General features: G+C 63.9%; 55 protein-coding genes and 1 pseudogene (1 of these 56 only partly in view). 34 read left to right on the top strand and 22 right to left on the bottom strand.

Annotated features, from left to right (window positions below):
* Positions 1-195: 195 nt before the first annotated feature.
* Positions 196-1,317, top strand: coding sequence for a cytochrome P450 (locus U8D42_RS28725; protein ID WP_431523898.1), 1,122 nt, complete (start codon positions 196-198; stop codon positions 1,315-1,317).
* 49 nt (positions 1,318-1,366) lie between these two features.
* Positions 1,367-2,074 (top strand): enoyl-CoA hydratase/isomerase family protein, encoded by a 708-nt coding sequence (locus U8D42_RS28730; RefSeq protein WP_047324124.1) that lies wholly within the window; start codon positions 1,367-1,369, stop codon positions 2,072-2,074.
* Between the two features lie 190 nt (positions 2,075-2,264).
* On the opposite strand, the pseudogene U8D42_RS28735 reads toward U8D42_RS28730, so the two are convergent.
* The 7 genes and pseudogenes from U8D42_RS28735 to U8D42_RS28765 all read right to left on the bottom strand — a co-directional run.
* Positions 2,265-2,597 (bottom strand): annotated as a pseudogene (locus U8D42_RS28735) (transposase); the annotation flags it as partial.
* 63 nt (positions 2,598-2,660) lie between these two features.
* Positions 2,661-3,805 (bottom strand): IS3 family transposase gene (locus U8D42_RS28740; protein ID WP_089152512.1). Its coding sequence is split into 2 segments (ribosomal slippage): positions 2,661-3,538 and positions 3,538-3,805, totalling 1,146 coding nucleotides; the frame shifts between segments, so codons are not numbered across the junction.
* Between the two features lie 83 nt (positions 3,806-3,888).
* Positions 3,889-4,521 carry a DDE-type integrase/transposase/recombinase gene (locus U8D42_RS28745; RefSeq protein ID WP_348636988.1) on the bottom strand — a complete coding sequence of 211 codons (633 nt, stop codon included), beginning with the start codon at positions 4,519-4,521 and terminating at the stop codon, positions 3,889-3,891.
* Positions 4,479-5,927 carry a group II intron reverse transcriptase/maturase gene (gene ltrA / locus U8D42_RS28750; protein WP_007168383.1) on the bottom strand — a complete coding sequence of 483 codons (1,449 nt, stop codon included), beginning with the start codon at positions 5,925-5,927 and terminating at the stop codon, positions 4,479-4,481. The genes U8D42_RS28745 and ltrA overlap by 43 nt, the downstream gene beginning before the upstream one ends.
* A gap of 529 nt (positions 5,928-6,456) precedes the next feature.
* Complete coding sequence (locus U8D42_RS28755) at positions 6,457-7,218, bottom strand: IS3 family transposase (RefSeq protein WP_322861623.1); 762 nt, start codon at positions 7,216-7,218, stop codon at positions 6,457-6,459.
* Between the two features lie 294 nt (positions 7,219-7,512).
* Complete coding sequence (locus tag U8D42_RS28760) at positions 7,513-8,151, bottom strand: TetR/AcrR family transcriptional regulator (RefSeq protein ID WP_322861622.1); 639 nt, start codon at positions 8,149-8,151, stop codon at positions 7,513-7,515.
* A gap of 377 nt (positions 8,152-8,528) precedes the next feature.
* Entirely contained in the window at positions 8,529-9,830 is a 1,302-nt protein-coding gene (locus tag U8D42_RS28765; protein ID WP_047323916.1) for an MCE family protein, read from the bottom strand.
* A gap of 886 nt (positions 9,831-10,716) precedes the next feature.
* On the opposite strand from U8D42_RS28765, the gene U8D42_RS28770 reads away from it, so the two are divergent.
* From U8D42_RS28770 to U8D42_RS28780, 3 genes are all read left to right on the top strand, one after another.
* Entirely contained in the window at positions 10,717-11,784 is a 1,068-nt protein-coding gene (locus U8D42_RS28770) for an IS110 family transposase (protein WP_192579516.1), read from the top strand.
* A gap of 14 nt (positions 11,785-11,798) precedes the next feature.
* Positions 11,799-12,533, top strand: coding sequence for a TetR/AcrR family transcriptional regulator (locus U8D42_RS28775; protein ID WP_047323904.1), 735 nt, complete (start codon positions 11,799-11,801; stop codon positions 12,531-12,533).
* Between the two features lie 397 nt (positions 12,534-12,930).
* Positions 12,931-13,107 carry a hypothetical protein gene (locus U8D42_RS28780; RefSeq protein WP_156181225.1) on the top strand — a complete coding sequence of 59 codons (177 nt, stop codon included), beginning with the start codon at positions 12,931-12,933 and terminating at the stop codon, positions 13,105-13,107.
* A 2-nt stretch (positions 13,108-13,109) separates the two neighbouring features.
* Here the strand turns inward: U8D42_RS28780 and U8D42_RS28785 are convergent, their stop codons facing one another.
* Both U8D42_RS28785 and U8D42_RS28790 read right to left on the bottom strand, forming a co-directional pair.
* Entirely contained in the window at positions 13,110-13,319 is a 210-nt protein-coding gene (locus tag U8D42_RS28785) for a hypothetical protein (RefSeq protein ID WP_047323903.1), read from the bottom strand.
* A 184-nt stretch (positions 13,320-13,503) separates the two neighbouring features.
* Entirely contained in the window at positions 13,504-14,130 is a 627-nt protein-coding gene (locus U8D42_RS28790) for a TetR/AcrR family transcriptional regulator (protein WP_089150880.1), read from the bottom strand.
* Positions 14,131-14,485: 355 nt separating this feature from the next.
* On the opposite strand from U8D42_RS28790, the gene U8D42_RS28795 reads away from it, so the two are divergent.
* The 8 genes from U8D42_RS28795 (at position 14,486) to U8D42_RS28830 (ending at position 22,890) form a co-directional block, all read left to right on the top strand.
* Positions 14,486-15,520 (top strand): tyrosine-type recombinase/integrase, encoded by a 1,035-nt coding sequence (locus tag U8D42_RS28795; RefSeq protein WP_047323901.1) that lies wholly within the window; start codon positions 14,486-14,488, stop codon positions 15,518-15,520.
* A gap of 103 nt (positions 15,521-15,623) precedes the next feature.
* Positions 15,624-16,259 (top strand): hypothetical protein, encoded by a 636-nt coding sequence (locus U8D42_RS28800; protein ID WP_136246050.1) that lies wholly within the window; start codon positions 15,624-15,626, stop codon positions 16,257-16,259.
* Positions 16,260-16,338: 79 nt separating this feature from the next.
* A complete protein-coding gene (locus tag U8D42_RS28805) occupies positions 16,339-16,596 on the top strand; it encodes a hypothetical protein (RefSeq protein WP_074021056.1) in 258 nt (85 codons plus the stop codon).
* A 137-nt stretch (positions 16,597-16,733) separates the two neighbouring features.
* Positions 16,734-17,246, top strand: coding sequence for a hypothetical protein (locus tag U8D42_RS28810; RefSeq protein ID WP_047323914.1), 513 nt, complete (start codon positions 16,734-16,736; stop codon positions 17,244-17,246).
* Positions 17,247-17,692: 446 nt separating this feature from the next.
* Complete coding sequence (locus tag U8D42_RS28815) at positions 17,693-19,645, top strand: hypothetical protein (protein WP_047323898.1); 1,953 nt, start codon at positions 17,693-17,695, stop codon at positions 19,643-19,645.
* Positions 19,646-19,948: 303 nt separating this feature from the next.
* The gene (locus tag U8D42_RS28820) at positions 19,949-21,457 is read left to right on the top strand and encodes an AlbA family DNA-binding domain-containing protein (protein ID WP_232512930.1); all 1,509 of its coding nucleotides are present in this window, start codon (positions 19,949-19,951) and stop codon (positions 21,455-21,457) included.
* A 187-nt stretch (positions 21,458-21,644) separates the two neighbouring features.
* The gene (locus U8D42_RS28825) at positions 21,645-21,884 is read left to right on the top strand and encodes a hypothetical protein (RefSeq protein WP_047323896.1); all 240 of its coding nucleotides are present in this window, start codon (positions 21,645-21,647) and stop codon (positions 21,882-21,884) included.
* A gap of 226 nt (positions 21,885-22,110) precedes the next feature.
* Positions 22,111-22,890 carry an SseB family protein gene (locus U8D42_RS28830; protein ID WP_047323895.1) on the top strand — a complete coding sequence of 260 codons (780 nt, stop codon included), beginning with the start codon at positions 22,111-22,113 and terminating at the stop codon, positions 22,888-22,890.
* Between the two features lie 197 nt (positions 22,891-23,087).
* Here the strand turns inward: U8D42_RS28830 and U8D42_RS28835 are convergent, their stop codons facing one another.
* On the bottom strand, positions 23,088-23,624 hold the full coding sequence (locus tag U8D42_RS28835; RefSeq protein ID WP_047323913.1) for a hypothetical protein: 537 nt from the start codon (positions 23,622-23,624) through the stop codon (positions 23,088-23,090).
* Positions 23,625-23,822: 198 nt separating this feature from the next.
* Here U8D42_RS28835 and U8D42_RS28840 point away from each other — a divergent pair, with 198 nt between their 5' ends.
* The 3 genes from U8D42_RS28840 to U8D42_RS28850 all read left to right on the top strand — a co-directional run bounded on the left by U8D42_RS28840 (position 23,823) and on the right by U8D42_RS28850 (position 25,763).
* On the top strand, positions 23,823-23,960 hold the full coding sequence (locus U8D42_RS28840) for a hypothetical protein (protein ID WP_167380249.1): 138 nt from the start codon (positions 23,823-23,825) through the stop codon (positions 23,958-23,960).
* Between the two features lie 212 nt (positions 23,961-24,172).
* Positions 24,173-24,619 carry a hypothetical protein gene (locus U8D42_RS28845; RefSeq protein ID WP_047323894.1) on the top strand — a complete coding sequence of 149 codons (447 nt, stop codon included), beginning with the start codon at positions 24,173-24,175 and terminating at the stop codon, positions 24,617-24,619.
* A 322-nt stretch (positions 24,620-24,941) separates the two neighbouring features.
* Complete coding sequence (locus U8D42_RS28850) at positions 24,942-25,763, top strand: hypothetical protein (protein ID WP_047323893.1); 822 nt, start codon at positions 24,942-24,944, stop codon at positions 25,761-25,763.
* 55 nt (positions 25,764-25,818) lie between these two features.
* Here U8D42_RS28850 and U8D42_RS28855 read toward each other — a convergent pair whose 3' ends face one another.
* A complete protein-coding gene (locus tag U8D42_RS28855; RefSeq protein WP_047323892.1) occupies positions 25,819-26,448 on the bottom strand; it encodes a uracil-DNA glycosylase in 630 nt (209 codons plus the stop codon).
* Positions 26,449-26,571: 123 nt separating this feature from the next.
* Between U8D42_RS28855 and U8D42_RS28860 the strand changes: the two genes are divergently transcribed.
* A complete protein-coding gene (locus U8D42_RS28860; protein ID WP_047323891.1) occupies positions 26,572-27,600 on the top strand; it encodes a hypothetical protein in 1,029 nt (342 codons plus the stop codon).
* 613 nt (positions 27,601-28,213) lie between these two features.
* Here U8D42_RS28860 and U8D42_RS28865 read toward each other — a convergent pair.
* The 4 genes from U8D42_RS28865 to U8D42_RS28880 all read right to left on the bottom strand — a co-directional run bounded on the left by U8D42_RS28865 (position 28,214) and on the right by U8D42_RS28880 (position 31,901).
* Positions 28,214-28,552 (bottom strand): hypothetical protein, encoded by a 339-nt coding sequence (locus U8D42_RS28865; RefSeq protein ID WP_047323890.1) that lies wholly within the window; start codon positions 28,550-28,552, stop codon positions 28,214-28,216.
* 13 nt (positions 28,553-28,565) lie between these two features.
* On the bottom strand, positions 28,566-29,228 hold the full coding sequence (locus U8D42_RS28870; RefSeq protein WP_136246053.1) for a hypothetical protein: 663 nt from the start codon (positions 29,226-29,228) through the stop codon (positions 28,566-28,568).
* A 190-nt stretch (positions 29,229-29,418) separates the two neighbouring features.
* Complete coding sequence (locus U8D42_RS28875; RefSeq protein ID WP_052955347.1) at positions 29,419-29,661, bottom strand: hypothetical protein; 243 nt, start codon at positions 29,659-29,661, stop codon at positions 29,419-29,421.
* A gap of 467 nt (positions 29,662-30,128) precedes the next feature.
* Positions 30,129-31,901, bottom strand: coding sequence for a hypothetical protein (locus U8D42_RS28880; RefSeq protein ID WP_156181224.1), 1,773 nt, complete (start codon positions 31,899-31,901; stop codon positions 30,129-30,131).
* A 354-nt stretch (positions 31,902-32,255) separates the two neighbouring features.
* On the opposite strand from U8D42_RS28880, the gene U8D42_RS28885 reads away from it, so the two are divergent.
* Complete coding sequence (locus tag U8D42_RS28885; RefSeq protein ID WP_192579515.1) at positions 32,256-33,452, top strand: hypothetical protein; 1,197 nt, start codon at positions 32,256-32,258, stop codon at positions 33,450-33,452.
* Between the two features lie 66 nt (positions 33,453-33,518).
* On the opposite strand, the gene U8D42_RS28890 is transcribed toward U8D42_RS28885, so the two are convergent.
* Positions 33,519-33,641, bottom strand: a complete 123-nt coding sequence (locus U8D42_RS28890; RefSeq protein WP_257790680.1) for a hypothetical protein — start codon at positions 33,639-33,641, stop codon at positions 33,519-33,521.
* 320 nt (positions 33,642-33,961) lie between these two features.
* Between U8D42_RS28890 and U8D42_RS28895 the strand changes: the two genes are divergently transcribed.
* The 3 genes from U8D42_RS28895 (at position 33,962) to U8D42_RS28905 (ending at position 37,422) form a co-directional block, all read left to right on the top strand.
* Positions 33,962-34,552, top strand: a complete 591-nt coding sequence (locus U8D42_RS28895) for a helix-turn-helix domain-containing protein (protein WP_047323886.1) — start codon at positions 33,962-33,964, stop codon at positions 34,550-34,552.
* A gap of 1,287 nt (positions 34,553-35,839) precedes the next feature.
* On the top strand, positions 35,840-36,808 hold the full coding sequence (locus U8D42_RS28900; protein WP_047323885.1) for a ParA family protein: 969 nt from the start codon (positions 35,840-35,842) through the stop codon (positions 36,806-36,808).
* The gene (locus U8D42_RS28905) at positions 36,805-37,422 is read left to right on the top strand and encodes a hypothetical protein (RefSeq protein ID WP_047323911.1); all 618 of its coding nucleotides are present in this window, start codon (positions 36,805-36,807) and stop codon (positions 37,420-37,422) included. Before U8D42_RS28900 ends, U8D42_RS28905 begins: the two co-directional genes overlap by 4 nt.
* A 7-nt stretch (positions 37,423-37,429) precedes the next feature.
* Here U8D42_RS28905 and U8D42_RS28910 read toward each other — a convergent pair whose 3' ends face one another.
* Complete coding sequence (locus U8D42_RS28910; protein WP_047323884.1) at positions 37,430-39,328, bottom strand: hypothetical protein; 1,899 nt, start codon at positions 39,326-39,328, stop codon at positions 37,430-37,432.
* Between the two features lie 4 nt (positions 39,329-39,332).
* Positions 39,333-40,046, bottom strand: coding sequence for a WhiB family transcriptional regulator (locus U8D42_RS28915; protein ID WP_047323883.1), 714 nt, complete (start codon positions 40,044-40,046; stop codon positions 39,333-39,335).
* A 540-nt stretch (positions 40,047-40,586) separates the two neighbouring features.
* Here U8D42_RS28915 and U8D42_RS28920 point away from each other — a divergent pair.
* From U8D42_RS28920 to U8D42_RS28945, 6 genes are all read left to right on the top strand, one after another.
* The gene (locus U8D42_RS28920) at positions 40,587-41,489 is read left to right on the top strand and encodes a DUF2637 domain-containing protein (RefSeq protein WP_052955346.1); all 903 of its coding nucleotides are present in this window, start codon (positions 40,587-40,589) and stop codon (positions 41,487-41,489) included.
* Positions 41,490-41,625: 136 nt separating this feature from the next.
* Positions 41,626-43,203 (top strand): DUF4226 domain-containing protein, encoded by a 1,578-nt coding sequence (locus tag U8D42_RS28925; protein ID WP_052955345.1) that lies wholly within the window; start codon positions 41,626-41,628, stop codon positions 43,201-43,203.
* Positions 43,204-43,230: 27 nt separating this feature from the next.
* Entirely contained in the window at positions 43,231-43,536 is a 306-nt protein-coding gene (locus tag U8D42_RS28930) for a hypothetical protein (RefSeq protein ID WP_133058051.1), read from the top strand.
* Positions 43,537-43,609: 73 nt separating this feature from the next.
* A complete protein-coding gene (locus tag U8D42_RS28935) occupies positions 43,610-43,915 on the top strand; it encodes a type VII secretion target (protein ID WP_047323881.1) in 306 nt (101 codons plus the stop codon).
* A 15-nt stretch (positions 43,916-43,930) separates the two neighbouring features.
* On the top strand, positions 43,931-45,637 hold the full coding sequence (locus U8D42_RS28940) for a PE family protein (protein WP_047323880.1): 1,707 nt from the start codon (positions 43,931-43,933) through the stop codon (positions 45,635-45,637).
* Entirely contained in the window at positions 45,634-45,975 is a 342-nt protein-coding gene (locus tag U8D42_RS28945; protein ID WP_047323879.1) for a hypothetical protein, read from the top strand. The genes U8D42_RS28940 and U8D42_RS28945 overlap by 4 nt, the downstream gene beginning before the upstream one ends.
* 328 nt (positions 45,976-46,303) lie before the next feature.
* On the opposite strand, the gene U8D42_RS28950 is transcribed toward U8D42_RS28945, so the two are convergent.
* Complete coding sequence (locus U8D42_RS28950) at positions 46,304-46,588, bottom strand: hypothetical protein (protein ID WP_047323878.1); 285 nt, start codon at positions 46,586-46,588, stop codon at positions 46,304-46,306.
* 10 nt (positions 46,589-46,598) lie between these two features.
* Positions 46,599-47,036, bottom strand: coding sequence for a WhiB family transcriptional regulator (locus U8D42_RS28955; protein WP_052955344.1), 438 nt, complete (start codon positions 47,034-47,036; stop codon positions 46,599-46,601).
* A 189-nt stretch (positions 47,037-47,225) separates the two neighbouring features.
* On the opposite strand from U8D42_RS28955, the gene U8D42_RS28960 reads away from it, so the two are divergent.
* From U8D42_RS28960 to U8D42_RS28970, 3 genes are all read left to right on the top strand, one after another.
* Positions 47,226-47,849, top strand: coding sequence for a helix-turn-helix domain-containing protein (locus tag U8D42_RS28960; RefSeq protein WP_158086686.1), 624 nt, complete (start codon positions 47,226-47,228; stop codon positions 47,847-47,849).
* Positions 47,850-47,920: 71 nt separating this feature from the next.
* Positions 47,921-48,907 carry a hypothetical protein gene (locus tag U8D42_RS28965; protein WP_232512931.1) on the top strand — a complete coding sequence of 329 codons (987 nt, stop codon included), beginning with the start codon at positions 47,921-47,923 and terminating at the stop codon, positions 48,905-48,907.
* A gap of 248 nt (positions 48,908-49,155) precedes the next feature.
* Complete coding sequence (locus U8D42_RS28970) at positions 49,156-50,223, top strand: IS110 family transposase (protein ID WP_192579514.1); 1,068 nt, start codon at positions 49,156-49,158, stop codon at positions 50,221-50,223.
* Positions 50,224-50,247: 24 nt separating this feature from the next.
* Here the strand turns inward: U8D42_RS28970 and U8D42_RS28975 are convergent, their stop codons facing one another.
* Positions 50,248-51,447: an IS110 family transposase gene (locus tag U8D42_RS28975; protein ID WP_174900762.1), complete on the bottom strand. Its 1,200-nt coding sequence runs from the start codon at positions 51,445-51,447 to the stop codon at positions 50,248-50,250.
* Positions 51,448-51,689: 242 nt separating this feature from the next.
* Here U8D42_RS28975 and U8D42_RS28980 point away from each other — a divergent pair, with 242 nt between their 5' ends.
* From U8D42_RS28980 to U8D42_RS28995, 4 genes are all read left to right on the top strand, one after another.
* A complete protein-coding gene (locus U8D42_RS28980) occupies positions 51,690-52,391 on the top strand; it encodes a hypothetical protein (RefSeq protein ID WP_136246450.1) in 702 nt (233 codons plus the stop codon).
* Between the two features lie 14 nt (positions 52,392-52,405).
* Entirely contained in the window at positions 52,406-53,095 is a 690-nt protein-coding gene (locus tag U8D42_RS28985) for a DUF6338 family protein (protein ID WP_047324298.1), read from the top strand.
* A gap of 234 nt (positions 53,096-53,329) precedes the next feature.
* Entirely contained in the window at positions 53,330-53,602 is a 273-nt protein-coding gene (locus tag U8D42_RS28990) for a hypothetical protein (RefSeq protein WP_142274731.1), read from the top strand.
* 669 nt (positions 53,603-54,271) lie between these two features.
* Positions 54,272-56,602, top strand: coding sequence for a hypothetical protein (locus U8D42_RS28995; RefSeq protein ID WP_139315450.1), 2,331 nt, complete (start codon positions 54,272-54,274; stop codon positions 56,600-56,602).
* 519 nt (positions 56,603-57,121) lie between these two features.
* On the opposite strand, the gene U8D42_RS29000 is transcribed toward U8D42_RS28995, so the two are convergent.
* Positions 57,122-57,313, bottom strand: the 3' end of a protein-coding gene (locus U8D42_RS29000; RefSeq protein ID WP_047324166.1) for a type II toxin-antitoxin system VapC family toxin. It continues 225 nt past the right edge of the window; the window shows 192 of its 417 coding nt (coding positions 226-417); its start codon lies off the right edge, out of view — the gene reads right to left on this strand; its stop codon occupies positions 57,122-57,124.

Here is a 57,313-nt window from a genome sequence, read left to right on the forward strand (position 1 = left end):
GCTTGTGCGGTCGGCGGCGCGGAAACACGGACTGTGAGCTGACGCAGGCCGCCTTAGGCAACTACCAACTGCCGTTAGGTATTGCCCAGCGGCACTGGACGATAAGGGAGCTGGATGACGCAGGAAGACGACGTGTCGGGGCTGGGCCTACTCGCGGCTCCCGAGCTGACCCGGCATCCTCAGCCGACATACAAGATGTTGCGCGACTCTGCTCCGGTGATGCGCGTGGACGGTATCGGAGTGCTGGTCAGCACCTGGGAACTCGTGGACGAGGTGTTGCACAACCCGCACCTGTACTCCTCGGCGCTGACTTCAGGCGTGCTGAAAAACGACCGACCGCTCATCCCCCTTCAGATCGATCCGCCAGAGCACGGAAAGTTTCGCAAGATCCTCGACCCGCTGTTCGCGCCAAAACGGATGAAAGCACTTGAGGTGTCGATCTCGGCACTGGTCAACCAACTCATCGACGGCTTCATCGGCCGAGACGAGATCGACTTCGTCGAGGAGTTCTCCGTCCCTTTCCCCACCCAGGTCTTTTTGACCATGCTGGGCCTGCCGCTTGACGAGCTGCCCACGCTGCTTCTGATGAAAGATGGGATCATCAGGCCACACGAGTTGGCCGGAAAGCCGTTGGGCCACCCCGATACTGACGCCTATCAGGCGGCCACGGCGCAGTCGATCTACGCCTACTTCGCCGCCACGATGGAGCAGCGCAAGCGCGAGCACCACGACGATCTGCTGAGCTGGTTCCTTGAAGCAGAAATCGACGGAGATCGACTCAGCAGTAACGAAATCCTCGACATCTGCTTCCTGTTTCTCATCGCCGGGCTCGACACCGTGTCGGCGTCGCTAGACTGCTTTTTCAGCTACCTCGCACAGCATCCACAAATTCGCCAGGCGATCGCCGACGACCCGAAAAACATTCCCTTCATCGTCGAGGAACTTCTGCGGTGGGAAACACCCGTCATGGCCGTCGCACGTGAGGCCACGCACGACACGGAACTCGGTGGATGCCCCATCCACGCCGGCGAACAGGTGCTGGTCATGCTCGGTTCGGCCAACACCGACGAAACGTCTATCATCGACCCGGAATCCGTGCGATTCGACCGCAAACTGAACCGGCACTTGGGTTTCGGCGGCGGGGTACACCGCTGCCTGGGCTCTCACCTCGCTCGCGTCGAGCTGCGAACCGCCTTGCGCGTCTGGCACGAACGTATCCCCGAATACCACATCAAACCCGGAGTCGAACTCGACTTCACCCCAGGCGTTCGCGCCGCGCAGACATTCCCGATGGTCATGCACACCGGAGCCGAATAATGGGCAAGCTCGCCGCACCGACCGGCGCCTAGGCGTCCGGGTGGCTTACATGCTTCACGAGCGGCGCGACGGCGCAGTGGCCTGGCTGACATTCGATCGTCCAGAACGTCTTAACGCGTTCACCGCCGCCGGTTATCAGGAGCTGCGGGTCACGCTGCAGCGCCTCGCCCGTGATGACGCGGCACGGGCCGTGGTGCTGACCGGCCGTGGACGAGCTTTCTCTGCTGGCGCCGATCGATCACTGCTCGACGCCGCGGCGCCAGATACCGTGCGACAGCACGCCGGTGACGAATTCCTCCTACTTCTCGACGTCCTCGGCGGATTCGAAAAACCCTTGCTCGGCGCCGTCAACGGGGTCGCGGTGGGGTTCGGCTGCACGCTGCTGCTGTACTGCGACCTGGTGCTCCTCGCCGAAACCGCCCGGCTGAGATTTCCGTTCACCGCGTTGGGCATCGCGCCAGAGGCAGGCAGTTCAGCACTTCTGTCCACGAGAATGCGATGGGCGGATGCAATGTGGGCGATGCTTTCCAGCGAATGGATCGACGCAGCGGCCGCCTTCCGAACTGGTCTGGCCTGGCGAGTGGTTCCCGATGCCGAACTCGTCGAACAGGTTTCGTCCGCGGCAACATTAATTAGCACGCACGATCCGAATGCCGTGGCAGCTACTAAACGACTCATGACCAGCGGGCGGCGCAACGCGGCGCTCGACGCGATCAGCCGTGAGCTCACGGAAATGCAAGCACTCCGGCGTCCTTGACGAAGCGTCGGGAGGCAGCAGGATGTGGAAGGCAGGACGAGCGCACAACTATTGCGCGAAACAATTTCTCGCAGTGGCCAAGACGGTTACCGCGGCGCCGCGGGATCAATCCAATTGCCCCGGGGCATCATCTGGCCCTGCCGGGTCACAGGGTTAAGTGTTGCGACCCGCCGGCATAGGACTGCGAGGTCTAGTGTCCTGAGTCATTAATTTGGGTGCAGTAGTTTGCGATGCTGGCCAGGATTTGATCGGCGGTCTTGGTCCAGACGTAGGGGCGTGGATTGTTGTTCCAGGTTTGGATCCAGGCGCGGATGTCGGCGTTGAGTTGACGGACCGAGGTGTGGGTGCCGCGGCGTAGTTTTTTGGTGGTCAGTTCGGCGAACCAGCGTTCCACGAGGTTGAGCCAGCTTGAGCTGGTGGGAGTGAAGTGCAACACGAAGCGGGGATGTGCTGTCAGCCAACGCTTTACCGCTGGGGTCTTATGCGTGGAGGCGTTGTCGAGAACGACGTGGCAGTCCAGGTCGGCGTGGCGAGTCCCCGTTACTGAGTCCACCCCGATCTAGAGTCGGGTTGTTTCGTTCCGGATTCAGTTGATCACGCAGGCCACCGGGGTGTGGGTGCACCTGCACGACGCAGCGTACTGGGCCGGCGTTTGGTAGCCCAGGGCCGAGTGACGGTGTCGGTGGTTGTGCTCGAGCTTGAAGTCCCCGATGACCACGCGGGCCTCGAACAGGGTGTTCCAGTGGTTACGGTTGAGGCACTCCTTCCTCAGTCGGTTGTTGAACGATTCGATGTATCCGTTGTTCCACGGCATTCCCGGTGGAATGTAGAGCAGCCCGACCTTGTTCTCGCAGAACCGTTGCAGCGCTTGAGAAACCAACTCCGGGCCGTTGTCCATCCGCAGCACCTTCGGCGGCCCACCCGCGGCGGCGAACGCATCCTCGAGCTCGACCACCAACCGTTCGGCGGTGATCGATCGCTCCACCACATGCAACAGCGATTCACGGGTGTGCTCGTCTATCATCGAGGCGATCTTGATGGCCTTGCCGTCGATGGTGGAGTCGAACTGGAAATCGATCGCCCACACCACGTTCGGCGCATCGGCGTCGACCGGCGGGATGGAGGACACCCCCGCCCGCTTACGCGGCGAATTCACCTTCACCTGCAGCCCTTCCTCGCGCCACAGCCGGTGGATCTTCTTCTTGTTGACCTCACGGCGCTCGTCGAAGCGCAACGCCGCCCACGCACGCCGGAACCCATGGCACGGGTGTTTGGCGGCGTAGGCGCGCAGCCAGCCCCTCATTTCGGCGTCAGGATCAGCAGGGGTCTGCCCCAACGGCAGGCGGCGGTAGGTGGAGCGGGCCAGCCCAACGGCCTTGCACGCCAACCGCTCCGACATGCTCAACGTCTCCTTGAGCATGTCCACGGCGCGGCGCTTGGCAGCCGGGCTCAGAATTTTCCCTTAGCCACCTCACGCAGCGCGTCCTTCTCCAGCTCGGCGTCGGCCAGCAAGCGCTTCAATCGGCCGTTCTGCTCGCGCAGCTCCTTGAGCTCCTTGGCGGCATCGGTGTCCATCCCGCCGTAAGTGCGCCGCCAGTTGTACAGCGTCGCCGCCGACACATCCAGTTCGGCGGCAATCTCCTCGCCGGTCTTTCCGGCAGCGGACAGCTCATCCGCGCGGCGCAGTTTGCGCACGATGTCCTCAGCGGAATGCCGCTTCCGACCAGCCATCTATTCATCGTCCCTTCCAGCCCGACATCGGGCCACAGGACTCTAAAACTGGTTTGATCTGTTCCCGCCGTTTCGGGCCGTGGTTATGCGAGTTGAGGGATCGAATAGGTGGACGTCCAGAGTGTTTCGAACTCTGTGGGGCTGATGTTACCGAGGTAGCTGTGACGGCGTTCGACGTTGTAGAAGTTGTCGATGTAATCGGCCATGGCGGCGGCCAATTCGATGGTGGTGGCCCATTTGCGGGTGTTGAGCAGCTCGACTTGCATGCGGGCCCAGAACGACTCCATGGCGGCGTTGTCGAAGCAGTCGCCCACGGTGCCGAATGAGCCGAGCAGGCCCCAACGTCTCATGTTCTCCCCGAAGCTCCAGGACGTAAATTGCGTGCCGTGGTCGGCGTGCAGAATGGTTGGGCTACTTAGGGTTCTGTTGTCGACAGCCATGTTGACCGCGTTGTTGACCAGTGCGGTGTCGGCGGTGGTGGAGAAGGTGCGGGCCACGATCATCCGTGAGAAGCAGTCCAGGATCGCGCAGCAGTACACCTTGCCGTCGCGGGCGGGGTGTTCGGTGTAGGGGTCGGACCGGGGCGCGGTGTCGGCATTTCTACCGATCCGTTTCCCCGGCCCGCCCTCCGAACCCGCCGAGCGAATTTCTCCGCAACGGGCTCTCCACGGATTCAGGCCACTGGTGCAGTGATGTCCGTCGGCCTCGCTGTCCAAGGGGTGATGATTTTCGTGCCCCGGTAGCGGTATCGGGTGACCTCTACCTTCTGCGGCCGAAACATCGCCGTCTTGCCTTCGCGGATTTGCCAATTGGGCAGGAACCGTCGATGGAAGACGCCCCACGCCAGCCCGTGGTGCCGTTTGCGCATCCAAGTCACCACCCGCCACCATGTGAAGTGGTCGAGGTAGTCGAAGGTGCGTTTGGACACCCCGTGCTGGAAGTAATTGCACCATCCCCGCAGGACGGGGTTGAGTTGGCGCAGCAGATCAGCGAGCGTTCGATGTTTGTGTCGCCGCGTCAGATTCCTGACTTTGTCGGTGATGGACATAAGTGCCTTCTTCGACGGCCAGGTGTAGACGTAGTGCTTGGTCGTGCCCCTTTTGATCTGCCGTTGGATGCGGAAGCCGAGGAACTCGAACCCCTCGTCGACGTGGCAGATCCTGCTCTTCTCGACCGACAGGCGCAGGCCCATCGGCGCGAGCACTGCTGCGATCTCGTCCCAAAGCGCTTCGGCATCAGCGCGAGTGCCGTGGACCATGACACAGAAATCGTCTGCGTAGCGGACGATTTTCATGGTCGGAACTCCGGCGCGTCGATGCTTGGCACGTGTCCATTCCGGGCCGAGCGCCTTCCACTTCGCGGCGAAGTGCTCGTCGAGAACGGACAGGGCGACATTGCTGAGCAGTGGTGAGAGGATTCCGCCTTGCGGAGTGCCGGTGATGGTGTCCCGGTAGCCGAGATCTTTCGAGAGAATCCCGGCTTTGAGGAACGACTTCACCAGGGCCAGAACGCGTTTGTCCCCGACACGTCGCCGCACCCGGCCCATAAGGGCCGAATGCGAGATTTCATCGAAGCACGCCGTGATGTCTCCCTCGAAAACCCAGTGATAGGCCCGTGAGCCGCTGGCGAGGTGATGGATCTCAGCGATGGCGTCCTGGGCTCGCCTGCCCGGCCGGAACCCATATGCGCACGGATGAAAGTCCGCCTCGAAAATGGGCTCCAGCACCAGCTTCAGCGAAGCTTGCACGACCCGGTCGGCGACGGTCGCGATACCCAGGCGGCGGAGCTTGCCGTTCGCCTTCGGGATCATCACCTCCCGCACCGGATCCGGCCGGAATATCCGCTCCTTGAGTTCCTCGCGGAGCCGCTGAAGCAGTCCGACCGCCTCTGCCGCACCGACAGACCGCGGTGCGGTCCCATCGGCACCGGCTGAGCGCGCACCCTTGTTCGTCCGCACCCGCTCCCACGCGAGGGTGAGGAATGCGGGGTCATAAACGAGGTTGTACAAATCATCGAAACAGCGGTCGCTTTCATCAACCGCCCAATGGTGCAGTTTGCGTTGCATCCTGCGTACCCGCAGCTCGGCCGTGTCCGGGTCGGGCCACAAAGCACTCGTATTCACAAGTGACCTCCACAGTCTGCGTACTCGCCGCGAACCCGCTGGAGCCCTTTGCCATGCGACCGGCTTTCCCGGCCTCGGACTACTACGGCTCCTCCGCCCCACCACACCGGCATCAGCCGACGACTGCCTACCCCTCCAGCCCGGCTGGCTGCCGGATCTGACCGGGGACCGGCGCGGTGGTTCCCGTGTTCACTGTCAACCGTTTGACGGGTGAGGTGTCCAGCTATGCCCCTGCGACCTCGTCACGGCTACGCCGCAGTCCTTCACCGTGACCTCCCGAACCGGCGACATCAACCGGCCCACGAGTTCCCCGCCCTCAGGGCGGGTGCGCGTCGCTGCCCAGCCCGCATCCGCCAGGTTGGAGCTGGTGGTCTTCTCTTAAGAGGCGTTCAGCCGCTGGTTCCTCGCGTACACCTTCCCGTCTCGCTAGCCGGACCCGACCCGTCTGGCAGTACCAGGCCGTCCCGGCGTTGTCGGGGCTGCTTCCCACCCTCACCAAAGTCTCTTTAGATCAGGCTGCCCCCAGCTTCTACCGGGCCACTGCGATGGCTCGGCGACGGTGGTCTCTCACCTCCGTTCGGTTGAACAGCGCCTCACGGCGCTCGATGTCGGTGCACCACAGTTGGTTGGGCCCTGTGGCGGTGAATCGCCGATTGACCAGGTCGACTGGGGTGTCGACACCGATCAGGTTGGGCTTTCGTCGCCCCGGACGCGGCAGCCCGTGCAGGCCGTATTCGGACATGATCGAGTTGACCAGCTTGTGGTTGACGTTCATCTCGTAGTCGGCCAGCAGCGCGGCGCGGATCCGTCGGCGGCCGTAGGTGCCGCGTGATCGTTGGTGGATCTCGGTGATCGTGTCGGCCACGATCAGTCGTCGCACTTCGCGATCCGGGACGGGTCGTCGCCGGTGGTACTGCAGCAAGGACCGCGTTAATCCTGTTATCCGACAGGCGGATCGGCCGGAATGTCCTCGCGCGATCAGTCCTTCAGTGATCGCGCGTCGGCGTTTTGGGGGCACCACCGCCTGCTCGTCGAACAATTCGCACGCATCGCGGGTGAGGGCCAGCTCGGCCTCGAGCTGCGCGATGCGCTTGTAGGCGGCCGCCAGCTCGTCGGCTTCCACGCTCGGAATGCCCTCGATGAGCCCGGCGTCGATGAGTGCCTGACGTTTCCATCGGAACAGTGTGGCCTGACAGATGCAGGTCTCGGCAGCCAAGGCGGCAACGGGTTCCCCTGATCGCAGCCGTGCAACGATTTGCCGGCGCACCGAAGACGAATACTGACGGGGCATGTGACCTCCCGATGATCACTCTGCCCTCGACTCTCACAACCCTGGACCAACAACACGGGTACAGATCTGTTGGACTCATTCACAGGGAACACGCCAGGTCAGCCTGCCTAGGCGCGGCCGCATGTACCGAATCAGGATCGCTGACCAGGAAGCGGATGAGCGGGACGGCGTCGTTGGGGGCGGTGCCGTCCATCACCGTGGTGGCGTCGGGTGAGTTTTTGGCGATCTTCGACGGGGGATGGTCGGCTTCAGCACAGCTGAGCCCAACGGGTCACCATCATAACGGCCGTCCCGCTAATCCTCGGGTGGGCAAAGCGCCCCTTCCACGAGTTGGCGCAGCATTCGGGTCATGGCCACCATCTCCGGGTAACTCCGGACGTAGCCCGCGTACACCCCCACGCCGCAACCCACGACGAGCAGCGGTTCGACCATTGCCGATGCATCAATATCCGCAGCGAGTTCGCCGCGCTCAATCGCATCGTTGACGAAGCGTGTCAATACTTTCCGAATGATCCAAAGGGGATCGTTTTCGGTGCCAACCAATTCGGGATGGCGCTGCGATTCGATTACGCCAGTGACTAAAAACGCAGACCCGGCGGAAGTTTCCGAACCGGCTCTCATCGCCGCGGAGATGAACGCCATCAGGCGAGCCACCAGCGAATTCTCGATGTCCGCATGTTTAACACCGGCTCCGATGACGCATTCGTTGGTCTCAACCAGCACTTCCTGATACAACGCTCGCTTGCTCGAGAAGTAGTGGTTGATCGCCGGCCGGCTCAGTTCGGCGCGCGCGACGATGTTTTGGAGCGTCGCGCCGTCGTAGCCGCGTTCGCTAAACACCAAACGAGCAGCTTGGACAATTCGCTGACGCGCGTCGCCGGCCGTCGCGGCAGGCGGGCGGCCCGGTCTGCGATTACCCTTTTGCGGCGCCATTTCAGTGTGTCATTTGCCGCGGTGCGGCATTAGCGGTTTTGGCGGCATGATGCCAAGTGCGGGTCGTCGCCTCGATCATTCCATGCGAATGCTCATCGATTCCACGCGGGTGTTCAACAAAAGCCGCAGTGGAATACCGGCTCGCGAATCGGCTGCGCCCCGCGAAGGCAATCACCACTGGCCGATATTGCTTGCGCCCTGGATGAGCCTGACTGGGATCTGCGCCACGTGATGCTGCATCACCGGGATCTGCTTGATGACCAGATCCGCGTCGGCGCAGGATTGCGTCGAGAGCTGTCCCGGATGCTGACTGTGCTCGCACGCGAAAACCCTCCCACCACAAAAGCTCATCGCCCACTCTATGCGGGAATGCCCATTTATGGGTTGATTGTGTTATCCCCTACCTGGCGGCCCCAGACGTATTCGATCGCATACGGCGATCCAGTGTCCAGGTGGTTGTACGGTGCAAGGCTGTTGCCGGAGTCCATCACCAACTCCGGTGCGGGCCACAAGTCGTGGGTGATCGGCTGCCAGCACCCCGGGGCTCCCCCGGGCCCACCGCGGGCGTTCACCCGCGGCAGGTTCTCGGGGTAGATGTAGGGGTTGGGCGCCCCACCGACCACCCCGGCGACACCGCCCACCAGCGAAGCGATGACGGGCGCCGCGGACACCGGGTTCGCGATCAGTCCCAGCCCGGAGAGCACCTCGGTGTCCATGTTTAACGAGTAGCCGTTGAAGCCTCCTTCGGAGGCACCCGTGATGGGCACGATGTCGTGGTAGTTGCGCAGGGCGCAGAACAGTTCGGGGCTGTAGGTGTCCAGTAGCTGGGCCGTGGGCACCAGGTCGGCGGCGCCTCGCGCCAGATACGGCCCGCCCTTGTTGAACAGCTCGGCACCGGTGTTACCGAACCCGGCCGCCGCCAACAACGCCTGATCCAAATCCTTCTGCTGCGCATTGATGGTGCGCGAGGTGATCACCGCGTTGTTCAAGAAGTCGAACAGATCCGGCGACGCATCCGCATACGTGTCCCCCAGCGCCGCCAACCGCGCAATATCCTTGCGCGCCTGCGGCAGCTGCGGATTCACGTCATCAAGCAAGGCGTTAGCGTTGGTCACCGACTGACCGAACTTCTCCCCCAACCCCGTCAACGACTGCGCCGCCGCGCTCAACGTCAAATTCAGCTTGACCGGATCCACCTTCTGCGCAATCGAGGTGATCGTCTGAAACAAGGTATTGATCTCGGTGGTCACCGACCGCGCATCGATCACCGTGTGCGACGAAATCTTCTGCGGCGACGGATGAGCCGGGGTCGTCAACGCCACATACTTACCACCGAACACCGTCGTCGCCTTGATATCGGCATTCACATTCGACGGAATCAACGCCAAATACCGCGGATACACCTCCAAGGTGAACTTCGCCGCCGGCTTCCCATCACGCACCGTCTCCGCGATCTTGCCCACCCGGCCGATCTGCACCCCGTTATAGGTCACCTTCGAACCCGGATCCATCAGTGACCCGGCGCGGGTGGCGATCATGGTCAGCTGCGTCTTTTCGGTGAAGGCACCCCGGAACTGCCCGTACACCAAGGCCAAAATCAGCGCGAAAACGAGCAACACGGCCACGGCGATCCACTTATACGGCGGGGTCCGCGGGGCGTTGGTCTGAGTCCTGACCAACGTCCAGTCAGCGTTTCGGTACCTCGCGCAGGACAGCACGTACCCTCCTTGGCGCGCAGGTGATTTGACGATGGCGATGCACCATCGCCGAAACCTTGTCAGTTTCATGAGCGGCGTAAGCGAAATGCCAGCCGGGAGGTTAGTCTGATCGGCTCCTCGCGCAAGTGGTCATGCATTTCCCGGGTCATTAGGCCGTCGTCGAGGTATGAGCAGCAGCGAGGCGGGTAATGACGTGGACGCACGCGGCCTTGGTCGGCCGGCGGCGGTCGGTGCATGCCACTGGTAATCGCGCGGCCGGTGAGCCTGAAATCCCGAACCGCACGTGTCCACACGTGAGGCTTGGTTGGCGCAAGCAGCATATTCATTGCAGACCATCGCTCTCCGTCTGCGCGATTTCGCTCGCACAACTCGGAAAGCTCGTTCGACAGCCAGACGACATGGCATGTAGTGGCAGCATCGAGGAGCTTGTGAGCCAGGGATCGTTCGACCGTTTGCCTGACATGAATCCTCCTCCGGCGTAAAGGCGGATATGGATAAAGGACTACTAGTAGCGCTACACTACTACTAGTAGCGCTACACCACTACCAGTAGTGTTAGTTGCGTTGGGACGGGTCAATCGTCCGATGCAGGCACGATTCGGTGCGTGCCAGGTACCCGCGGGGCTTACGGTGATTTCAGTGTCAGGGTGAGGTCGCCGCGTGTTGCGGTGGTTGGATCCTGATCACCTGGTGTCTGGCTCATAGGCTCGGTGCTGCCTTCGGGTTGGCGTGCATGCGTTTTGTCGGCATCAGGTGTGAAGGACCGGCCGGCGTGACTTGATAGGAGCGTGGCATCCCCCCCGACTGAGATGTGTCCGCCGACCGGCCCAACCGTCACCTCACAGTGAATGGAGGCAACCACCATGGTTGTTGTTGGAGCCGATGTACACAAGCGCACGCACACCTTTGTCGCGGTCGACGAGGTTGGGCGCAAGCTCGGGGAGAAGGTCGTCGAAGCGACCACCGCCGGGCATGCTGGAGCGGTGATGTGGGCCCGGGAATGTTTCGGTGCCCAGCTGGTGTGGGCGATCGAGGATTGCCGGCACCTATCAGCCCGGTTAGAACGCGACCTTCTCACCGCAGGGCAGCAGGTCGTGCGCATCCCACCGAAGCTGATGGCTCAGACCCGTGCCTCAGCACGCACGCGCGGTAAGTCTGACCCCATCGATGCACTGGCGGTCGCGCGCGGGTTTCTGCGTGAACCTGATCTGCCGATTGCTTCTCATGATGAGATATCGCGCGAGCTGAAGTTGTTAGTTGACCGCCGCGAAGTCCTTGTGGCACAACGCACGGCGACGATTAGCCGGCTGCGTTGGCGAGTCCATGAACTCGATCCCGAACGGGCCCCCAAGGCTGCATCGCTGGACCGAGCCAAACACCGCCAGATCCTGGGCGCGTGGCTGATCACAGTCCCGGGCCTGGTTGCCGAACTGGCTTGTGAGGAGTTGGCCGACATCACCCGGCTCACCGAGCAGATCGATGCGTTGGCCAAGCGCATCGGCGAACGCGTTCGCGCCGTGGCGCCTACCCTGCTGGCAATACCGGGCTGTGGGGACTTGACCGCGGCCAAACTCGTTGGGGAAACCGCCGGAGTGACTCGTTTCAAGAGCGAGGCCGCCTTCGCTCGCCATGCCGGGGTGGCGCCGATCCCGGTGTGGTCAGGTAACAGCGCGGGCAGGGTCCGCATGACTCGCTCTGGAAACCGGCAACTCAACGCGGCCGTGCACCGCATCGCGGTCACCCAGATCCGCCTCCAAGGCTGCGGGCAGGCCTACTACCGCAAACGCGTCGCCACCGGCGACTCCAAACACGAAGCCTTGCGCTGCATCAAACGACGCCTATCCCGCATCGTGTTCAGCCGTCTCCACACCGATCACCACAACCGGACCCAGCCTTGCCAAACGGCAGCGGCTTGACATAGGAGAAACACATGGAGCGCGACGCCCTTGAATTCCCCGTTGACGACGATGACGACGTCGACCCACGCCGGCTACGCTCAAGGACCCGGCTATTGGATGCTGCCACCACGCTCCTCAGCGCCGGCGGCATCGAAGCCGTCACCGTTGACGCGGTCACCAAAGTCTCCAAAGTCGCGCGCACGACCCTGTATCGCCACTTCAGCAGCTCCACTCAGCTGCTGGCCGCCACGTTTGAACGGCTGCTGCCGCAGGTCCATCCACCGCCGGGGACGGGTCCGTTGCGCGACCAACTCATCGAACTGTTGAGCCGACAAGCCACGCTGTTCCAGGAGGCACCGCTACACGTCACCACACTGGCTTGGGTCGCGCTTGGCCCAGCATCAAATAGCAGCGCCCAGGAAACCTACGATCGGCACGCGCTGCGGACACGAATCGTCGACCAATATCGCCAGCCGTTCGATCGCCTTTTGCAAAGCCCCAAAGCCCGCGCCGACCTCGATGAATTCGACCCGCAGCTGATCCTGTGTCAACTTGTGGGGCCACTCGCGTTCGCTCGACTCACCGGCATGCGTGCCATCGATCGTCAAGACTGTGAGCGCATCGTCGATGACTTCCTTGCCGCGCACCGCCGCCACGCCGATGAGCCCGCAACGCAGGCCCCCTCCGCAAACCAGCTTCCCGCAGCAGCCGCTCCGGCTACCCGAGTGTGGCCAATTGCCGACCACGAGATCGGCAACGACAGATAGTTCCGGAGGCGACCTGGACGGGTGGCCGCCACGCACCTGCGTCCCGCCGCTGTGCGGAAACGCGTACTGAACGCGGGCTGACCGCGAACTAATCCGGTAGCGACTGCCGTTTGCACCAGGTGCGCGGCGGTCGGGAATTGGGGTCATATCGGCGCGATCTCGGCCAGGATCAGCTGTACGCCGAGCCGTTCCGGCGCCGGCGATCTCGTCGAGACGCTCGATCTCCGGAAGCGTCTGTCGGGCGGCCATGGTGTCGTCGACGATGATCTGGCCTGGCCCGCCGCCGGCCGCGCTCGCGTTGGTGTCGCCGCTGTGGCTGCCACGTCGGTCAGGGCGCTCAGTTGCTCGTCGATGCGAATGGTTAGGGTTCGATCCGCGCGCTTAGGGTGTCAATCAGGTGAGCAAGCATCCGGCTTCGCTCCGCGTGGTGGTCGTCGAAATCGGCCGGTCAAGGCCTCGACAAGGCGCCGTGTTTGACCCGCATCCGGCCGCGGGCCAGGTCAGCGAGTTGTCCGGCGTCGCGCTCGCCAGCGATCAACGCCTCAAGCATGTCGCGAACCGAGACGGTGACTAGTTTCAACGCGCCACCGCCGGCACTTTAATCAACGCGTCCTCGAGCAGCTTAATCAACGCGTCCTCGAGCAGCTTCTCCAGCTGCCGCCAGTAGCGGGCGCGTCCGCCGGTCAGGTCGACCCGCAGCCGTGTGTAATCGTGCAGCCGCCGCCCCGGTGCCGGCGGCACGAACGATGGCCGCAGCATGCCGTTCTCGGTGAACTTGCCAGCCACACCGCGTCCAACTTGTCGTGCTTCACGTCGCGGACGTTGACCAGCCTGCTCGAAGCGCCAGTGCGTGACCCTCCCAGGTCGGGCCCGGCGCCAGGCTAAACCACAGGCTCACAAACCAGAGTGAAATGGCGTCGGTGGGCAACCCGACCACATTTTCACGCCTGCGAGGCGTCGCCGAAGGCAATCAGGGGGCTGAACCGCCTTGCCCAGTGGGTCGGGTGAGGCTGGGAATGATGAACTCAACGACGAGCGCTTGCACGGTGCGACCGGTGGGGGGTCGGCTAGGGATGATGGACCGGAATATTAGGTAGCCGGGCAGTAGGTCCCAAAGTTCGTCGTTAATGGCGGCGCCGGCGATATCACCGCGGTCGACGGCCTGCCTCAGGATGTGCTGGACCGAGGCTTTCCACTGCTCGAGGAACTGATGCCGTATCGCTTCGTTGAGCGCGGCGTTACGCGACACCTCGACAAGCACCGCGCGGATGGTGCTGGCGTGCTGGCGGGCCTGTTGGCTCACCAACTCCCCAAGTTCCAGCAAATCTCCCCGCAGTGTGCCGGTATCGGGCGGGACCACGACCTGGCGGATCCCCTCGATGAACGCGGTCAGCACCAATTCGGCTTTCGACGGCCATCGCCGGTACACCGTCGCCTTGCTGGCGCGGGCGGCGGCCGCCACCGCGTCCACCGTCAACCGGTCATACCCGTGTTGCTGCAGCAGGCTTAACGTCACCGCAAGCACCTCGGCCTCCCGCGGCGACCACTGTGAGGAGTCCGCGGGACGATCGGCGATCTGGGACACAGTGCCCACGATAGAACCGTCGCAGGTTTTGTTTCCCAGTGACTGTCCCCATCGGTTGGAGCCGTGGTCATGCGCGTTGGGTGCACAATTGGTGGATACCCAGAGCGTCTCATACGGCTGCCGGACTGATGTTGCCAAGATAGCTGTGGCGGCGTTCAACGTTATAGAAGTTGTCGAAGTAGTCGGCTATCGCACCGGCCAATTCCATGCTGGTCTCCCAGCCCGGGTGTTGAGCAGCTCGACCCGTATCCGGGCACAGAAGAACTCCATGGCGGCGTTGCCTATGCGCAATCCCCGCTGGTATCGGGCAACACGCGTCAATCATGGATAATTGCCGTTATCCATCAAATCGTGCGACCATTGCTTCATGGCACCGCCGCGTCCCGGCCACAATAATAGGGAATCCAGTTACCCGCCATGGTTTTTGGAATTCCTCGCCGATCGTGCGATACGCAAGCCGTCACCCCATACGATGAGGGCATACCGCCAAGATTTCGACGCCATCGCCACTCTGCTTGCCGACATCCCCGAGCAGGTCGTTGATTTGAGGCCCGATGTCCTGATCAAGGACGCGCTGCGGACCGCCTTCGCCACTTACGCGCAGACCCACTCGGCCGCATCGATTCGGCGATGCTGGTCGAACTGGAACACGTTGTGCGACTACCTCTATAGCCGCGACGTTATCGCAGCTAATCCGATGTCACTGATCGGCCGACCCAAAGTCGCTAAGACGCTCCCGAAAGGCCTTGGCGCCGAGACGGTTTCCGGGCTGCTGGCGGCGATCGATCTGGACCAAGGTTCAAGGCGCCGTTCCGACTGGTCCGAGCGGGACCGGGCTATCGTCCTGACGGCTGTGCTCGCCGGACTGCGGGCAGACGAACTGGTGCGTGCCGACGTCGGCGATATTCGACCCACCGATGGGGGAGGCGTCATCCACGTCCACGGCAAGGGAAACAAAGATCGCCGAATACCGATAGAACACGCCCTCATTCGCGAACTCGAGGCGTATCTGGGATCCCGAGCAGCTCGCTTTCCAGGCACGACAAAGCGGCGGTCCGCCGAAACCGGGCTTGCCGCCTGGGCGGCCACCGCTCCACTATTCGTCGGCAGCGACGGTAAGCGGATGACACGGGGCACGCTCCAGTACCGGGTACTACGCGCGTTCAAGAAAGCGGGGCTGAACAGTCAACGCGCCGCCGGAGTCTTGGTACACGGTTTCCGCCACACCTTCGCCACCGAACTCGCCAACGGGAACGTCAGCGTGTACGCGCTGATGAAGCTTCTTGGACACGACTCGATGGTGACCTCGCAACGCTACGTTGACGGAGCCGGCGTGGAGAACCGTGCAGCCGCTGCGCAAAACCCGCTGTATGGGCTGATCGAAACCGCTCGGGAACCATAAAGCTCCCCAGTCTTTCTGCAAGATTCTACGTTACGTCAGGTAGTCCTGATGAACCAGCTCAGTTGCATCAGGATATCTTGACGCACCGACTAGACTCCCATCCATGGGATGGGAGCATTCGCTTGGCGACCGTGGCAGCGAATGGCACGAGGGGTTCATGGCCGCCGAGTTCGACGATGGCCGCGGCGCGCTGGGAATTCTCGGCACCGGAATCCCACCAGGACACCTTGCCGTCGACCAGTATGGCGACGGTACATGGGGCCAGGAGGCGGTGCGCCGACACGGCGGTGACGCCGCGTTTGTGACCAGGCCCGCCGGCGACGTCGTTGGCTGGCGCGTTATCTGCAACTGCTACGCGCCTGGTGACGTAATGCCCAGGAAACGCTGGGTCAGTCAAGAGCTTTGGACGCGCGTTCCCTCCCCGGTGCGACACGATCCCGCTGCCTTTCGTATTTTCGCAGCAGACGACGACGTCCTGGATGTAGTCAGTGGCGGTGATGCGGATGAGGCGGGCCACGCCGTGTGGTGGAACGAGCACATCAGCGACATCGACGCCGAAGCTGAGATCGCAGCCGCACTCGCGGTGATTCGTTCTGGCGAACGACAATTGGATCGGGCCGTCCTGCACGCACGCGGTCGACAGATGTCGTGGGCGAGAATTGGTGCAGCAGCTGGCATGTCGGCGCAATCCGCTCATGAGAGATGGGCACAACGTGTGCGAGAGGCATCTCATGAGTGACCATAGCCCTACAGGCAGCAGTTGCCCCACGACGTACCGGCTGCTGCAAGGGTTCAGAGCCAGTTTCGAGGATGGCCCATTGCGGCAGCGGCTGAGTGGGCAGCCCGAATGGCACATGTACGACGACCATGCCGGGCATCTGGCGAGCTTCAGAGGTGATAGCACTGACGCCATCAGAAGCGCCATGCGCTTGGTGATGGACCGGGGTGACTTCGGCACTGGTGACTGGTTTCTCGTGGCCTCCGGTGAGTACGAGTTCCGACTTAACAATGTCGGCATCGCACTCCGAGCGGAAGCGTTACGTCGGCGTGAGGGAATGGATCACGGTGGTGAGTGATCCGGATCTGGCCGCGCACATCTACCCAACCGGTGCACGACGCGGTGGGTAAGGCCCGCGATCGAGGCGAAGGTGAGCCCGGCGGGTGGCTTCGGCAGGCTGCGACCAGGTTGGCGGCGCTCGCGGACGATCGCGGGATGACGATCTCTGTCGCCGCTGCGGAATCCCTTTTACGAGAGAGGCTTTCGCGCATCGCGGACCGTCTTGGCATCAGCTGGCACCAGGCGCAGCGCAGTTTCGACGTATCCGCCCTAGACGCTTTTGCCGACCGGTTAGTGGCAACGTTCGCTACTGAGGAACCTGGCGGTGACCTGTTTTCCCTTCCCCGCACCGCACAGATCAGCGTTTCCGGGCTCGGCCGGCTTATTGCCGGTCTGGCCGAAAGTCTGCTCGCGTGTGAGCGCACCGCGGCGCTTGAAGACGACGAACGCGCGGCTCGCCGACTCGAGATCACCGAGCTGCTGTCCGTTGCTGGGCTTATGCAGTCCGAGAGCTCGCAGGGCGATGTGTCTGCTCCCCCGGCTATGTTTCTCCGCATCGCACGCATCTTCACCACGGTGGCTGACCTCACCGATCAACCCGAACTGGCAAACACGTTAAGGCGTGACGCCATCCGTGCGCGAACTGCTGCGGTACCTGAAATGAACTAGACCAGGTTGGTTCAGTCTTCGATGGCTGTCTCTTTGACCGTGGGCCTAGTCGAAGCCGCCTTCTTCATCAGTCTCGCCGCCAATGGATCGCCGGGCTCGACCCATTGGGCGGCCCGAACGGTCCTAAAGCCACTGACGGTTCAGAACACACCGTCAGTGCTGAGTCCTGATCCTGCTTCACGGCCCAAGACCATGCCCCGTGGTCAGCTCCGCTGATCAACTACATATGTCGTCGGCGGTCGTCACCACGCTCCCCGCCGGCCGCCGCTCGATTCCGCCACGACTTGTCGGGCGGCACTTCTACCCTTGATGCTTGCGCACTCGCCAGACATCGACGCCGCGCTGACGTGGCTCGTCGCTGTGCGCCGATCGATCCGCGACCAGGGCGGTGATCCGTCGACCCGCCAGATCGAAGAGCTGCTAGAACGAGAGAGGATTTGCCGCCGATGGGTAAAGGCGCCCGAATCCGAAAGGAGCGCGCCGAGAAGCGCGACCACGAACCTGCGCAGTTGAAGGGCGGGAAGTCCAACCCAAAGCCGACGGGAAATCAGCCGCCGCCATGGCCGCCGTCGGGAAAGATGCCGCCGTTCGGGCTGGCTGGGGGCTGGCCGTCCGAAGATCCGATCTCAAAGGTCATGTCGTTCGTGAGCTCACAGCCGCAGCTGATCGTGTGCGGCCTCTTTGGGCTGGACCCAATTACATACGACGAACGTCGCGAACTGCTTGGCGGGGTCAGCCTTTACCACTCCCTCGAGACCGTCGCCTGCGTGCAGGCGCAGTGGGACGTGGCCTACTCGACCACCCGGGGCGTGCGTGACGTTGAGGGCGACTTCCTCGCCGGCGGGGGCGAGGGTGGCCTGTCCGAGAAGGTCCTCAAACGAATCATCATCTATGGCGACATGCTCATCTCGCCCCGCGCGACAGCACAGCTGCAGCGCGAAATCATCGAATACGCGTCGACGGATCACGCCGCGCCGGCGATCGATCGCAATACCCTGACGCAGCTGCTGCTGTCGATCACGACGGAGCAAAATCTCAACTCTGAGTTCGCGGGCGACGTGCCCACCACGGATGAAATCGCGAAGCTTCAGCACAAGCTGCCGAAGATGGGCCTCGAAGAGCTGCATGAATACGCGAAACCCCTTATCCAGGGCGAAATCGCGTCGGCACTCTTCAACGCACCGCTGAGGCTCGAGATCGTACTTTCAAACACCTACGATCTGTGGTTCACCAAGTGGGCACCGAGATCTAAGACCACGGGATTGGGCGCGACGCCCGCCGAGGCCTTCAAGATCGCCACCGAGGTCGAACTGATCGACATCATGCGGCTGGGGCTCCGTATCATCAAGCGCAGCACCAAGAATCAACAGGTTCGGTTCAGCCGCGATGAACTGCTCGCCGACGGCGCCTCCGAGGCGGCGATCGACTACCTCTTCACTAACATGGCGCTGAAGCTGGACGATTTCAAGACGAAGCTGCAGGAGGATCGCAACGCCGGGGAAATCGGCCACCAGCGATACACCCTCACGCGGTACCCGTTCCTCGCCATCAACGACAACGCATTCGTCACCATCCGCCACCAGTGGGCCCTCGACCGCCTCTGCGGCGGCCAGCTCTACTTCGAAGCGTGGGCCAGCCTCCCCGGATCGGCCCGACATCGGTTCAAGACCGCGATGAACGACGCCTTCGAACAGTTCGTCGCGGGCATTCTCCACCGCATCGTCGACAAGTGCCCTCATCTACTCGCGATTGCCGACGAGCCCGACATGCAGGCCGCATGGACGCAGAAGAAGGGCGTAGAGCCGTCGGTGTGCGACTGGTTGATTCTCGGCAAGGATCACTGCGTGGTGATCGACGCGACAAATCACGCGGTGAAAGAGGATGCGGCGCAAGGGCTAGCGACGTGGGAAGCCTACAGCGCCGACGTCGAGAAGATATTCATGGATACCGACCACGGCAAGTACAGTCAGCTGCTATCCACCATCGACCTCGTCCAGAAGCACCGCGGCTGGGAAGGCCACAAGGTCGACAACAAAACGATGTACGCCCCGCTGGTCATCGTGCCCGACGCCGGCGTTACCAACGGACTGTTGGCTCAGTTCGACATCAATATCCGAAGCGTGAGGGCGTTCAAGCATCTTCAGCCGCAGGTGTACGCACCCGGCATCGTTCCGCTCTCAGACCTCCAACTGCTGGAGGGTATGGCAAACATCGGGGCGAAGGGCGGCAAGAACCCCAACATGATGGATCTGATCGCGAAATGGCGCACCGCAGCTTCGAAATACGGCATGGCGTCTTTGCAGCTGTACCTCCTCAGCTATGGCGCGCCGACACTGCCGCTGAGCGACCACATCCTGAAGAACAGCGGAATGGTGATCAACCTGCTCAACGGCAACTAGGCCGGGCGCAGATCGCTGGCGACGGTGCACTAAGCGCTAGTGGAACAATATGGGACTCGACGTTCGTCGGTATCTCGATGCTCATTGTTGAACAACGGTCGGCGCCGGCGCCTGAGAATCGATCACACATGCGGGCATCTCTCGCGCGGCGCGACCGTATCGCTGGGCGATGTTCGGTTCCAGAGATCTGGTTTGACTTTTCGACCGACCGCAACTGCGCGACGCACCGTGGTGGCGGGAATATGCTCGACCGCTATGGGTCTCAACCTAGATACGAGGGCGTCGTTTCGACGCAGCCACCGCTTGGACAAACTCGTCGAGGCGATTTTTCACGCCTCCTCGACCACCACACCCGAGACCCATTGGGTCGAGTGGAAAAGCACCCTGGATTTCTCCAAGGCCAAGGACAAGGTCAGCGCCGCCAAAGCGATCATCGCTTTCGCCAATCGCGACCCGGTGAACGCGGCCCGCGAGTGCGGGGGCGAAGCGTACCTCGTCGTGGGCGTTTCACCTGTCGGCGTGCTCGACGGCGTCGCGGTACACGACGCGGCCGACCTCGCCGCGATGCTGCGAACCTACGTCGACGGACCACACTGGGACGTCGACTACGTCGAGTTCCGCGGGCAACACGTCCTGATCATCACGGTCGCACCACCGCAGCCCGGCGACCGGATCCACTCCCTGGTCAAGGACTACGAGAGCTACAAGTCCGGAACTGTGTTCCGCCGCGGCATTTCCGGCTCCGAGCCGGCAACCCATCGAGAGCTCAACGAACTGCAGAACCGGCTCCTGCAAGACCCCCCGGTCTCTGACAGCGACGCGTTCGACGAGGCAATCAGCAGCGGCAACTACCGTTTGACCGGCCGGCTGCTCCGCAGCGCCGCCCGTGGTGTGATCGACGCATGCAGCGACCCTGAACGATTCCCACCCGGCTTCGCTAGTCGTGTGCCGACGGAGCAGATCATCCAATACGTCGAGATCGCTGATGGCTACCGCACGGCCGCAGCGCCTTTGCTTCCTCTCGTCATCGAAGGCTGTCGCGTCGAAAGCGCTTTCCTTGAAGTCGAATATCGACAGCTCATCACGGCGCTCGCCGAGCCGAGACCGCTTGCCCAACAGAGCGGTTCGCTCATCACGAGTGTCCGAAACCAACAGCTGGAAGCGTTGGCAATGCTGCCAGCCACGCTCACGATGTACGCCGGCACGATCGCGGCAGTTGAACACGAGAACTATCGCGCCGTCCGCACTCTGACCGTCGATGCCACCGTCGATTGGTCCCTTTTCACGAACCGCAAGGTGGCGGTCCTCGATAAGGCTGGCCCCTGGGAGATTGTCGGCCACGAGCGGCATCTCGGACTTGCCCTACGTGCCGCCCAGACAGGCGCACTCACCAAACAGCTGCTGGAGGACCTCGCAGCGGGTCGACTTCCGCGCCGACCGGTCTACCCAGTCTCGGATTTCTTGTTCGATGCGCTGCGGTCGTACTTTCCCGACCGCACCGATTCCCAGTACATCCGGCTGTTCGATGCCGCCGAGCTCCTTTTCGCCCTTGTTGTCAGCGATCTGGCGGCTCAACGTAACCCAGGCCTCCTCGACCAACCCTGGCTGGGGCTGTTCGTCAAGCACGCGGCCGAGAGCTACCCCTTCGAGGAGACCGAGGTGGCGCACATGTTGATGGACGCGCGAAGCGCGGGCGACCAATGGCCACCCCTAGAAGCCGGTCTGTTCGGGGGATCAAAGAAACGGCTACAGGAAGCCGCAGACACCGTGTGGACGGCTACTGTGGCGCAGCTCCGCCGCGGACCTTTCTGACCAGCTAGTCGCGAGGATGCCTTCGATAGACACTGACTGCCCCGTGCTGGCTCGATGGCGAAACGGCCAGTCGTCCTGAGTCATGCGACGCAGACCGAATACGCGAACTGCGCTGAGACTGTTCCGGATTCCGCGGTCCCCATCGGCTGGCCACAACCGCTGACGTGGCGGTGGCACGATAACAGTCATGGATGAGAAGGTGCCCACTGTCAGCGTGCGGTTGTGGCGTGCCGACGCGATCGTCTTGGCCGACTGGCTGGCCCATACTGATCTGAACACGGTACCGGTCACCCATCCGGCGCAAAAGCAGGCGCTGGCAGATCTTTTGAGCCGATTTGAATGGGCTGCCGACGAGGACGTGACCGCGGCAACTGCCGAAGAGATCGCGGCAGCCCAGGCCGAAGTGGTCCGCGATATGGGTTGGTGACACACCTGAGCGGGCTGGGCACTCGCCCCAGCACGGTCAGGTAAACGATCTGCACATCGCCAGTCCGCTCACTGCGGCTTCTGGCGTACGTGTAGACCGCCGCGCTCGTCACTACCTCGAGGCGGCGCGGTAAAACTCCGAAAGCCGGGCGGCGGGGCGATATCGTCTGAGGCGGGGGAACCATCGCTGGTCGTTATCCGAGATAGGTCAGGGGCTTTCACACGACATGACACCTGCAGGCTACCCCGATCGCGCCAGACTGGTGGACAACGTGGTGCTGCGGCGAGCCGTGGCAGCGTTCGCCGCCCAGCCCAACCAACGCGGCGCGGTTGAGGTGCTGCGGTTGTGCATGTACGGGGAGGTGCTGTTGGACATCACCGGCTCTGACGCATTGACCGGTGAACCGTTCGCCACGGGCTCGCACTTGCAATTCCGGGGCGGCACTGGCCCCAATGGCGGTTCGGCGCTGTTCTGCTACACCCGCAACGAGGAAATCGCCCGCCTGCACCCGCCCGGTGCGACCACCGCGTCACTGGTTCAGCCGGCCATCGGGGCGCTGGAGCTGGCCCGAAGCCAGGGCAACGCATGGCTCTACATTGATCCGGCCGGGCCCACATGTGCCCTGTCAGCCCCCGAGATTGATTTCGCGTTGCGCAACGGCAACAACGAGCGGCTCAAGCAGGCCCTAGCCGACCACACCGACGGGAAAGCCGACAGGCAGGCCGTGGTGCAGGTGCTGCGCGACAACGGCCCTATGGTGCTGGCCGGCGATGATTCGCGCGGCGGAGTGGGTGTTCGCATCACCACACATCCGAACGGCACGACGAGCATCTTCGCCTTCACCAGCGCCCCGGAAGTCCTGGCCTTCAACCCTGCCGACGCGGCCATATCGCTGACGATCGAGCAGGTGGTGCACATGGCCCGCGAACAGGGGCACACCGGGATCGTCATCAACCCCGCCGGCCCGTTCCTGTGGGTTTCGTTGGCCGAGCTCCTCGGCGAATAAACGCGGTTGGGAGTGAAATCAGCTGTGCTCCAATGCAATCAGGGCTACGGAGATACGGCTGTTAAACACCTGGGCGTAGGCGCCAAAGCTGGCCGGAAGAGCGACCCGACGTTGTTTGCAAAGGTGCCCATGCTTGTGGTCAGCTACCGTGCCTGGCCGACGTCATCGACGACAAGTAGCGCACCGACCGCAGCCAGTCATCCACCGTCTGTCAGATTGCCGATGGTGGTCGTGGTATCAGATGTGGCGATGAACCCGGTGTAGGTCTGTCCTGAGCCGATTCGGCAGGCCAGTGCAATCGTGTCGGTCCATACGCAGATTGCGTCGTCGAATGCGTATGCGGTGTTCTTGGGTAGCAGGTTGAGCGGGTGGCCTTCGAACTCGGGCTTACTGCCAGGGCTTGGGTTTTCAACGCTGGTGAACTTGATTGGGCTGACGACGGTGCCTGATTCGAACAGGCTCACTGTGTTCGCTCCTCCAGGGGCGCTAGCGAACGGCCCGGTGCAGTTCATCGCATACATCATGCGGTGATTGGATGACGTGCAGTACAGGCCGCTGGGTGTGCGGAAGCCGCGCACTGAGTAGGCCAGGCCGGGGCGCACCGTGTAGTCGCTCTCAGATGCCTTTGGGTAGGAGGAGAAGTCTGGGGCGGCCGGCGCAGCCTGCGCGGCGACCGCCGGGACCGTGGCCAGCATGGCCAGCAAGCCCGCGACCGCCTGGCCGATCCGATTCATGACATCCATTATCCCTGCGCCCCGGTGGTGAACGGACGCTTTTTGATGGGTGAGGACGCCAACAAATGCCTACCGTGATATACGCCTACAGCACAGACTGGATGAATGAACTGGCATGCTCAACCGCCAGGCAGGCCACTGAAGGGGAGAACGCGCGTGAAAAGGACCCGCCTATATAGCCCAGTGTTCTTCGCCGTGATGGCTGCGCTATGCCTGATCCTGTTCGTGGTAAACGTCATCCACGGCACGTGGCTGGGCTTGATCAGTACCGGAGGCCTCGCGGTGTTGATGGGTTACCGGGCGTGGTCCGGCAGGCGCCGCACCAACCAGCAATAGACCTACAACGCAACACCGCTGCTAAAGCAGGCAAGCACGTGGTGCTGACCCGGACTCGCGGGCGACCTTAGGACATTTCCCCTGCCAAAACGCACTGCGTGGTGTCGTTCACGCGAGCTACACGCGCTAACCGCACCGACTTGTGCGTGATCAGCAAGTACGTTGGTCGCGTGGTCGCCAACAGTGTCCGTAGCCGCAGGATCGCTCGAGGGTTGCTGGCGCTGGTGTGCGTGGCTGCGGCGGCCGCAGGCGGGGTCGTCGCGTGGCGCATCGATGAGCGGGCACAACCGTGTTGGAGTGTGCGGCAATTCATCGAGTTCAACCGCGATACGCAGGCCTCGCTGAAAGCCAAGACGCGGTTCGCGCCGCCCGGCTCGTACGAACCAGACGTGGTACCGGCTGCCGGCGACTACCAGGCCTGGCTCGACGGTCTGCAGCAGCACGCCGGCCAGGTGACCGCACCCGAGCTGTCGGCGCACGCGCAACGAGCCGCGGCGCTGGCGCGCGAATTCATGAAAGATGCCAACCAGATGAACGCCGAACTGGACAAACAAGATCCCTTGAAACCGCAACTGCCACCATCGGCGAAGGCGGCAGGCCAGGTTAACCGCGAGTTCGGCGACGAATTGGCCACGCTGGCACGCGCCTGCCCGACCTGAGCGCGCCGCCAGCCACTCGCGCCTCTCTACTGCGCCGAGTGACGAGGCGATGCGATGTGTGAAGCGGCCGGCGGGAGGCCGACACCCCGCTCCCCTACCCCTGCTGGGCGCGAGCGCGCGACGACGCAAGGAGCTCCGCTCGTCGCCGATAATGGTGAGGGTGACGGGCTGTTCGAGTAGCGCCGCGCTACGGCTGATGAGCCGGCGCCGGCTGTGGCGGTTGTGCCTGCCGGCTGTGGCGTGTGTGGTGGCGGCGACTGGTGCGTGCGCTGCCCTGGATCGTAGCTCCGAGGCCCGCCACCTTCAGGCTGAGATAGCGAAGATGCCTGGGGTCGACAGCGTTAACCCCGGCTATATCAACGATTTTGAGAACGGCGCGGAACTGAAATTGGTGGTCACGATGCCTAAGGCAAGCGAGGACCAGATCGCCGCGGTCGCCTCGCGCATCACCAGCATCAAAGGCAGCGATTTCGACGGCTACCGTCAGTCCTGTGATTTCGTCGTCGGCGATGAACTTGAGGTGATACGCGGCGCGCAGCTCGACCCCGCCCAGATCGTCGACGACACACACCGCTTGCGCGAACTGAGGACCCGCGTCCCGCGCTCGGCAATCCAATGGTCGCGTGACGGTACTAGTTCGCGGCTCGAGGTATGGGATGTCGAACACACCAGCGACGTCTTGACCGCAGCGTTGGCGGCCGTCAAGCCCGAACCGATGACCGTCTATATCCGTTCCGCCGAACCGACGAAGTACCCGACTTGGGAAGTCGGCGTTCCGATCAGCGGCGAGCAGCGCGCAGCGATCGATGCGTTGCTGTCGCGGCTGGTGCTGCCGGTCTATTACGTTCGCATCGACAGCGCGAAGATCACCGAACTATCGGCATACATCACCGACACTGCCCGGGCCTACGGTGACCTCAAATCAGTAATCTCCACGGTGGCGCCAACCAAACAGCAACCGTTGCAACTGGAGTGGCACCTCATGGTCGAGCCTGACAATTTTCACCAGTTCACCGGCTCGCTGACGGTGCCGAGCTGCCCCCAAGACAAAGGGGCCCCCAAATCCCAAGCCCCTCAGGGCAATCAGACCGCGGAGGCAGCCGCACTGCAGCGGCAACTGCAAAGCGCCTTCACCGCCTGTTGATACTGCCCTGCCCCGCCCCCGCGCCTGTGGCTGTTTCGGCTGAGCCTCGCCGGAGTTATGGCGCCGAGTCGAATCCCCACGCGATCGCACGCGCCAGCGAATGCACATACTGCTCGCGAACGAGACGGTCGCGGGTCATGATGTGATACGGGTGCGGAGGAAACAACAGACACGGCTCCCCAGGGTGATCGTCACGGCGGGCCCGCGGCACCCGGAAAGGCCAATTCAGCTCCCGCGCCTCCGGATATACCTGCACCAGCGCCGCTTTCGCGAACTTGCCGACGCCGATCACCAGCCGCGGACGCACAATATCTCGCAGCTCGCTCTGCAAGAACGGCAAGCAGTTCGCGCTCTCGTGCGGACGCGGATCGCGATTCCCGGGCGGATGACAATGCAGTGAGTTCGTAATGAACAAATCGGCCTTGGCGATGCCTGCGCGCTGATAACAGCGATCCAGGATGCGACCACTACCTCCGAGGAACGGCTCTTGCGCCTTCATGCAGCCCCGGCACAGTGCCTCCCCCACGATCGCCACCGGCGAATCGACCGAGCCAAAACCCGGTGCCGATTCGGTCACGCCTGGCTCATTCAAACGGTCCGGGTCAACGCATTTGCGGCACGCCTTGATCCTTCGATCGAGTGCGGCCTTCTGCCGCTGCCGGGCATCCGCTGTCACCTCACCCACCGGTCCCCATCAACCTCAATCGCAACCACCACTGGCGCGACGCTACCCACCGCGCACCCTCCCAGGCAGGAAATCGGAATGTTCACCGACCGACGCTGACCGGGTGCGGCAGACTGGTCCGCCGTGCGGGTACGTTTTTTCCAGCAGCCCTGGTGGATCCGCTGGCTGGCCGACTCGGTTTTCATCGGGGCCATGCTGCTTGTGTTCTGGTGTGTGTATGTCACACACCCTTTCGAGCGAGCCGCACCAATCGTGCTTGCCCTGGCCCTGGTGGGCTTCAGCGCGGCGGCCGGAGCGGCGTCAGCCCTGGGCCAGCGTCCCGCCCGTGCGGCGTACACCGAAGCGCTGCGGGGACTGAATCAGGCCGAGCGTGCCGAGGCGGTTCGGGCATTACGTGAAGGTGCTCTGCCGGCCCGTCATCGGGTGTTGGCCGGCGCGATCCGCTGCGGCGCTGTCGTTGAAGCCTATTACCAGCGGGCCAGCCGCGGCCGAACCACGCAACTGATCTCGGCGGCCCTCCTTGCTGTTGTCGGGATCGTTTCCGTCTTCCTCAGTGACCCGCGCCGCGGCACCCTGTGGCTGTTGATGGCCGCGCTGTTCGCCGCGCAGACGGTGCGCCGCGAGCGTGTGCGCACAAAGCTCAACACCCACCTGGCGCAGCTACTCGCGGCCGCCGACCGCTCCCCCGAAATCAACGCCGACGACATCGCGCCCCCACCCCTACCGCGGCGCACCAGCTGGCAAATCGTTTTGTTCGTCGTCGTAGTGGGCGTGGCGGGCATCGGCTTCACCCGATTGGCGAATCATCCACGCCGAGACTGCCGCGCCGCCGACGCCGCGGTCAGCTTCTTAGCCGACAATTCCGATCTGACCAATCTGCAGCTCATAGTGACCGGCGGCCCCGATTTACGCGCCTACCAACATTGGGCCGAGCAGCTCTCCCACTTCGCCGCCCAGGTCTCAGCTCCCGACATCGAGCCTCACCTGCGTGCGATGGCCGATCGCGCCAGCGATGCGGTTTCCCTTGTCGCCCAAGCCCGTACCTCCCCGCCGCCGCGCCCGGTTATCGACTTACAGAGCGCCTACGGGCAGGACATGCTCGCCATCATCGACCAAGAACGTTCCTTGACCGCTGCATGCCGGCCGCGCTGAGCTCTTGACGCCGCGGGCAAGGCGAACGCACCGAGTATGCGCGTGGCATTCGAGCGACGTCCGTACGAGGACGTCGAAATCCTTGCGTCCGTGTGCATTCGGTTGATGAAAGTTCAAGCGATGGCAGCGTTTGGCGACGAGTTCCTCCGGGCTCGGCGCCCGGGGCGTACTGGGAGCAATTTTGCCACGGGTTTCATGGCCCTAAGCCACCTACAATCAGAAATGTGGAGGGTCAGAAAGAGCGCCGCCTCGGACCGATCGGATCGGAACTTCCGCCGTTAGGCCCCTGGTGGATCCTGTTTGACCGGATTCTGGCGGCCTCCCGGCTCAGTCCACCGCGCTTATACCGACTGTTGTGGGGCCTTCAACCTCGCGCGCCGAGACACAGCAAACGAGGACGCCAGACCACGGGGCCCGGGCTGGTCGCGGCCCTAGACGCCCAACTTTTCGGTGGGCCCACCACCAGCCCTTGCCCACAGCGAAAGGTGAGAGAAAACTTCCCCGCTTTCCGGAGCGAACTGGCAAACGGCCCACAACGCCGACATGAGTGAGCGTTCAGTGTCGAAGTGGTTGCCTCGGCATGGACGTCCCGGTCGTGGGCCGTCGCATTCAGCTAGCGCTCCGTCTCGATCTGGCCGATAAGTGCATCAAGGTCGCGGCGAAAGTTGGGCCCGGTGCGCATACGCATGTAGACGTCGCGGTCGATGGCATAGACCCCAGGAATCGGATCCGCCAGGTGGTGTGCCAGCAGCGACTCGTTGGGCTCGGTGTCCAGCTCACCGGCATTGAGCCGACGCTCGAATTCATCGCGAAGTTTCAGCCTGGCGCCATCTTCAGTGTCGGCTATCACGTGCCAATCCGACTTCGGATACCAGGCCTTCCACGACTGATCGTTTTGCCGCTCAACTCGCGGCCGAACGACCACTACATACTCTGGCGTGCCGCTATCCATGGGGTTTCTCCAATCAGTCTGGCCAGTGGCCGCTGATATCGGTCGGGGACGAGAAGATGGCAATGGTTCCATCGGGGAGCAGTTCGCGGCAGGTGAAGCCGCCGCTCGGCCGAGGTAGGCACCACACGATGCCGGTTGGTGGTGTTGGGCCGGTACCGTCGTCGCCACTCGCGTCATCATGTGACTTCGGTGCATCGCTCGATAGGGTCTGATACCCAGCGGCGAGCTGACGCAGCGTCGCCGACACCCCCTGATATTGGGTTTTCGTCGCCTGCAGTTGGCCCTGCATCGCCGACAGATGCTGGTTCATCGCCGCCATGATCAGCTGGGCCCCCGCCGGCGACCGACCTAACGTAGCGGCCTGAGCCCCTACCGCGCGGGCCTGATCACGAATCAACCCCGAGGCCACTCGGCCCTGCTCGCCGATCACACCACCCTGCGCAGCGGTCTGCGTCAACTCCTCATCCAAGCCTGCAGCAGCGGTTCGGGCTCGCTGATATGCGCCAGCCACCCGGGTCACACCACCGCGCAGCCCGCTCACACCCTTCGGCGATGCAGGCACCGACCCGCCATCAGCAGAAGCAGGCAACTTGCCGCCCTCACCGCCGGCCGGATACAAGTCATGCGCACGGGTCAGCAGCCGGTCCACACCAGCCACAAACGCCGCAACACTCACCCCTCAAAATTAGCCGGAGCTCTGTCGACAATGCCACGCCCAAACCCACCAAGCTCCGTGCCAGCTCGACGCAGATGTCGTGCATCATGTGCTGGGCAGACGCGGCCCTCCTCCCGGCGCACCGACCTGACATAACCATCCAGGCGGGAGGAAGGGTGCGAGCCGGGCTAAGCACTGAGATTCCCTTCAGTTACTGCCTTAGCGGCGAGTCAACAAAGCCGCCGTCGGGCGGTGGAAGTGGAAGCGGTACAACCACTCCCCCGACGTCGGCCGCATAGTGAGCGGCTTCATCGGACTCGGCGTCGGTGTAAGCGCGCACGGCGGCGGGCTGGCTGGGTACCCGTACCAGCAGAGTGAAGTCAGCGATCTGCACGTCGCCAGTCCGCTTGCTTGGGTTCTGTCGAACGTGCAGATCGGCGCCATCATCGCTCATTGCGTCATTATCGGCCCTGTGCGCACTCTTCGACCGCTTCGCCCCTCACCTCGATCGGGCACGCTAACATCAGTCATGCCCAGCGATCCGGGCCGAAAGGGTCGACGGGTCATTCCAAGGGGTGGACTAATGACCTGTCCCGGGACAGACGCGCGTTCCCAGACAATCCGGCCCGAAGGCTCCGCGCGCTGTTGTCGTTGGTTTCAGTCGGGCGGTTCCCGAGCTGATCTGAAGAGAGCGTGTCGGTGTGGTCGTGCCGGTAGGCGCTGTCCGCGCGGCCACGATGAGTGCGCGCATCTGCAATGCGATACAGTGCACGGTTACAACGTGTTTCATGCGCGGATAGCGTGTGGGTGTCAAGCGACTTCGCCAACGGGCGATCCAGTCGAATCGAATTCGTTGGTGAGTGTCTGCCAACCGGAGAAGGAATCGATCCTTTTGGCCCGGATCGCTGGGCATGACTGATGTTAGCGTGCCCGCTCGAGCATTAATACCGTCGCAGACAAATCCGGGTCATAGGTGCGCCCGCAGGCGCGGCAGGTGAGAACACCGTTGCGTTTTTGCGTCTCGGCGGGGTTCTCGTGTCCGCAGCCGGCGTGAATACGGCTTAGCCCGGCGGCGGGCACCACCGTGATGGGGACCGCGTCGCGCGTCGCAGCGGCGATGATGGCCTGGCGCAACAGGCCGGGGGCGGCGTGCTCGCGACGACGGTCGATCTCACGCTGCCGGTCGGTAGGTAATGCGCTGCGCTCCAATGCCCCTCTGGTCACGTCGGCGACGTTCGTGTCGTCGACGACGACTCGTCCACACTGGCTGACGAGGGTGTGGGCGACTTGGCGCCATAGATCATCGCGGTAGCCGCGGGCTCGCGAGCGCCCGTGGCCCTGCTGTTGCCACCGCAGTCGATCGCTGCGCCGCCAGGCTTCTAACTGGGTGGCCATCTCGGTTCCGCTGTCACGCCAGTGCAGGGCGAGCGCGGCGAATCGCGCCGGTGAGCGCCACTGTGCCACCGCGGCGGCGGTGAGCTGTTCATCCGGGCGGCCGGGATGGGGTATGGGCCCATGCTCATCAAGCCAGTCGGTGAGCTTGCTGCGGATGCTGTCTAGGGCCAGGTCTCGCGTCGATGCCGTATGGCTGTGGCGCTGCAGTCTGGCTGCGATCACCGCCGGCGCGATGATGCGACCCGAGACGCCCTCGGTGACGGGCACAATGACGTGTGCAAGTCGGCGCGGAATCGTTATCGGTTCGGTGGCACGCCAATGGGCGACCACGGTGCCGCCCTCGCTGGCTTGCCAACCCAAATGTATTGCCACGACGGGACGCTCGCTCCGTTCGGTGGCAACCGCATGGGGTATGCGCGCGGTGATAGATAACCGTGCCCGTAGGTCGGCCCCGACTCGAGTGACTGTCAGTTGCGCGCCGACGATGTCGGCTTCGGCAGGAAGCCATCGATGAGCCTGAACGGGCACATCGATCCATTGTGGTTGGCGGCCAATGGATCCGCAGCGCAGTCGGACGGTGACTCGTCCGGCGCGCCGCTTCTCGGCGCGCGTCATTTCTGCCCACTGTTGCGGTCTGATCCATGGCATGTGCAGGACGTTGTGGTAGCGGCCGGCGGGATCGGCAACCACCAGCGGAGTGCGAGGCGGTCGGCCGGCGGTCCGCTGTAATTGCACCGCGATGGTGCCGGTGCCGTCGAAGCGGTGGTGGCGTAGCGTCGCGGGCTTGTGTTGTGCGCGCTGCTGTTGGATGCGTCGCACCGCGACTTTATGTTGGTCCACGATGTAATTGAATGTCGCCCAAAACAACTGGTCGCCCGTCGGTGACTGACAGTAGCGGCGATAGAGACTTTTCTGGTCGGCGGCAAGCTGCGCCCCTCGGTCCCGACGCCGTTGTGCGGCAGCGTCTTTGACTTCAGCGATGGCGTCGCGTCGGAGCTGGCGCGCAGACCTGAGCGCGGCTCTAGCATCACACAACTGCTGCGCGAGGGGCGAATCAACAAGCTTGTCTCGCGCGGCGATCCGAGCTGCTTTCAGTGCCGCCGCGGCAGATTCAACGCGTTCCTCGGCGGCGGCCACCTGCACTTCAGCGGCGGCTACTGAGGGATACGACGACCAAATCTCCTTTATGTCTTCGTCGTAGGCGAGCTGCAGGCTGACGAGGTCCTCACGCAGATCGTGTGCTAGCCGCAGTTGTTGGCGCAGGATGTCGGGCAGCTGCCACCGGTAATGCACACCCATGGTGTGAACTGTGATCCGCGTCGAGTCTCCAACCTCGACATTGGCGGCCCGCTCTGCCGCCTCTAACTCTCCGTCGGAGGCCACCCACATATCGTTGCACAATGAGCGTCGCGCGCTGAGGCACGGCTGATGCCGCCACGTAGTCGCACACGAAGGCGCCGCGGCCCGACCGCCACGCACGACCGCATCTGATGGTCGTCTCGCGCTGCTTGGCTTTCTTAGACGCGTGGCGAATTCGGGCGGCCGCGACTAGAGGTTGCTGAGAATCGCCGATTTGATGCTGTCACGGGATATTTCGAAGTTGGGAAGGCGTAGCTGTGGCATTGGCCCATTAAGTCAGGCTAACTTTGGTGGGTGAGTATCGCGGCATTTCTGGCGGGGGTCGACCGTATCCTGACGCGCGCGCATAACCTGTATCCCGCTGGTGGGCAGGGCGGCCCGTTTCCGGCCTCGGGTGGTGGCTCGGCTCCTGCGTCACCGGCCGGTGTTGGCGGGTTGCGAACCGGTGTGACGCGGGCCGCCGGCTCCTATCAGCAGGCGCGGACCAGCGCTGCGGGCCTCGACCAGGAGGTGCAGCAGGCGGCCGAGCAGGGCGGCACGATCGGCGCGCAGGGCCGACTCGGGTCCGGGGTGATTCGCGACCAGGCCCGCGCTGTGGCCGCGGCCGCCGGTCCGATGGCCCAGTCACCGGCCGGTGCCCGCCTGGTGATGGCCGCGATGGACCAGCACCTCACCGCGATGCAGGGCCAGCTGCAAACGACGAAGACCCAAAACCAGGCAGTATCGGCGACCTTGCGGCAGACCGCGGCGGGATACCAAACGCTGTCCGATGGCGCCAAGGACTCCCCCGCTGACCCGACGATTCGCGCCGCGGGCTGGAAGCCGGGGGACCCGTTGCCGGCCGAGCCGGCCCCGCCGGGGTTGCCGCCGGTGGCAACGGACCCGCGTAACCCGTTCGTGGGCGATCCTCGTTTCGGATACTGGACCGACTATGTGCCACCGCCGTACACGGGTTCGACGCCGCCTCCGCCGGCCAAGCAGCACGTGCCCTGGGTGGACGGTCCCGAGGGCGGCCCGACCGGCTTTTACACACCTGGTAGGACCTGGATCGGCGACAATGATGCGCCGTTCGCCGCCTATGAGCAGCAGTACAAGTTCCGCATCGCTGGTGAGGACCTGACGTCCTACACCCAGGTGGGTCCGGGTGGTCAGATGCAGCGCTGGGTGGCCTACACCTATGAGGCGCAGGAGTTCCAGAACGTGAAGCTCAACGGGGACATCTGGGTCAAGACGCCGCCAGACGCGAGCACGGGAGGGTTGGGCGGCGTCAGCACCGGCGGCATCGGAGGGATCTCCATCCCGCCCAAGATTGGGCCGTGGCAGCCCATTACCCCGGCGCAGATCGCGACCCTGTCGGCGGCTAACCCGACGGTTAAGTACTACATGCCCGATCCGTGCGGGCAACAATTCACATTCGTCAACGGGACAGCTACCGGGGGAAACGCGCCGGGTCCGATCACCCCGAGCATCATCGCTGGTCCGCCCGGCTGATGCCCGAGCTGACTCGGCCGGCGGCCCGGGATCTCGAGGCTCTGCCCTAGCCTGTCACACCGGATGTCAGGAAACGAGTTCTCGAGTGCCGAGGTCTTCGCGCAACCGGAACATCACCAACGCTTTGGCGTCCTTGAAGCCCTGGCTGCGGGCCGCCTCGTCCAGCTTGGCTCGCGCCTGTGCAGTCATTCGCATTGTGAATTGGGCAGACATCCTGCGGTTTTCTGAGCCCCTGCGGCTCTTGCGCCGTGGCGTCAAATCGCTTGCGCTTGCCTGCTCTGCCACCTGACCCGCCCTCCTGAGGCTGTGACGTGCTCTTTTGCATCTATTAAGTGCATTAGTGCCATTGTATGCCCTCATGCGCCGTTGCGCGGTATTCCGCGCAACGAGTGTCGGGCTATCGGCATGTACTTGATAAGGGCATTCCAGCAGATTAACGGCAATGTGTGGCGACGTGCACGGGAGTACACTAAGGCCGTTGCAGGTGCGTCGCTGGAAGGACTCGCTTCATGGTGATGGGAGGTCATCCGCAGCGCGGCAGGCCCATCACCGGCGTCCCGCAAGCGGCCCGGATGCTGGGCCGCGATGTTCGCACCGTGCGGCGGATGATTGAGTCGGGCGAGCTTGAGGGCGGCGCCTCGCTCGCTCATAAGCGCCGCCAGTGGTTCGTCTACACAGACCAACCTCTACTCCAGACGCAGGGGCGAGCGCCGGCCGCAAGACCAGAGCACGGCGAAATTGCGGCCCTGCGAGCCGAAAACGCCGACCTACGTGCCCGGGCGATGGCAGCCGAAGAGGGCGAGCGACTTCTGCTTGCTGGGCAAGCGACTTTGCGGGATGCGTTGAGGCAAAGTCAGTCCACGCTGGCTGCTGTGATGGCCGCTAATGAGAACATGCTTCGCGGGGCCGACGGTTATCGGATGGCAGCGGATGGTTACCGCGGTGCGGCCGATGAATTCCGCCAGGGCGCTGCCGGGTACGTCGAGGTGGTCAAGCAGGCACAGGCCACAATCGGGATGTTGGAAAACGTTCTTGAGAGCTATAGCGACACAATCTCTCAGCACATCACCCCCGGCCATGCAGGCGCTTTGAACACCTAAGCCACGTTGTGCCGCGCTGACAAGAATGCAGGGCCCCTCCCCCATTGGCGATCGTTGTTGGCGTCCCGTGGCCGATTAGCGCCTCGTTCCTGCGTCCAACGGCAAAACGGGCGCTCGTCATTTCGTCACTGTGACGCGTTCGGGTGGGCGTCCTGCGACGCCCATCTCCGTACTGCTTTCAATATCGTGTCGGGCTGTCTTCTCGGTATCCTTCCGCAGGTGGCGACACTCGTGGCCCGGCGCAGCGTTCGCGCCAGAGCACGCCACCCGCTGCGCAGTACCGGAGCTGGTCTGCTCAGCCGCTGGGATCAGGCCGCGGCGCCACGTCGCGTCGACTGTCTGCGTTCGCATCTCAGTCCCAGTATGGCGAGGCACCCGCGTTCAGGTGACGAGCACCGTTCGTTTCTTCACTGAGTGTTCTGCCTCGCCCTCCGTGGGAATGAGTGCCTGCGCGACCACTTCGGCGCGGGTGTGCTAAACAATTGCCCGTATTCGGCGTCCAGGGTTGAGCTGACGCTGGTGGCCGCAATTGCGGTCTGGATCGTCTAGGCAGTTCGTGCTCAGGTAAGCATAGGCGCCGCCTTCCTGGCGTTGTGGGATACCTTCGGCACCGCTTCGGCACCCATGTGTAGCGCAATGTACGTACGAGCGGTGGCCTTATGCATAGGCCTCAGCGGATGCAACCAAGCTGCAAGGCGCGGGTAGGAATCCTGGGCCCGACAGCGGCCACAGCGGTCGCGCGTGTATGGCGAGACGCGTAGGTGCACAGTCATTGCGCCATCTGCCCGTGGGCGGTGGGCATGGTATTGCCCTAGGTATGCGTCTAGGTATTGGTGACAACCTTCTTCTAGGTATGCGGCGCAGGTCCGATACGCCCTGTGTGATGGGTCTTTACGGACGTTTGAAAGGGCAGGCCTAGCGCCAATGGGGGCGGTGGTGCACTGGGTGCGGAGGCGGGGGTGAGCTGAACCGACACTCTTTCTGTATGCAGGACTACTGCCATGCGACTGGTGCTCGCCCTGTCGCTCGACGCGAAGTGCCCCAGGGTGGCCGTGACGTGATGTGCGCCTGCATGCGGCGTCGGGCGTGTTGTGGCGACGTCGGCATACCGGCAGGTGCAAGGCCTTGCGGCGAGCCTTCTTTGTGGCTGGGCGCGTCGCGCATCGGCGCGCCGGGTTGTTGCCACTACACTTCGTGAACCATGACCAGTCACACGTTGCGGCGGTCGGCGCCAGGTGTCGCCGCGGGCGCCGGTGCGCCGCGAATTCAGCTGCAAGCTGCGCTGTCATGACCGACAGCATACTGACCGTGGACGAGCCGAAGGTGACGATCAACTGGGCGCGTCTCGGGCATGTTTACGTCGTGGGGAACGGTAAAGGCGGGGTGGGTAAGACGACGACGGCCGCGCATTTGGCTGCGTTGGTTGCCTCAGATGGTGCTCGTGTGTTGCTCGTCGACCTCAATGGGCAGGGCAACATCGCTCAGGTATTGGGGTTTGCGAACACGAGCGTCGACGATAAGGGACGGAACCTTTTTTCGGCGGTGACCGCAGGTGTGCGGCTGGCGCCGATACCGGATGTCAGGCCGAACCTGGACGTGGTTCCCGGGGGGAGTTTCGTCCGGCGTATCTCGACGACGTTGGCTGCCGAGATGGGTACTTCGCGCGATAACGGGGTGCTGTTGGCGTTGGCCGATGCGTTGCAGAGCGTGGCTTCCCAGTACCAACTCATCATCATTGACTCGCCACCGGAAAACCCGCTTCTTCTTCAGCTTGCGTTGTGTGCGGCTCGCTGGGTCATCGTGCCGATGAAGACTGATGGCACCTCGCGAGCGGGGTTGCGTGAATTGGCCAGCGACATTCGTGCGATACGTGACCACAATCCCTTCCTCGTCCTGCTTGCCGTGTTCGTGTTCGCTTCGGGCACCAAGGCGACCAATATTCGGCGTGAGCTCACCGAGCAGGTCGCCCAGGATCTGGGCGCCAATAGCGATTTGATGTTGAAAAGCTTTGTCCGCCAGGCCGAGGCCGTCGCTCGCGACATCATCAAGTTCGGCCGCCTTGCCCACGAGCTCGAGCAGGAGATACCCAACAATCCCAAGCATTGGGAGTTACGTCGAGGGACAGCCAGGGGGGCTACCGTCGTTAGTAGTACCGCTCGGCCGGTGGCTGAAGATTTCGCCAAACTTGCGGCCGAGATACTCAGCCGTGCTGCCCGTAAGCGGGAACAGATGATCGAAGAAGGAGTGTGGCCGTGAGCAACCTAAGACAGCAGGATCTTCCGGCAGAGGACCTTTCTGACCTCGGTGCGCCGGCGGCTCGGGGATCGGGGTTGTCTGGGCTGCTCTCGCAGAGCGCGGGCGAGGCGCCCGCCGCAGCCCCTCAGCCACGACGCGCGTGGGAGCCCGATGCCGAACACGATGCGGTGGATGCCGGTGCGACTGCGGTGGCCGCCCCCCGCCGGCCCCGCCGGCCCGGGCGGCCGCGTACGCGCACCAAGCCTGTTACTGCGGTGTATGTCAGTCCGGGTGTCAAACAGCGCTTTGAGGCCTATCGGCACAAGCAGAAGGCGACGAATCTTCAGGTGGTTTTGGAAGCCATCAGTAGCAAGCACCATGAGCTGGCCGACATCATCAAGCAGTCGGCGTTCAGTACTGCACCGGTGAATCCTTTGTTTCCGGCCGATCCGTCGGCGGTGCGCTATGTCGGGGGAGGCAGCGTGCAGATTGGTTTCAGCGCTACACCTGAGCAAGAACAGGTACTTGACCGTATCGGCGCGGAGTTGGGTTTCGAGACCCGAAGCACCTGGATTGCTCCGGTGCTCAACGCGTTTTTGCCGGGTCGCAAAGACGGTGCGCCCGACCGCGGCTGATGGGACTCTAACCACCGCAGGCGGTCAGTACCCGGGCGCCGACCAAATCGACGAGCAATTCGATTGCCCGAGTTTCCTCGTCGATCGGGGGCGGTCCTGTGGCCAGCACGGCGCTGAGGTATTCCTCGTGGTGCCTATCGAACGCCTGGGCCAGCGTGAGGTCGGGGCCAGCCAGGCGATGTTGGGTGCTGGACTGGTCGTGTAGCTGCTCGCGGCTGAGTAACCAGGTGTGCCAGCTGGCGCGTTCTTGCTGGTGTCGGCGGGCGCGCTGGTTTTGTTGGTCCTCGAGGTGGTGGGCGGCGGCGACGTCGTCCAACGTTGTCGGGCCGGCGCTAAGGCGGCCACGATGCTGGGTAATCAGACCGGCGATTCGTAGGGCTGCGAGAGTCTCATAGCCCGTGGTGATGGCCGTGTGTGCCGCGGCGAACACGTCGCGGGGGCGTTGGATGTGCTGGTGCACGATCAGCTCGTAGATGCGCCGGTGACGGTGCCCGATGACCTTCCAGGCCAGGTGGACACCTTCGACTCGGATCGCCGCGACCGTCTCGCGGGCGACGCCCATCTGGTTCTGCTGGGTCAGCGCGTAGTAGTCGGGTTCATGTCCTTGTGCGATGCGCGTGCGCACCAGCGGTGAGCCCGGCAAGTCACGGGTTTTTCGGAGGAACTCCCAAACCGTCGTCTCACTGAGCAGTCCTGTGGCTAGCGATAGCGCTCGTCCGCCCACGCCTACCACGGGGACTCCGTTGATCACCTCTCCGGCCCGCACAGCATGTATCGCCAGGGCTTGGTAGACGGCCGCACCGATCCACCGGTAGCGGTGGCCGGGGAATTGCGCTTCCACCCAAGCCACTGCGTTGGCCAGCCACTCGCGATGCAGCTGTGGTCCCGCTGTGGTCCCCCCTGTGTGTACTTGTTCTTGTGCGCGGACTGGTCGGAAAAAGCTGCTGTTGGTGGCGGCCCAGGTCAGGGCTTTGCGCCAGTCGCGTTGCAGGGCTTTCTCGGCTCCGGCGCCATAGCGGGTGTAGGCGGTGGCCAGTCCGGTGTGCCAGGGGCGTCCTGGGGCCATGAGGGCCTGTACAGCGGCCAGGGTGTGGCCGTGTAATGCGGCGTGGGCCAGGACGGATTGGCGCGCTTCGGAGTGGCTTCGCCACGTCCGGTCGGCGGGTAGTTGGCCGGTGGTGGCGTAGGTGGTGATGCGGGTGGGCAGTGCGGTGTCGCGGGTGTATTCGGGGCGTAGTCGTTCGCGGGCGCCGCTGCCGGTGGTGGCGTCGCTGGGTGTCGAGATCGGTTTGGTGGTGGGCGATGGGCTAAGGGCGCCGAGCAGAACGTTGAGACGGGGGAGCAGGGCGGGGTCAGAGCGTGTGGTGAATGCGTCGATCGCGGTGGCTAAGGGGCCGTCGAGGATGCGGTGGCCGCCTTCGCGGCAGGGGGAGCCGGGGACGGTGATGCACCCGGTGCGGGTGTTGGCCATCGGGGTTTTGTCCAGGCTGGGTAGTCGGGCTTGCAGGAGCCGCATGAGGGGGTTGACTTCGGCGGTGGTGGCGGCGGTGCCGATGGCCAGCGGCACGATGATGTGGCGGCCGCCGCTAGTTGAGCGGTCGGTGATAGCGACCCCGCCGGCATCGGTGATCCAGCTCAGGGCGCGAGCGAAGTCTGCGTCGACGACCTGTTGGCTGTGGTGTTTGGTGTCGAAGTCCAGTGCGAGGACCTGGGTGCGGTGGTGTGAGTAGAGCAGGACCGCGGCCGGCACGGTGGGCAGGCGGCTGGTGAGGTTTTTGGTGCGGTCGAATTTGTTGGTGGTGGGGTCCCAGACGCGGATTGTGGGTCGGGCGGCGATGAGGGGGGCCAGTGCTTTCCAGGTGGCGGCGGGGCTGGCGGGAAGCGACGTGGCCGGGTTGGGGGACATGGCGTTAGGAGGCGTGGTGGGTCACGGTGAGGTCAGTGGTGTCGTGCAGGTGGCCGTGGGTGTCGAGGAAGACCCACCGGTGCTGGCGCCACAACATGGGTGTCGTGCTGGTGGTGCTGCGTGGGTCGACGAGGTATCCCAGGTCGAGCGCGGTGGGTATGTCGGTGTGTTCGATGAGGTCGATGCAGTTGCGGCAGGCTGCGATCGCGTCGGCGGGACTTCCTAGGGTGTGTGGGTGTGCGCGGCGGCGCCGGGAGAAGATCGCGGCCTGTTCGTATGTGCATGCGGGAGCCATAATTTCGCAGTGGCCGCTGGCGCGGGCGGTGATTTGTTGGGCGATGGCCGGCGCCGGTGCGGCGATGAGCAGTTTTCTGACTCGGACACGTCGGCCCGGGCGCGCTGCGCGGGTGGCGGCCGGCACGGCGGCCGGTGGTGTGACCGGTTGGAGGTCAAGCGATTTCGTGTCGGGCGGGGGCTGGGCGGGCAGGCCCAGCAGGTGCCTTTTGGCGGGAAAGTCGCCGTCAATCCAGACTCCGGCCCACATGCCGTAGGAGGGTTGACGGTGCAGTGCAGATTCGGTGCAGGGCTGCAGGGTTGGGCAGTTGAGGCATTGCTGGCGGGTATAGGTGCGCCGCTTGGCGTCAAACCAGTCGCCAGGGTGTTGCAGGCAGGACGCGACTCGTCCGGTGCTGGCGGTGTCGTCATGCTTGTGGTTCACGAGGGTGTCCTCTATCGTGAAACCAGCCCGGTGAAGGCTTGGTTTCTGGTTTCAGAGGCCATTGACCGGAGTTGGTGTCTCCGGTCGCAGTTGTCCCCGCTTCGGCGGGGACTTCTGCGTTAAGGGCCGTATCAAGTTGTGTGTTGACCTGTGGTGTCCGTCAACGCGTTTGGGTGAAGGTGTGGGGCGCGGTCTCCTCGTTCATCTGGGTGGTTGGGGCTTCTGGTGGGACCAGAGTGACACGAGTCGGCATCGATGTTCGGCCGACACGCCGCGCGGTTTTCCGCGCAGGCACCACAGTAAGCAGCTTCAGCACCCTTACGCCGCACCCGCGGGAAGTTTTTTTGCCAATCTCCACGCCGGGGCTTTTGGCGCTCGCAAATCGGTGACCGCCGACCGACGCGTAAGGGCGAGCGGGGTTGTAAGTTCGGCTTGAGCCCACCTGGTCGGGGTCTCAACGGGACTGCAGCGCTGCTGTTCTGGCGTGCGGCACAGCCCAGTTGTGTGCCGTTATTCTTTGCCTGCGAAGGGATTCCGCGAGTGACGACACTGAACACGCGCCGCAATGGCGCAGGGCTTGCGCAGCGATCCGACGTCAAGGTTCATCCCGTCGACGAGCACTTCGGCGGCCAGGGCGCGCTGTCGATGCCCGCTGTCGAGTCAGACTCACTCGGGTCCGAAACACTGAACGCACCACCTGCGCAGTGGGATGCGGCCGGTGAAGACGAGATGCGCACGTTGCGGTTGGTTCGCCGTAGCCGCACCGCAGCGGTGTGGCTGACGGTGGGTATCGCGACCATCAGCTTCGTCTTGTCGTTCACCTCGTTGCGGAATTTAGCGGCGATGTCGGCGTGGCCCGGGTGGCCGTCGTGGCTGTGGCCGTTGATCCTTGATGGCCTGATCATCCTTGCGACGCTGGGGATTGTGTCGTTTGCGCCCTACCGTGAGCAGTTTTGGAACCGTGTTTTTCTGTGGGCGGTGCTCGGGGTAGCGGCTTTGGTGAGTGTGGGCGGCAATGCTTTGCACGCGTGGTTATTCACCGGGCAGCTGGCGCCGTGGATGCGTTGGGGTGCCGCGGGTTTGGCGTGTGTGCCACCGGTAGCGCTGATGGTCACGACGCATATCTTGGGGACCTTGTGGCGATTTCATCCCGCACCGCCGCCCGATGCGCGCTCGCAGTTGCGCGAGCGCGCGCTGGCGCTGGCGGTGGAGCGAATGGACCGCTGGGAAGCTGCTGCGGGCAAGCTGCATGAAGAAGGTTATTGCCCGAGCGTGCCTACCGACAAGTTGGCGCAGGTGCTGCGGTACTTGTACGAATCTCGGCCTGCGTTATCGCTGCGCGCGATCGGGGCCAAGCCGGAGGTGGGTTTACATCACGACACGGTCAGCAAGATTCGCGATGCCGCTGCAAGCGCGCTGGGCATGACGGTCGGCGACCAGTAAGACCGCAACGAACACCGCCGACATGCTGATGCTCGTCGGGCCAGGGAAATCGGTGAGGCGCGACCGTCGCATAGTGCCAGCACACGGCGGTAGCGTTTTTCCAACAACCTGCGGTTAGAGGGGATTTGGGCAAGCCATGGGCTTTCTTGATGACGTCTTGGATGACCTGTTTGATGACCTTTCGGGGATCTTCGGCGGCGATGACGACGGTGGTGGCGACGGTGAGAGCGACTGGCCCGCCCAGCAGCCGGTACCCGCGACGTTTCCGCCGGGCGCGCCAGGGTGGGGGCCTGCTCCTCAGGCGCCGGGCGCGCCGGGGTGGGGGCCTGCTCCTCAACCCCCGGGTGGGCCCAGCGGGCTGCAGCAGGGTGCCGGGCAAGCGGGAACGACCTACCAGCAGGCCAGCGGCGCGGTCAACCAGACCGATGAGAAGCTAGCCGATTTGCTCAAGCAGATATTCGCGGCCAACGACGACAATCGCTCACGGATTAGCGGCATCATCGCCAGCATCGAGACAGCGCGCAAGGCGCTGACGTCCAACCCGCAAACCGCCGGTGACCCACATGCGATGGCCTTGTTTAACCAGTTCTTGGACGGCCAGCTCGCCCAGATTCAACAGATTCTTGACAGTTCGAAGGTGGACAGCAAAAAGCAAGCCGAGTTGCTTGCCGCCCTGGGTGAGGAGTACCGCGGTACCGCTGGGGGCGACCCGAAGAAGAAGGGCAAGGGCGACAGTAACGGCGCCGGCGGCGGTGATGGTGGAGGCGATACCAGCGGCGGTAGTGACGGCGGCGACGGTGACGGCGGCGGCGGCGGTGGCGGTGACGGCGATGGGGGAGCCGGGGCTGGCGGAACCACTACAGGTGGCGGTGCTGGTGGGGGGTTGACTGATCCGCTGGCTGGACTCGGTGGCGCGGGGATGGGTGATCCGCTGTCGATGCTGGGCCCGGCGATGGCGGGGCTGGGGGGTATTCCTGGCGCGCTGGGCGGGGCCGCGGGGTCGTTGCCGATGGATGCGCTGGGCGCGATGGGCCCGCTGGCAAGTCAGTTGGCCGGCCAGGGCGGCGGTGACGGGTTCAAAGACACTGACGCCCACGACCACGGCAAGTCAGACGACTTCCAAGACGCCTCGCATGGCAAAGGGGACGGCGACGGCGGCAAGAACTCTGACGCGACGTCGGGCAAGGACGACACCAGCGACAAGGGCGAGAAGAACGGCACGACCCAGCCAGCGGGCACGACTGCGCCGCAGCCCAGCGGCCAGCCCGCCCCGCCCGCGGCGGTGCCCGCCAGCGTCGGTGGCGAGCCGAGCCGGGTAGTCCAGATGCCCGACGGTTCCCCGGTGACGGCTTCCACTGTCCAGCACGCCGCCGCAGTGCGGGCGGTGTTGAACGGGGCGACGGTCGCCGATGGGTGGAAGCAGGCCCATGTGGAGTTGCCTCCGCCGGGGACCCCGGTGACCGCGCCGGCAGATCCGAGCCATTTGGTACCCGGTCAAATCGCCCAATTCACGAGTCGCGACCCGGTGATGTACATGGGTAATGGCAAAATCTGGCTTGATGGGCAGCTGCAACCGCAAAGCGCACTGCCTACGGGAGATTTTCTGGGCTGGGTCGATCCGCCTCAGCTCACCGGGACGACACCGGTCCCGACCGTGCCGGGTGCGCCAGCACCGGCCGGTCAGCCGGGGATCACGAACACCAGCGGTAGCTAGATGTGGGCCAACGATGCGGGAGTCGCGGTGACCGACGAGCAGCAGGAAGTACTTCCCACTGTCGCTGAATGGTCCGCCGATGGCGCGTTGATGGTCGAGCTGGATTGGCAGGGTCAGGGGTTGCGGGTCCAGCTCGAGCCCGAGGTGATGCGATCGTGGACCGCTGACATGCTGGCGGATCGGATTGTGCGGCTGCACCGGCTGGCGTTGATGCGAGCACGCGCCGAACAGCGCATGCGCATCATTGAGGACAGCGGTGCTGCCCTGCCGACCACGCCGGGCTGGCCGAGTTTGACCGACGTCGAAGAATATCGGCGAACCATCGATTTTTAATTCGTGACCGATGCGCAGGCCGTTGAGCCGTTGTTAGGCTTAGCAAATAGCCAAGTTCTATGGGAGGTGTGCGGTGGCCGGCGACGACGTGAAGCTGGATTTCGATGAGTGGGACCAGCACGCGCAGTGGTGGGATCAAGAGGCGCCGCGGGTGCGCGAGCGCCTGACCGTCGATCCCGGCACCGCCGAAAGCATGGGTCAACGCTTCGGCGACATTGGGTGGGAAGTTCGTGAGGCGTTGAACGAGACGCTGCAGGCGCGGTCAGCGGCGGGCCGGTCGCTGGGGCAGTATTGCGAGGGTGTGGCTGGCCATATTCGGTCGAGCATTTCTTCTTACCAGCAGACCGAAGAGGCCAGCCAGCAAATTTTGAAGACGTAACTCGAAGGCTACTTGGTGGCGGATTCAGTACGCGTCGATACCGAGGTCGTGCGGGCGGCAGGCCGGCAGGCCGAGGCCGCTGGTGGCGCCGCAACGCCGGGCTCGAATCATGTACAGCCCAGCGCTGCCGACATGGTGTCGGTGGGCGCGAGCACGCGTTTCACCGCCCAGGTGAGTTTGGCGCGCAAATACACGGCAATGGCCAATGTGTTGGCGCGCCAGTTCGGGGTGAAGCTGGATGCCAGCGCCTCGGCCTACGACGAGCAGGAAGTGCGCTCGGCCGCGACGCTGGGACGCGGCGGTGGTGCGGCCGCGGCCGTGCCGGCCGGGTACACCGGCGCGCCGGGTCATGTGGTGCCGGCGGATCTCGTGACGGGCGGGCTGGGCACGGATCTGCCCGCCGGTGAGGTGCCGGCGAGCCCGCGTGACGTCGCTCGTTTGATCGAGACCGGTCGCGCCGGCACGGGCAAAAAGACGTGGGAGGCCGTGGAGACCAGCCTGCGCTCGGAGGCTAAGCAGCTCGACGACGCCGCCGATAAACTCGGCCAAGCGATCGGCACCACCGGTAACGGCTGGCAGGCCCAGTCCGCCGATGCGGCCACGACCCGGATGCGCGCGTTGCAAACCTGGTATCAGGGTCACGCCAAGTATGTGCAGGGCCTGGCTGATCAGGCCAAGGCTCATGTGCAGAACTTCTCCAAAGCGCTCACCGATGTCCCGCCGTATCGCCACGTGCTTGACGCGGAGCGCGAGCTCAAGGCGGCGCTGCAGTCCAATGCGCGCACCGGTGGCGCCCAACGGGTGGCCGTCGTCAAGGCGCAGGTCAAGGTCAGCAAGCTCTATCAGGCTTCGACGACGGGGTTTAGCACCTATACCTTTGCCGAAGCGGCACCGAGTAACCCGAAGATGCCTGTGCCGCCGCCGGATGCTCCCACTTCGACTGTGCCCCCTGCTGTTCCACCTGCTGGTCCCGGCGATGGCCCGGTGGGGCCGCCGCAGCCGCAGCACTCGCCCAAAGGCGCGCCCTTGCAGCCGGTGCAGGGCGGTCCAGGTGTCGGTGAGAATCTGACTGCCGGGCCGACGTGGCCGCCTGGGGCCGTTGATCCCAGCGGCCCGGCTAATCCGCTGGCGGATGCGCTGCCGCAGACGGCCGGGGGCCTGCCCTCGGAAGTCGTTCCCGGCATCATCGGTGGCGTGGTCGGCGGCTTGGGTGGCTTGCTCGGTGGCCTGGCCGCAGCGCCGCAAAAGGCGCTGCAGGGTTTGGAGCAGGCGGCCGGGCCGATGATGAGTGGCTTGGGTCAGCATCCGCAAGGCGGTGAGCCGCAGCACGGCGGGGAGCAGTCGCCGCAATCCCCAGAGCCTCCGGCAGGTGATCTACCTTCTCCCGGGGATCTCGGCGCCGGTGGCGGCGGAGGCGACACAGAGCCGGCGGGTGGGGGAGACATGCCACTGGCCGCGCCTACCGAGGTGGCGTCCGCACCGCCGGCGGCCGCACCCGCCTCTGCGCCCTCGGCGCCGACACCGGCGGAGGCGCCTGCACCGGCGATGGGCGCAGTGGGTCCGATGATGCCGCCCATGCGGGGAACCGGGGAGGGCGCCGGCCCGAACAACAAGCAGCTCTACCAGGAACGCAAGTTGAAAGTGGTGGCGCCGGCCAACAGTGAGCCGGTGAAGAACCGTCGAGAAGGCCGCGCTAAACCCACTGATCGGAAGAACCCGTGAGCACACCGCAGGAACGAATCGCCGCCGTCGACCAGGGGCTGCGCGTAACGCGGGCGCTGGTGGCCGAACTCAACGCCGCCGCGCACAACATGCGAGAACAGGACCCGATCAGCGACGTAGTGATGCCGACGTTCGACGGGGACGGGTATCTGTGCGATCTGTTCATCGCGCCGACCGCGCTGGCCGATTACACCTACACGGGCCTGGAAGATTTGATCACCGAAGTGCTCAGCGAGGGCACGCAAAGACTGCGTGAGGTGGCTCAGGCCGCGATTGACCGGTACTGGGGGCCGGAATCGTCCTGGCATGAACTCAAGGTGCTGCGCGACGAATGGTGATTCCGGTTGGAAAAACCATGGCGCGCAGAAGAATTGGTGAATGAGGGCGCCGAGCAGGCGATACCGGCAATGCGAAAAAGCCGATGTATCAACGCCACAACGTCTTCAGGCTTAGGTGACGGGCAGCCGTCTGAGAAAACAGCTTGGAATCATGGGGGCACTGCCGAGGCAATCGAATGTGTTCTCAGGTGGTCTGTCGACGCGCCCGGATAGCGGTGTGCCGTCGGCGTCGAACACATCTGTCTCGCAGGCAATTTCGCGAATAGTCATAGTTAGTAGTCCTTAGGGCAAGGGCAGCGGCGGGCCGCGGGCGCGGTCGCTACGGGGTTTATCTGTCGACCGCGGCGGGGTGGGTGTAGAGGTGGGCGATCAGTTCGACCCATCGACAGGCGTCCTCGCGACGTGCTGCCAGTACATGCGCGGGCGGCAGTTGGGTGGCGGTGCACCCGGAGCTGGCCACCGCCGTGGTCAGGTACAGCCGCCAATAGAGATGGCCGGCGGGTTTGAAGGCTCCGCAAATCACCGACGTGTCGTGGTCCAACACTGTGATGCGTTCGGTGCCGTTGTCATCGACGCTGGTGACTACGGGGTGCTCTGCAACGACGGAGCTCATGACATGCCTCCTATGCCGCGCCGGCGTGAAAGATCAGCGGTTCGTCGTCGACATCGTCGGTGTCGTCGGTGTCGTCGAGGTCTGGCAGCGGGGCGACTCGCAGGTCACCGAGTTCGGCTTGGCGGCGCTGCTCGAACTGGGCGGCCAGCCGCGCATAGACCGGCTTGAGTTCCTTGGGTTGGGCGCCGGGCAGCATGATGCCGCCCCAGATTCCGTGAGTGGCTCCGGTGGCCACGGCGTTGTAGCCGCAACGGCCGCGGAAGGGGCATTCGGCGCAGCGCTTGATGGCGCGGTGTTTGGCGCGCGGGTCAAAGAAGAGCTCGGGGTCTTCTTGGCAGGCCACGTGCTGGCTGGTCTGGAAGAGGCGCACATCAGCGCGCATCTGGAAGGACGCAAACGGTCTGGCGTTGGCGCGGGTGTCGGCGGCGGGGGCGAGGTTGATCGTCATTGGAGGCGTCCTTCCCTTGGTAGGTGCTGGGCTTCTTCACTGAGGCGGTACGCCCGTGAATTACCGATAATCTAACAGAGTTTTTAGCGGTTTTAGCGGTTTAACCGCTAAAATTCTGGGATGGGTACCCGCACGTGCGCTCGCAGCGAGCACCAGCACACGGTGTCACCGCATGTCAGACCGTGTTTCATGGTTGAGCCGGCGCTGCTCAACGCATCGGCGACCCAAACCGCTGAATCACCTGTTTTAGCGGCGCGGATGGGGAAATCTGGCGGTTTGTCGGGCAAGATACGGGTCATGTCCTGGGAGCAGCTCGCCGACGAAGTTCGACTTCGCCGCAAACAACTGAAGCTGACCCAGCCCGACGTCGCCGAACGCGCCGGCATGTCGGTAGCCACCGTGCGTGCGGTGGAAACCAACCGCTCAGGCCGACTCACCCGCCGGCTACGCCGAGCCCTAGAGCGTGCGCTGGAATGGCAGGACGGCAGCGTCGACGCCGTCTTAGGCGGCAACGCGCCTCGAGCGGTCACTACCGCCGGCACCATCGCCGTGCCACCGGCCGTCAGCGCGGACACCGCGAGGGCCGCCGCCGAACGATTCGCTGTCGCTCATCGACTGGTCAAAATGCGCCATGCGTTCCTCGAGCATCGCGACCACATGTCCGAGGCCGCCCGCGCCGCGATGGATGACGAATTCAGCACGGCCTCACGCGAAACCGAGGAGGCGCTGATCTGGATGCTGCCCTGGCTCGCCGATGCCGAGCGCACCGAAGCGATCCGACTTTTAGCCGAACTCAGAGAGATCCGCCCGTGAGTCGTCGACGCGGAGCGGCACCATGGGCGGCCACCAGCATGCCTATCATCCGGCGGCAGTGGTGCTATGCCATGGAGGCCGCCGCGGATCTGACATTTGAGGAGTACCGCAACGCATTGCCGCCCGGCGCTCCACCTGAGCGCGTCGCGCAAATGAGGAAGATCGAGCGGCTTATAGATAAGTTCGCCGCCACTGCCGACACGATACGAACCGAAGCGGCGGCGCTACGTACCGCCGAGCTGTACTGGGTCTCACGCGACATGGTCGACGTGGTGCTCGAAGCGTCAAAGTCGTTGCCGGAGTGGACACCTGAGGCGGCAATGCCAGCCGCGACCGGCCTTTTATGTTGGGCGAAATCCGCCGACACCGTCTCTAGTGGTGTGCCCACCCAAGAGGCGGTCGAAATGGACCTCAACAGGCCTGGAGTCACCGCGCGCCCCCTTGACCGCGAGGTCGCGACGATCATCGACATTCCCTGGGACGCGGTCTGGTGGTGGCGAAGGCCAGATGGGCTGTTGCAGCTCACGCCAGCCTCACGCGCTGAGCAGAACGCCGCCGTGCTGCGCATGGCCAACACGAGCTCGCCGCTATGGGGCGCTCACACCATCATGATTCGGCCCGATGTGCCGCGCACCGGGGAAGCCAACGGTGGAGAAAGCGCGTACCCGTTCATCAGCGCCCTGGGCGCGGCCTGGCTGCTCATGGGCCAAACCAACATCGCCGAGACACGAACAATCGGCCCGACTCCCGAGCCGCGCCCGCGGCCCGACCCAACTGCAGGCACCGATACGGCGGCCCCGGTGCCGCCGCGGCCTTCCCTGGTAACCATCGTCGACATACTGCGCGCCCAAAGACAGTCGCGGGCGGCGGACTCGGGCCGAACCTATAGCCATCGGTTCCCGGTGTCTGGACACTGGCGCCAGCAGGCTTGCGGGCCGGGGCTCTCGCAACGAAAACCACGCTATATAGGCGACTACCTGAAGGGCCCGGCCGACGCCCCGCTGATCGCCCCGAAAACCCGAGTACATGTGCTTCGCGGAAAACGAGGAGCCCGCTAGTCGGCGGGCTATGTCACATCGAAAAGGTACGGTGCGGTCAGTGTCAGGGTGAGGTCGCCGCTTGTTGCGGTGGTTGGATCCTGATCATCTGGTGTCTGGCTCTTACGGTGAGTGCCGTCTTTGGATTGGCGTCCATGCGTTTTGTCGGCACCAGGTGTGAAGGACCGGCCGGCGTGACTTGATAGGAGCGTGGCATCGCCCCCACTGAGATGTGTCCGCCGACCGGCCCAACCGTCACCTCACAGTGAATGGAGGCAACCACCATGGTTGTTGTTGGAGCCGATGTACACAAGCGCACGCACACCTTTGTCGCGGTCGACGAGGTGGGCCGCAAGCTCGGGGAGAAGATCGTCAAGGCGACCACGCCGGGGCATGCTGAGGCGGTGATGTGGGCCAGGGAACGCTTCGGCGCACAGCTGGTGTGGGCGATCGAGGATTGCCGGCACCTATCAGCCCGGTTAGAACGCGACCTTCTCTCCGCCGGGCAGCAGGTCGTGCGCATCCCACCGAAACTGATGGCTCAGACCCGTGCCTCAGCACGCACGCGCGGTAAGTCTGACCCCATCGATGCACTGGCGGTCGCGCGCGGGTTTCTGCGTGAACCTGACCTGCCGATTGCCTCTCATGATGAGATATCGCGCGAGCTGAAGTTGTTAGTTGACCGCCGCGAAGTCCTTGTGGCACAACGCACCGCGACGATTAACCGGCTGCGTTGGCGAGTCCATGAACTCGATCCCGAACGGGCCCCCAAGGCCGCATCGCTGGACCGAACCAAACACCGCCAGATCCTGGGCGCGTGGCTGATCACAGTCCCGGGTCTAGTTGCCGAACTGGCTTGTGAGGAGTTGGCCGACATCACCCGGCTCACCGAACAGATCGATGCGTTGGCCAAGCGCATCGGCGAACGCGTTCGCGCCGTGGCGCCCGCCCTGCTGGCGATGCCAGGCTGTGGGGACTTGACCGCGGCCAAACTCGTTGGGGAAACCGCCGGAGTGACTCGTTTCAAGAGCGAGGCCGCCTTCGCTCGCCATGCCGGGGTGGCGCCGATCCCAGTGTGGTCAGGTCACACCGCGGGCAGGGTCCGCATGACTCGCTCGGGTAACCGCCAACTCAACGCCGCCCTACACCGCATCGCGATCACCCAGATCCGCCTCAACGGTGTGGGCCAGACCTACTACCGCAAACGGCTGACTGCCGGCGACTCCAGTCCCGAAGCCCTACGCTGCCTCAAACGCCGCCTGGCCCGCATCGTCTTTCACCACCTTCACACCGACCACCAAAACCGAATCCAGCCTTGCCAATCGGCAGCGGCTTGACATAGGAGAATCTCAATGACGTTGTCAAGCCGCCGCAGTAGTGGTTGCGGGTTGGTAGACAGCGTGGTCGCGCAGCATGGCCCACAGGACGTTGAGGCGCCGGCGGGCCAGGGCGAGGATGGATTGGGTGTGGGTTTTGCCTTCGGCTCTTTTGCGGTTGTAGTAGGTCCGGGATGCGGGGTCGGTACGGATGGCGATTTGGGCGGACAGGTAACAGGCTCGCAGCAGTCGTCGGTCGTAGCGGCGGGGGCGTTTGAGATTGCCGCTGATGCGCCCGGAATCCCGCGGTACCGGGGCCAGCCCGGACACGCCGGCAAGACGATCGACGGAGTCGAAAGCGCTCATGTCGCCGCCGGTGGCGGCGAGGAACTCGGCGCCGAGTATGACGCCGAAGCCGGGCATGCTCAGGAGGATCTCGGCGTGGCGGTGGCGGCGAAATCGGTCCTCGATCATCGTGTCGGTTTCTGCGATTTCGGTGTCGAGGGTCATCACCTCCTTAGCCAGGCGGGCGACCATGGCGGCGGCGAGGTTTTGGCCGGGCACGGTGGTGTGTTGGGCGCTGGCGGCCTCGATAGCCGTGGCCGCGACAGCAGAGGCGTTGCGGGCCTTGCGTTTATGCAGCCAAGCTGTCAGGCGGGCAGCGCCGGCGCGGCGCAGCCCGTCGGGGGTTTGGTAGCCGGTCAACAGGATCAGCGCGGCCTTGCTGGCGCTGTAATCGAAGCCGCGTTCCAGGGCGGGGAAGTACTCAAGCAGCTGGGCACGCAGCCGGTTGATCACCCGGGTGCGATCGGCGACCAGGTCGGTGCGCCGAGCGGTCAGGATGCGCAGCTCGACCGCGATGTCATCACCGGGTCGCAGCGGCTGCAGGTCGCGGCGCATCCGAGCTTGGTCGGCGATGACGGCGGCGTCCTTGGCGTCGCTTTTGCCGTCGCCACGGTAGCCGGCCGAGGCGTGGTAGATGGTGCGGCCGGGGATGTAGAGCAGCCGCTGCTCGGCGGCGATGAGCAAGGTGATCAGCAGCGCGGCACCACCGGCGTTCAGGTCGATCGCCCAGGTAACTTCACCGCCGTCGGATTGCGCCGCTACTGCGTCGATCAGCTCCAGCAGTGCGGTTTCGTCGTTGGCTACCCGTTGCGACAGCAGTCGCTGACCCTCCGCATCGATAGCCACGCAATGGTGGTCGGACTTCCCGGCATCGACACCGGCCCAGACCTGTTGGCTCACAGCCACCTCCGTGATCATTGGCATCCCTATCAACCCAGCAGACGACCACGCCGGCGTGTCCTTACACAGCGATCAAATCGCATCTCTCAATTAGCGGTCGAGTCGTCGCGGGACGTCGGGCGGCCAATCTCCTTCGGCCATGAAACACCGCAAACGCATGAAAGCCATACCCGACGTCCCTGGGCAGTTCGAAGCCTACGGCCGAGGGCAACAACCACCCTGCAAGAAAGGTAAGGAAACGCATGTTCGACATTCCAGGAATGCCACCGCTACAGCGGCATAACCTTCCGGTTCGCCGGGCTTCGTCGACACCAGCCCGCGTCGTCGACGACGGACACCCGGGCGGCGCTCAACGCACGTGCCGGCCGCAGGCGGCATCACAGCCGCGCACGCCCGCCGAGCAGTGGTGGCACTACAGCCGTGGGTGCGCGGCCGCGCTGCGTGCAGGGCGTGTACCGACCCCGGTCGCGGTGTATGGGCCGGTCCTCGAACCCGGCGAACACGCACTGCTCAGTGCACAGATCGACTACAGCCGCTTCTGCGGGGGAGATGGCTCGTATTCGCCGCTGCCGTTGATTGTTGCCGGCCGCCCAGCGGTGATGTTCGGCGCACTGGCGGTCCAAGGCGTGGTCAATCATCGTCGCAAAACGGTCGCGGCCCAACGCGCCGCCGCCCAATGGCGGTTTCACCAAACATGCCCGGTCATCGTGACGACCGACCGGCTGATCTGTACGACCGCCGCGCACGGCCTGGTCAGTTTCTGGTTCGGGGCTTGCACAGAGTTCTACCCGGATTTGCAGCAATGGACATTGACGCTCGGGTTCGACTCAACCTATCCCGTGCGGCTCAGCGGCCCGGCCGCGCCCGCACTGAGCTTGTGGAGCGCCTACGGGATCCTGGGTGACGCGTGGGCCGATGACCCCCGCCTGGCCCTACTGAGCTAAGTCGAGTCCTTATTGTGACGACGTTTCAGGCACTGCTTGTCGCGGTCATCGCTGTCCTTCCCGGCGCGGTGTACACGATCGCGCGGGAAAGCCACGGTGCCAGCTGGGCATGGCGAAAAACAGACGCGGCGACGCTGATCTTCCGTTTCTTGGCGACCTCGGCGGCATTTCACGTGCTGCTGGCTCCAGCGACCTACTATGGCTACCGCCACGTCGTCGTGACCGGCGCGACCGCGCCCAATGTGCTGCCGTGGTCGTGGTGGGCCGCGATCGCTGCCTACGTCATCGTCCCCTACCTGGTGGGCGTGTGGATGGAGGATTCCCGCGAATGGAAGCCCAGTTCTCGACGGGTCCTTGGTTGGCCGAAGAACACGCTTAAACACCTGCTGGCCTTCATTTCCGGGACTGATCCTGAGCCGCGGGCCTGGGATCGACTGTTCTCCAAGAACCGCACGGGATACGTCACGCTCAAGCTCAAGGACAGCCAGGAGTGGAAGGCTGGAATCTGGTACCGGCCGGCGTATGCGAGCGCCTACGGTGAAGACCAGGAGCTTTACATCGCCGAGCAGGTCGCAGTATCCGCGGATGGCGCGGTTTCATCCGACGCCAACGGCGACCCGATCTATCTCGGAGTTGGGCTGTTAATCCGCTGGTCAGAGATTGAATACATAGAATTTGTTGATCTGAGCGGTATGGGAGGTTGAGCGCGATGGCAAAGCAAGAACGCATCGAACGGGCGGTCCCTCGAGACGATGGGATCGAAAAGAAGGGCGGCTATCCAGCAGGGCCCAAGCCGGCGAAGGGCGTGCCGCCCGTCCCTCAAGGACTGCGCAAACCGCGCAAGCAGACGTAGCGGACGGAAAACGGACTTCCCAGCGCCCGCAATCGGCGCTGGTTAGCCGATGTGCAGCCCCAACACCGGCGGTAAGATGCGGAGCATGAGTGCAGGCAGGTTCACCATGGATGTGGCGGAGACCGAGGCCGGCTTGTCCGCCGCGGATGCCGCGACCGCTCAGCAGGCGGGTTCGAGTGTTCAGAGCCTCACGATTGGTGGCTATACAACGTCACTAGTAGGAGCTGCTATCGGGGCGCTCGCGGTGGCGGAGGCCCATGCAGCCGGGCGCGCGGCTACGAACACAGGAAGCAGAGAGTTCAGCATTGCAACAGTTCAAAGCGCTGAAGCCGGTAACTCCAGCGTGCTGACGACGTAACGACGGAGGGCGGCAGAATGTCATCACCATGGTCGAGAACCGGGTCCCCGTCGGTAACCTTGCCTCCTCCTCCCGCGTCTTCTCCTACGCCGGGAGCGACACCGCCGCCAGCAGCCCCGTTCCCAAGCGCTTTTCTGCAAGGCAGCGGGCCTCGACGTCGCGTTTCGGCGCGAATAGCCCTGGGGTTATTGCTTGCGATCGTCCTCTCAGCCGTCGTCACAGCGACAATCACCGTTGTAGCGATGCGAAGCGATTCGCGTGTACAGCCAGGCGGGCAGCCCTCCGTCGCGCTGGCAGCACCTAACTCCGCTTCGCCAACGCCGCAGTTCAGCCCCGCCGAATCCGCCGCAGCAAAGCAAAATCTATGCCACGTGTTCGATGTTTCTGCGGGCCAAAAAGGGCAGGGCGGGTACCGGGTCGAAGGTAACTTGAATATGCCCGTGACTCTTCAAGCCGTAACTAGCGCGGTGGCGGTACAGAATGCGCTTGTTCCCGCTGTGCCTGCTGACGTCGCATCGGCGGCACGGAGATACATCACCACGACACTTGACGTCGCTACCGCGGCTATGGGCAATACCTCAATAAATGAAATCAACCGTTTGACAGCCGTATCGAACGGCGCGGTTGACGCGCTCGTGGATGTTTGCGGGCTACCTCGGTAGGTTATGAATGGCTGCGATACCAGGCCCAAGTGCGGCCGAGGTCCCTACTTGGTGGGCCGAGCGTAATAACAAGCAGGCAGAGCGGCTGCTGAATCTGTTCACTCCGGCGAAGGCGCTCTCCAACCTGCCGTCAGGCGTCCCGCATATTGGCGGGGGCGGTGATCACCCGAAGCCGCAGGGCCCGTTCGTGCATATCCTGTTTCAACCTTTCGTGTGGCCCGCAGACTCGGAAACCCTTCTGACCGGCGACGCGGACATGCTGAAGGATGCGTCGAAATCGTTCGATAACGCCGCAATGGACGTCCAACAGGCTGCCAACGGCGTGCTGAACGGAGGATCATGGGTGGGTAAGAGCGCAGACGCAGCTTATGAGGCCTACAAACAAGCGGCCGCGATTAAATTCCACCAGGCCGACATCAGCGGTGCTGCATCGGATTTCATCAAGCGTGCCGCCGCCGACGTCGCGAGCGCCAAAAAGCACATGTTCAACGAGAGCAAGCAGGCGCATCAAGAGGCCGAGGCTTTTCTGCGGAGCGGCTCGGGTCACTCACTCGCGCAGGTGGCGGTGATCCTCGGAGTTCATCGAACGGCAATTCAAGGTTATTCATCTGAACTGCAAGGCTTCGTCACTCAATACACGACCCAGTTCACCAACCACTTCAAGGAGGGTGGCCCCGGAGCCGGTCCCAAGTTCAAACAAGCCGGACACGGGACGGATAGCTCAACGGATCCATCTTCAACTGACCCTTCAGTTGCAACCCCGCCTGGGACTAATCCGATCCCCGATCAACCTGTACCGAAAGACGCTGGTAACGGACTGGGATTAGGGCGCGGGCACCATGGGCTGTCATCTGGGCCTCCCGGAACTCCCCCCGAGACGATAACGCCCCCGACGCATAACCCATTGACGTCATTGCTAAATGGCGGTCTGCCGAGTATGCCCAGTCTGCCTGGCGGCGGGTCGGGCGGCGGCCTTCCAATGGGCCCTCTGCAAGGATTGATGGGTGGTTTCGGCGGGTTGCCGGGAGGTATGTCACCGCCTACGGGCCTGAGCGCGCCCGGTTTGCAGGGTTCCCCGATGCCGTCGTTGGGAATGGATTTCGGCCGTGGTTTGGCCGCTGGTGCTTCGGCAGCGGGTGGTCTGCCGCCGGTGACGCAGGCTCCGATGACACCGTTGGCGGCGCCGATCGAGTCTGCTCCGACGTCGGCGGCGCCGGCGGCGGCTCCTGTGGCTGCTACACCGCCGGCTGCTGCTTCGGCTCCAGCTCCGGCGCCGGCGACCGGTATGCCGGCAGGTGGTATGACGTCGTATGGTTCGGTGCTTCCTCCGCAGGCCACGTCGGCGGCTCCGCCGGTGGGTTCTGCGCCGGCTACACCGTCGATTCCAGCTGAGGCTGGTGGTGCCGGGGCGGGTGCGGGGGCGGGGACCGGGCTGATGCCCGTCGCCGGTCGGCGTGAGAGCGCAGCGGTTCGCCGCGATATGGCTGAATCTGATCTGGATCAGGCCAAGGCGTTGGTCGCCGAGCTGGCTGGGGCCGCCAGCGTGACTGACCCGGGTTTGGATTGGGCTGTGGCGGTGGGCCGCAACGCGTCTGGCATGCCGACGTACTGGGTGGCCACCAATGATGGTGCCGCCTATATTCCGCCTGGGGTGTTTCTGCGCAAGACAATGCCGATCGCTGGCGGGCACGATGGAGATTTTGACGCGCGCTGGTTCGGCTGGGTCAACCCTGCCGATAAGGCGGTGCGGGCGGCGCGGGAGCTTGGCGATACCGTGAGCGCGGTGGCGACGTCGTGGGCGATGCCGTCTGAGTATCTTGCCGAGCACCCGTCGCCGGAGGTTGCGACGGGCGTGAAACCGAATCTCGGGCCGGACAATATGTCGGCGGAGTTGTCTCCGTCGCGGGCGCACCGTCTGCAGACGGTGGATGCGGCGCTGTACACCGATCTGGTTGCGGCTGATGAGTCGACGGTCCGGCACTACTGCCGAACTCTGATTCGCCAGTTGGCGTTTGGTATTCCGGGCGAGGATTTGTCGCCACTTGCTCAGTCGGTGGCGAACGCGTTGGTGGCCGAACGGTGGCCGACGGCCCAGGAGTGGGCGTTACTCGGCGAGGAACATGAGGACGCGCTGGTGCAGATGGCTTGCCAGCGGCCGGGGTTGAACGGGGTGGAAAGCCCTGACCAAACGGTCAGCTACACAAGGGAGTTCGTCCGTTGCCGGCAGCTGGAGGCCTTGCTGTGCTGGGAGCAGCACGGCGGGGATCTGCTCAACGTCGTGTATGCGGCTTGGGTCGCCGGGATTCGGGCGCCCTTGAAGGACCTAGTTCTGCGTTGATCGACGATCTGACCGCCAAGGTGGCTCAGCTGCTCGCAGAGCCGCCGCCACGACCCGTGCGGGGGGTGCAAAAGGAAACCGCCACTCGTGGGCCAATCGGCCTCGCGATAACGGTGTTCCGGGCGGCAAGGGACTTGGTGGCAGAGATAAATTATGTTGAGGCTGTTAATGATTGGGAGCAGCGACAAGCTCGTTTGAGAGAGTTAGACGTTCTCTTAAGTTCGGGTGTGGTAAACGCTGCGGGCCGGGAAGTACTGCGCGACGAAGTGGAATCGTTGCGCCTCAGTGGTTTTGCTCGCGTGCAGCGCATGGCGGCCGTGTGTTCTGCGCTTGGTGTCGTGACCAAGGCCGTTGGAACAATCGTACGTGGTTGTGGAGAGCGCGGGGCTGCGGAAAGTCAAGCTAGCGCTGTGGCCAGAGTGAACAGATCAACGCCGAGACGCTGCGGGTCTTGGGGTTACACGAGCACACTGCTGCGATGTCGCTAACTGATGCATATTGCCTTGTGGTGCAACGAAATTAGTGTGTCGGCCAGTAGCCGATGACGCCGTCGAATTCAAGGTCTGTTTGGGCGAAGTCATTGCCGATCGCAATGAGTGGTTCCTGCGCGAGTTTGGCGGTGGCGTATGCCATGGTGTCTCCGTAGTTGAGGGCGGCGGGGTGGCGACCCTTTCCGTACTGGAGGTAGGCCCGATGTGCGATCCACGCGTG

The organism is Mycobacterium europaeum (genome assembly GCF_034555895.2).
Classification (GTDB): domain Bacteria; phylum Actinomycetota; class Actinomycetes; order Mycobacteriales; family Mycobacteriaceae; genus Mycobacterium; species Mycobacterium europaeum.

Excerpts from the sequence above, each read along its gene's own strand:
- U8D42_RS28725 (WP_431523898.1), top strand. The coding sequence starts at position 196 with ATGTTGCGCGACTCTGCTCCGGTGATGCGCGTGGACGGTATCGGAGTG.
- U8D42_RS28730 (WP_047324124.1), top strand. The coding sequence starts at position 1,367 with ATGCTTCACGAGCGGCGCGACGGCGCAGTGGCCTGGCTGACATTCGAT.
- U8D42_RS28755 (WP_322861623.1), bottom strand. The coding sequence starts at position 7,218 with ATGCCCCGTCAGTATTCGTCTTCGGTGCGCCGGCAAATCGTTGCACGG.
- U8D42_RS28760 (WP_322861622.1), bottom strand. The coding sequence starts at position 8,151 with ATGGCGCCGCAAAAGGGTAATCGCAGACCGGGCCGCCCGCCTGCCGCG.
- U8D42_RS28770 (WP_192579516.1), top strand. The coding sequence starts at position 10,717 with ATGGAGGCAACCACCATGGTTGTTGTTGGAGCCGATGTACACAAGCGC.
- U8D42_RS28775 (WP_047323904.1), top strand. The coding sequence starts at position 11,799 with ATGGAGCGCGACGCCCTTGAATTCCCCGTTGACGACGATGACGACGTC.
- U8D42_RS28795 (WP_047323901.1), top strand. The coding sequence starts at position 14,486 with ATGGCACCGCCGCGTCCCGGCCACAATAATAGGGAATCCAGTTACCCG.
- U8D42_RS28800 (WP_136246050.1), top strand. The coding sequence starts at position 15,624 with ATGGGATGGGAGCATTCGCTTGGCGACCGTGGCAGCGAATGGCACGAG.
- U8D42_RS28810 (WP_047323914.1), top strand. The coding sequence starts at position 16,734 with ATGACGATCTCTGTCGCCGCTGCGGAATCCCTTTTACGAGAGAGGCTT.
- U8D42_RS28815 (WP_047323898.1), top strand. The coding sequence starts at position 17,693 with ATGGGTAAAGGCGCCCGAATCCGAAAGGAGCGCGCCGAGAAGCGCGAC.
- U8D42_RS28825 (WP_047323896.1), top strand. The coding sequence starts at position 21,645 with ATGGATGAGAAGGTGCCCACTGTCAGCGTGCGGTTGTGGCGTGCCGAC.
- U8D42_RS28830 (WP_047323895.1), top strand. The coding sequence starts at position 22,111 with ATGACACCTGCAGGCTACCCCGATCGCGCCAGACTGGTGGACAACGTG.
- U8D42_RS28835 (WP_047323913.1), bottom strand. The coding sequence starts at position 23,624 with ATGAATCGGATCGGCCAGGCGGTCGCGGGCTTGCTGGCCATGCTGGCC.
- U8D42_RS28840 (WP_167380249.1), top strand. The coding sequence starts at position 23,823 with ATGGCTGCGCTATGCCTGATCCTGTTCGTGGTAAACGTCATCCACGGC.
- U8D42_RS28850 (WP_047323893.1), top strand. The coding sequence starts at position 24,942 with ATGCCTGGGGTCGACAGCGTTAACCCCGGCTATATCAACGATTTTGAG.
- U8D42_RS28865 (WP_047323890.1), bottom strand. The coding sequence starts at position 28,552 with ATGGATAGCGGCACGCCAGAGTATGTAGTGGTCGTTCGGCCGCGAGTT.
- U8D42_RS28875 (WP_052955347.1), bottom strand. The coding sequence starts at position 29,661 with ATGAGCGATGATGGCGCCGATCTGCACGTTCGACAGAACCCAAGCAAG.
- U8D42_RS28880 (WP_156181224.1), bottom strand. The coding sequence starts at position 31,901 with ATGGGTGTGCATTACCGGTGGCAGCTGCCCGACATCCTGCGCCAACAA.
- U8D42_RS28890 (WP_257790680.1), bottom strand. The coding sequence starts at position 33,641 with ATGACTGCACAGGCGCGAGCCAAGCTGGACGAGGCGGCCCGCAGCCAG.
- U8D42_RS28895 (WP_047323886.1), top strand. The coding sequence starts at position 33,962 with ATGGTGATGGGAGGTCATCCGCAGCGCGGCAGGCCCATCACCGGCGTC.
- U8D42_RS28900 (WP_047323885.1), top strand. The coding sequence starts at position 35,840 with ATGACCGACAGCATACTGACCGTGGACGAGCCGAAGGTGACGATCAAC.
- U8D42_RS28910 (WP_047323884.1), bottom strand. The coding sequence starts at position 39,328 with ATGTCCCCCAACCCGGCCACGTCGCTTCCCGCCAGCCCCGCCGCCACC.
- U8D42_RS28925 (WP_052955345.1), top strand. The coding sequence starts at position 41,626 with ATGGGCTTTCTTGATGACGTCTTGGATGACCTGTTTGATGACCTTTCG.
- U8D42_RS28950 (WP_047323878.1), bottom strand. The coding sequence starts at position 46,588 with ATGAGCTCCGTCGTTGCAGAGCACCCCGTAGTCACCAGCGTCGATGAC.
- U8D42_RS28955 (WP_052955344.1), bottom strand. The coding sequence starts at position 47,036 with ATGACGATCAACCTCGCCCCCGCCGCCGACACCCGCGCCAACGCCAGA.
- U8D42_RS28960 (WP_158086686.1), top strand. The coding sequence starts at position 47,226 with ATGGTTGAGCCGGCGCTGCTCAACGCATCGGCGACCCAAACCGCTGAA.
- U8D42_RS28965 (WP_232512931.1), top strand. The coding sequence starts at position 47,921 with ATGGAGGCCGCCGCGGATCTGACATTTGAGGAGTACCGCAACGCATTG.
- U8D42_RS28970 (WP_192579514.1), top strand. The coding sequence starts at position 49,156 with ATGGAGGCAACCACCATGGTTGTTGTTGGAGCCGATGTACACAAGCGC.
- U8D42_RS28980 (WP_136246450.1), top strand. The coding sequence starts at position 51,690 with ATGTTCGACATTCCAGGAATGCCACCGCTACAGCGGCATAACCTTCCG.
- U8D42_RS28990 (WP_142274731.1), top strand. The coding sequence starts at position 53,330 with ATGAGTGCAGGCAGGTTCACCATGGATGTGGCGGAGACCGAGGCCGGC.
- U8D42_RS28995 (WP_139315450.1), top strand. The coding sequence starts at position 54,272 with ATGGCTGCGATACCAGGCCCAAGTGCGGCCGAGGTCCCTACTTGGTGG.